Consider the following 54,319-nt stretch of genomic DNA (forward strand, 5'->3'; position numbering starts at 1 on the left):
GAATGGGCCGCACCGGTGGACCCGGGGGGCGGGCCTCCGGTGCGGCCCGGACCAGATCGCCAGCGGGGGGCATGGCGGGCTGGGTGTTCATTGAACGCGGCGGGACGATCCCCGCGTATTCGAGATCGGTGTGGGCGCAACTATGCGGCTCACCACATGCCTTGCATGCGACGGTCACTGGCGCTGTCCCTTGAGGCCGGCGGGATAGACGGGCGACCAGACGATCGCCTTTCGCCCGCTCGCGTTGGCGCGCCGAACTCCGCTGTCGCGAACCTTTCCAGCGCGCGCGAGTTCGGTGATGCGTGGCCGGATCGACAGGATGGACAAGCCCAGCCTTCCCGCAACCTCGTCGGCGGTCAATCCCCTCGAGCGTTCCAGCACTGCCATGGCCCTGCTCCGCAGCAGCGGCGCGCGATCGGCAATTGCGTCCGCCGCGTCGTGCGAGGTGTCGCGGTCCTGTGCGCCGGGATGGTTCGGGTAGGCGAACAGGTCCGTCATGCTGCCTGCGCCAGCTTCACCACGTTGTCGGTCGGGACGTCCTCGCGGGCGCCGTCCTCGGGCCCGTCGCCCGACGTCCAGTCACCACAAACGCGGTCGCCGTGGACCTCGGGGAACATGCTCACCGGAAACCACTGCGTCTCGGCGACGACGGGTGCATAGAGCGAGCAGGTGCCCACATTCGGATTGGCCAACGGGTTGCGGTCCGGCGCGGCAGTCGCCAGCGGCGACGCGCCCTCCGTCCAATATGCGCACGTCGCGCAGCGCGGCGAAGTCTCCGAGCTCATGCTGCCGCCCTCTCGGCGCGCGTGGCCGAGTAGTGAGGCGTGTCAATCAGCGCCGCCACCTCGGGAAAGAATTGGCGTATGTCAGCAAGGATGCTGGCGATCAGGCCTTCGTCGCTGTTCCGCGCGCTCTCCGGATTCGGGACTAAAGGCGCCTCGCCAATTTTCGGCTCGTACTCATAGAGGACCACCGGAAACATCTTCAACGCGACGTCACCGGGAAGTCGCGCGGGGGCCGACGCTAGCGCCTCCTTGCTGAGCGAAATCCTGTTGGTTAGGTGATCCATCAGGGGGTCGGGGCACGGCTGCGCATAATGCGCGGCTAGTTCGCTGTGCGCCCAGGCAGCGAACAGTGCGGCGATTTCAGGTGAAGCGTTCATGCTGGCAGCACCGTCCATGCGAGGGTGATCAGCGCCCAAAAGATGGGCGCCAGCGATAGGGTGACCGCGGCCTCGCCGATGGTGATCGGCAGACCCGCTAGCGGCACGCGGAGAAATCTCATGCCGCTTCCCCCGCGAAGGCGGCGAGAGCAACGAGGCGCGCGATCCCATTGAACGCGTGACACACGATGTCGCTGTTCGTGTGCGCGGTTTCCTCGCTATCGATGAAAGCGGAGCCGAGCATAACGGCAAGGGCGTGGGCCGACTCGAGGCTCGTCCGCGCCAAGTCGGCGGGTGACGTGTCGAACGGCAGCATCTCGTTGAGCTTGAACGACAGCAACGCGTCAACGGCGGGGTTTTCCGGGGCCATCATCGCGCCTCCGCTGCTACGGCATCGCGTTCGATGTGGCCTGAGAGGTAAAGAGTGTCGCGCGCTAGCCAAGGCATCGCGTCCTCCTGGAAATTCTCGGCGATGATGATGTCGACCTTGCGTAGATACGCGGCATGATCTGGCGCCAGCGTTCGAACGAGCCGAGCGATGGGGTCCCCGTTGCTGAAATGGTCTTCAAACTTGGTCGCCAACGCATCCACGGCCTGGACAAAGTCATCCGACTCGATGCCGATCCCGCGGAGGCGGATTTCTTCGACGTCAACGGCTCCGCGGAGGTCGACTACAAGAGAGAAGTCCGCAGCGGATTTCTCGTAGGCGACAAGGTTCTGCTGCCACTCGATGTCGATCAATTCGTGCACCGCGTAGGCGATTTGCTGAGCCCAGACCTCCAATCCGCTGACCTCGCGGTAGAGGGCAAGAAACCCGTGCGTCATCAACCCGCTGTCGACCCAGCGCGATTCGTCGATCCTCGGGATCATGAGCATGAGCCTGGCTGCAACACCGGGTAGCGAACTGGCGACGTTATCGTCGACCTGACGCTCGTCCTCGATCATCACCAGATCGCGAGCTGACAAGTCAGCGTCGATTGCCGTGTCGTCGGGATTACCGTCGAGGGCGTAGGAATAGGCGCGACCAGCGCGGACCCGTTCGAACGCGCCTAGGATTTCAGCGTCTGGGCTGCAGGGGTCGAAAACTGGAACGGCGCTCATCAGCGCACCGCCCGGCGCGGCTGACGCCCATAAAAGATCGTGATGTGAATCCCGAACCATTCCATCGAGAAGAAGCGGCCATCGCCCTCTCCTTCGCCGTCAAGGCGCTCGAAAAAGGTGTCGCCCCAATCATACCAAGGCTCGATCGCCTTGAGTAAGCGGCTCCATGCGTCGCTCTGATTATTCGTCGCGGTGGCCATCGGCCGACCTCCCTCACAAGAGTGAGCAGGTGGATCGGCGTAGGCTGGCCCCTATCGCTGGGTGCCGAAGCGCGTCTTTCCGTCCTGCGTACCGGGGTTGCGGCCTTGCGGCGCTCGTCCGATGAGCAGAATTTGCGCTACGAGCAATATTAAGTCAAATGGTAAATTGCTTATCAGGCAACATGCTCAGGTAAGCAGCTCCTGCCACGGAATGACGCGATCGATTCGCAGAATGTCTGCCATGTCGATCTTGAACACCTTCGCGGGATGGAATTGCTCCAACTCGACATAGCTTGAGCTACGACGGAGCAGTCGCTTTACCAAGACGGCGCGGGCGCTCTCGCCATCGTCATTGTCCGCTTCCGTGGGGCGAAGGTACACGACGACGTCGTCGTGGCCTCGCACTCGTCCTTTCGGGTCGACCAACAGAAGGTCCCCATCCATATGACGGGGCTCCATCGACGATCCAGAGACATACAGCCCATAAGCGGCGCTGTTACCGTTAAGAATGACGGGGCGCTTAGCGTATTGGAGCACTTCCGCGCGATTAAGTGTCGTTTGCTCGATGGCTTCGCCCTCGACTTCCCGTGCCGCCCCCAACGCTGTCCCGTAAATTGGCAAGTCCTCATCCATGCGCTCGGCCGACGCGCCTTCCATCTTAAGTGGGATCGCGTTCGAGGCGGGCTCGTCGTCTCCGCTCTCCGGGCGTCGGGCGGATTTGGCATGCGGTCCACCGGGCGTGACCCATCCCCCGCCATAGTTGCCACCTGGGGGAGCCATGAGACGGTCACTGCTGACGCGAAGTAGCTCTGCAAGCTGAAGCAACCTGGACGAAGGGATATCCACCGTTCCCGATTCCCAGCGCGACACCTGCGGCACCCCGACTCCGAGGGCTTCGGCGACACCCGCCTGGGTCAGCCCCGCGATCACGCGATAAGCTCTAATGCTATTTTTCATGTCAGCCGTTTGCACCACAGGCAAAAATAAATCTACCCACCTTACGGGCAATAAATGGTTACCGCCGCCTTGACGTGATGTTGCCTGTGAGGCACATTGGCGCCTTATGAAATTGGCAGACTATCTAAAACTCCCCGATCGAAGTGCGACTGAATTGGCGGGCCTGTGCGGCGTGGCCGTTTCAACCATCACGCGGGTGGCGAGGGGTGAGAAAAAGCCCTCGCTCGATTTGATGGAGTCGATCCGCCTACACACGCGCGGCGCAGTCACGCCGAACGATTATCTTCCACCACTAGTCTTCGACGCCGCGACGGTTGCCGCCCAGGCGGAGGGCTGATCCGGTGCCGGGTTTGCGCCGGGCAACCGGAAGCGGTCGGCGGGGGTCTTTCGACGAGGCTCAATTCCGGCGCGCGGTCGACGAGCTGAAAGCATCCGTCCTCTTGTCCGGCGTCGTCGGGCAAGCAACGCCGCTCAAGCGAGCGGGCAGCGAGCTTAAGGGATGCTGCCCCTTCCACCATGAGAAGTCGCCTTCGTTTTTCGTTAACGACGCGCAGGGTTTCGCGCACTGCTTCGGCTGCGGTTGGAACGGCGACGTCATTCGGTTCGTCATGGACAAGATGGGCTGCGGCTTTCGCGAGGCTTATCAGCGGCTCGCGAGCGCTGACCTCCCGACCTGGACGCCGTTGCAGCGGTCCAAAGCAGTCGCCGAGGACAATCTCGAACGGCTGGGCAAGGAGGTCGACGCACGGAAGTTCTTCGCCTCGGGCGGGCTGGTCGAGGGAACGCCGGCAGGAACCTATCTGCGTGCGCGCGGCATCACGATCGCGCCGCCCAATTGCCTGCGGTTCGGCATGATCCCGTCATGGCGAAACAAGGAAACCGGCGAGTGGGGGCGCAACCGCCCCGCACTTATGTGCGGTGCGGTGGACGGCACCGGCGCTGTCGTCGGCATCCAGCGCATATTCTTCCCCAATGACGACGCGTCGCTCGGCAAGGCCGATTGCAAGCTGAGCCTGGGCACCATCAAGGGTTCGGCGCTGCGACTCGAGCCCGCTGGCGAGACGATCGTCATGTGCGAGGGGCCAGAGGATGGCCTGTCAGTGATGCAGGAAGGCCCCGGCCTGCCGGTATGGGTGCCGTTCGGCACGAGCATGATGCCGGCGGTCCAATTCCCTCCGACGGTCAAGCGCATCATCATCGCCGGGCAGAACAACACGCCGGGCAGGGTCGCCGCCAACAAGGCGGCGGTGGCGTTGATCGACCGCGGGCTGACCGTGTCGCACGTCTGGCCGAACGATCAGTTCGACGACTGGAACGACCAGCTCCGGGGGGCGCGGCGGTGACCGGTATGTTCGAAGCCGACTTCGGCGACATGGAAGCCATCGCGCCGCAGCCTCTCGATATTCGTGGGGCGATGGGCGACGCCGCCGAATTTCCGATCGAAGCGATGACGCCGATGTTGCGCGCCGCGATCGAGGCGATTGCCGGAATCGTGAAGGTGCCGCTTTCGCTGGCGGCCCAATCGGTTCTCTCGGCCGTCGCCCTGGGTGCGCAGGGGTACGTCAACGTCGAAAACCTCGTCGGGCAATCCGTCCCGGTTTCGCTGTTCTTCGTGACGATCGCGACGTCGGGCGACCGCAAGTCGACCGCCGATAAAATGGCGCTCAAGCCGATCAAGGATCGGGAAGAGCAGATGGCGATCGACTACGAGGTCGAGAAGACCCGGTATTCGATCGACGAAGCTGCGCACGCCGCCGCGGTGCGCAACGCGAAGACGGGCAAGAAATCCAGGGCTGATATCGTCACGGCATTGAGCGAGGCCGGACCGTCGCCGGTGCCGCCGGCACTGCCGCTGATGACATGCAGCGATCCGACCGGCCCCGCGCTCATGCGCGCGTTCGCCGAGGCGCTGCCGGCGATCGGGCTTTACTCGGACGAGGGCGCGACCTTCATCGGCGGCTGGTCGATGCAAGAGGACAATCAGGCGGCGACCGGCGCGATCCTGTCGCAGCTTTGGGATGGCTCGCCAATCAAGCGCCTGCGGTCGGGCCAGGAAGGCGGAACGCAGATCCTATACGGGCGGCGTCTGAGCCTGCACCTCATGTGTCAGCCCGACATCGCGAATAAGCTGCTCGGCAACGCGGCGGTGCGCAACCAAGGGTTGCTGAGCCGGATACTCGTCGCCTTCCCGAAGAGCCTCAAGGGCACGCGCATCTATTCGGAACCGACGGCGGACCAGATCGACGCCCTGGCCAAATATCACCAGCGCCTTGCGCAGACGATCGCGCCGGCATTCGCCTACCGCAACAATGACATCAAGGCCCGCGCGCTCGACCTGCAGCTTGTGAGGCTCTCGCCCGAAGCGAAGGCGCTGATGATCAAGTTCAGCAACCATATCGAGCAGCAGATCGGGCCGAACGGCAAGTATTCCGAGATCAGCGATTTCGCCTCCAAGATGCCCGAGAACGCTATTCGGCTAGGCGCCGCCTTGTCGTTTTTCCAGCGACCCTCTCAACTCGTCCAGGATGGGTTGAGCGAGCTCGCGGCGAAAGCCGGTATCGCATTGATGGAGTTCTACGCCAGCGAGGCGATGCGCCTCTATGGCAACGCCGCGATCGATGACGAGACGGCGAACGCCGCCATCTTGATCGACTGGATCAGGAAGCGCGGATTCGACGCGATCGGCGTCCGCTATCTCAATCGCCGCGGCCCGACGCAGGTCCGCAGCGCACGCGCCCTCAAGCGGGCCATCGAGATACTGGTCGAAACCTGCCACCTGACGAAAATCCCAGCCGGCGCGAGCCTCGATCTCGATGGCGCCGGCAAGAAGACGTTCTACCGCGAAGCCTACACCGTCATTGAAGTGACCGACTGATGGCCGAGGCAGAGCTTTTCAGTGCCGGGTTCACCTGGCCAGCAGATGACGAAGTGTCGCAAACCGTTGCGACACCAGTTGCGACACCGGAAGTAATTGAGTTTACACCGAAAACGGTTGATGAGCCCCAAAGCGTCGCAACTGTCGCAAGTGTCGCATTTTACCTCAATGCAGAGGTGGCTGGCGACGAGTGTCGCAATGTTGATGCGACACCGATTGCGACACCGGAAACGGCGGAAATCCGCCGCGTAGAGCCCTCTCTGGCGGCTCCTGTCGCAAGTGTCGCGTGCGTCGCAAACTGGTCGCAGGGCGTGGCCATGCTTGCCGGTGCCGGCGCTCCGTTCGGCATCAGCCCGCGCGCATGGGCGCTGCTGGTGCGCGACGCGAAGGCGCTCGCCAACCTTTGGGCCGATCAACTCACGGCGGCAGGTTGGTCGACGCTCGACGTCTTCGGTGTGCCGCGCCAGCCAGGCGCCCGCCGGCTCGACTGCGTCGGCCTCGTCGCGGTGCTCGATGGGCGCGCGGTCATGGAAATCAGCCCGACGCACGCGGTTATTCAGGCGACGGCCCGCGATCGGACGCGATTCGACAGAACGCTACGGGCAACCGGCGCCGTACCGCTGTGGAATTGGCTGACAATGGAGGGGTTGTGATGCCTTGGCGCCGCAGTGCTGACGGGAGGGCGGAGGGGGTAGCGCCTCCGGCGCGTACCCCTCCGTCCCGGACCTTGTCAAGCTTTAGGGATTCCTATCGAGAGAGGACTGTAGGGATGCGACGGATTTTTTTCGCGTTTGCGTTGAGCCTGACGACATGCGCCGCCCAGCCGGCGGCGGCGGGTCCAAACTTCCCCGATCGGGGTCGCGCGGGCGTGGTCGACGCGGCGAATGTCATTCCTGACGATGCCGAGCGGGCGTTGAATGCCCGCATTGTCGCCTGGGATCGTCGGACCGGTCATCAACTGGTCGTGGCGACGGTGCCGAGCCTCCAAGGGTACGACGTCAAGGACTTCGGGTATCAGCTCGGCCGCGCATGGGGGCTTGGCCAAAAGGGCCAGGACGATGGCGTCATCCTGTTGCTCGCGCCAACCGAGCGGCGGGTGCGGATCGAGGTCGGGTACGGCTTGGAGCCGGTGCTGTCCGACGCGACGGCGAGCGGCATCATCGGCGACGTCGTCGCCCCGAAGCTGAAAGCGGGCGAGATCCCCGTTGCGTTGTCGGCTGGTGCTGACCGGATCATGTCGACGATCGACACGGCCGGATCGGCGGCGGTTGCCCGGCCGGCGCAGCCCGGCGATGGCAACGCTTGGCGTTGGTGGCTCGTGGGGTTCCTGATCCTGGCTGGTATCGCGGCGATCTGGCGCGCGCTGTACTATCACCGTCAGGCCCGTGCTCTCGCCGCGCAGCGTGACGTGCGAATGGAGGCGTTTCACGACACCGCCAGCGCTCTCCGCCGCTTCGCCGAGCAATCACGGGACATCGGTCGGCCGCCGATGGCGCCGCTATACCCGCGGCGGCCCTTTGTGCCCACGCCGCCGCGCATCACCCGCACCGTCGGCCCGGTATCTGGACCGACCTACGCGGCGGACACCTACACCGCCCCGCCTCCGCCCCCGCCGTCACCCAGGCCGAGCGACGACGATCCATCGTCGTCGTCAGGGTCGAACGATTGGGGATCGTCATTCGGTGGCTCCGATAGCGGGTCGTCCGACGGCGGTTTCGACAGTGGTGGTGGATCATTTGGCGGCGGCGGTGCCGACAGCAGTTATTGAACGGAGTTGAGCGTGAGCGGGGATAGAAAGACTAAGCGGCCCGAGGGGTATTACGGCAAGGAGCAGCGCGCCGCGCGAGCGGCAGCGTTCGCCGAGCGCAAGGCCGCTGCGGCCGAGCGACAGGCCGAGCAGGAACGGGACGAGCCGGTATCGCCGCTGCGCGCCCAAGCGGCTCGCCTGCTGGCGAACGCGAAGGCACGGCTACGCGGCCAGCACGCCGCGGCACCGGTACCGCGGTTCGAAGGTCGCATGGCGCGGCTCGCCCAAGCGCAGAAGCGCGAACGCCAGCGGTTCGATCATCTGGTGCTCGGCCTTCCCCGTCCCGAGCCGGAACTGGTCCGGCCGGCGGGCCTGTCGCGCATGGAGTGGAGGATGCTGAAACAGGAGCTTCTCGCTCGCGGCATGACACTCGAGCCCGGGGTCGAGGAAGCCGTATCGCGTCGCGAACTGTTCGAGCATGGCCAGGGCACCCCCGAGACGAACGCGTACAAGGATACCCATCACGCCGATTCCATCGTTCAGCTTGAGCGCAACGGCACGCTCAACAAGGAACAGGTCGAGCATGTGGCCGAGATCTCGAACGTGCATCGCTCGATCGAGAGCGACGTCGGGATCAAGGTCGCGAGCTTCGAGGCGCGGGTCGACAATAGCGGGGCAGGAGCCAACCGTGCGGCCGAGGGCATCAACCGGGTTCGGATGCACCTTGCCTACACGATCTGGCGGGAGGCGCTGCCGGCGCCGAAACAGGCTGTCCTCGACATGATCGTCGGCGACGCCATCGGGTATTCGGTCGCGGCCAAGCGCTATCACATGCACGCTCGGAAGGCGAAGCGCCTGCTGATCGAAGCGATCGACCGGTGGCCGCGGTGCGTCGACCGCGCGTTCGAGGTCATTGACCGCGATGCATATGGGGCGATGCTGCAAGGTGTCCCGCTTACGCTCAACGGCAATTGGCGAACGCCGATCCCGGCGGACGAATATGTCAGCCCGGCCCGGGCGCCTGCGGTAGCGGGCGACACGTCGACACCCGAGCCCGCACCAGCGGCGCCTGCGCTTCCGCCAATCGACCCGGCGTTCGTTGATGAACGCGGCTATGTGAAGCCCTATGCGGCCATCGCCGAGATCATCCTGGAGCGGGCGAACGTCGAGCCCGACCTGGACACGCCAACCTGACCGCAGCACGTACCCTCTTGCGTCTGGCTATGAAAACCGGCAAAAGGGGGCTGGCCGAATTGTGCCCAGCGTAGATTGCCCGCCCAAGTGAGGCGGCCTTTTTCGTATGTGGCCGGCATCACCAGTTCATGATCTTCCCTAGGGTGGCGCGCCTCCCGACGGACGCCCCGTAGCTCATCGCTAGAGCACTCGACTTCGTGAGCGAGAGGCAGGTGGTTCAATTCCACCCGGGGCAGGAATGCGGACATTGCTCAGAGGTAGAGCGCGGCCATGCCACGGCCGAGGCACGGGTTCGAATCCCGTTCTCCGCTCCATTTACCGGGGGCGGTATGACGACAGCACCAAGCACAGCCGACCAGCTCGAACGCTTGGCCGGCGAACTGCATAGCGTCGCCTTCGACTTCCGTGAGCCTGCCGCCACTATCCGCCAGGCCGAGGCGCGTATCGCCACGGTCGAGGACATAGCGGGCAGGGCGCGCGCTGCGGTTCGGGGGAAGTGATGAGCCATTACGACGCGGTCGGCGAGGTCATCGTGTCGGACCGTGTGGGCGTCATCGCCCGCGAGGACACGACCGGCGAGTGCGACGCGATGGTGCACGGGCACGCTCGGAGGGTCACCACCCCGGAGGGCGGCACCGCCGCGCCGACCGGGGGCGAGAGGGGGTAGGCCGCGGGTCCTTCCGGGCCCTGTCCCTATGCGGGGGCCAAAGGCGCATAAAATGCGTAGCCAGGGCATACGCCATAGGTGCCGCCGCCGCGTTGCAGTTTTTGGCGGATTTCTGCCGTTTTTCGACCGTGACAGGCGGCATTATCCGCGTTTTGGGGTGCCGGATGCAGCACATTGACGGAATCGAGCTGACCCGTGCGAATGTCGCCTGGCTGCTCGGCATGTCCGACAGTTGGGTGCGCGATCGTATGCAGGCCGGCGATCTGCCACGCCCAGGTGTGACCGCCGACGAATATGTCGAGGCGTTCGTCGCCTTCCGGCTCAAGAAATACGAGGGCGAGGGCGCCGAAACCGGCGGCCCGCTCAAACTCGACGCCGAGCGCGCGCGATATGCGAGGGCGCAGGCGGACGAGAAGGAAATGGACCTGGCTGAACGCCGGGGAGAGACGGCAAGCCGGCCCGACTTGATGGGCGCGGTCGTCGGCCTGATCAAGATTACGGTGGCGCGCCTGATGCAGGTTCCCGCCGCCATCGCACAAGGTGACACGACTCTCCGATCAAGGCTTGAGCGAGAAATCACCGACGCCCTGCGCGATCTCAGCGTGACGCGTGTCGAGCTTGCGATGGGCGGGGGCGCTGATGACGACGAGCCCGCCGAAAGCGAAGAAGAAGACCAAGGCGACGAAGGCTAAGGTTGTGCTGGCGGCGGCGCTTGCCGTCGCATCGGCTGACATTGCCGACGACGCCCGCGAGTGGTTTTCCGCGTTCGAGCCGATCGAGCGGATTCCGCTGTCGCAGTTCATGGCCGAGGAAGGCCGGCTTGAGGACGGGACGAAGCTTCGCCCCTATCCATTTCAGGCCGACATTGCCGACGCCTTCACCGACCACGAAACCGAACAGGTCACCGTCAGGAAGAGCAGCCGCGTCGGCTACTCGACGATCGTCCAGTCGTTCGTCGCCTATCGCATCTGTCGCGATCCTGCCCGGACGCTGATCTATCAGCCGACGATCAAGGATGCCGAGGATTTCAGCCGGGACGATCTCGACCCGGTCCTCGAATGGCCCTGCGTAACCGCGGTCGCGATATTCAAGCCGCGGCACCGCGACAATCAGGTGCGGGCGAAGCGGTACAAGGGCGGCCGAATCCTCATCAAGGGGACGAACAGCCCGAAGGAATTTAGGCGCGTCTCGGCCGACGACGTGCTGCTCGAGGAATGCGACGGCTACCCGATCTCGGCTCGTGACGAGGGCGACCCCGCCCGTCTCGCGTTCCGCCGCAACGCCTCATCGCCGCGCCGCTTCACCGCGGCGGGCTCGACGCCGAAAATTAAGGGCCTCAGCCGGATCGACGGTCTGTTCGAGCACGGTACGCAGGAATTTCGGTACGTGCCCTGCCCCGAGTGCGGGGCGATGCAGACCCTCCAGTTCGGCGACAAGGAGGGGCCGGGGCTCAAATGGGCGCCGACCGATAACCCGACCGACGCTTGGTATGAGTGCGTCAACGGGTGCCGGATCGAAGAGACGCACAAAGCCTGGATGGACGAGCAAGGCGAGTTCCGCGCTCACAATCCAGAGGCCGGACCTCGTCACCGGTCATTCCATATCTGGGCGGCATACAGCCAGCAGCCCGGCGCGGCGTGGCTCGTAATTGCGCGGGAGTTCTTGGAGGTCCGCCATGACCCCAATCTCCTCAAGACGTTCGTGAACCAGTTTCTCGGCGAGGCATGGGAAGAGGCCGGCGAGGCGCCCGAATGGAAGCGCCTCTACGAACGGCGCGAACAGTCCATGTCGCTCGGCACGCCTTCTGCGCGGGTCGGTCTTCTGGTCGGATCGGTCGACGTCCAAAGCGGTTCGTCGCCGCGGCTCGAACTGGATATTTGGGGGTTCGGCGCCGGCAAGAGGCGCGAACTGGTCGAACATATCGAAGTCGCCGGACCGATCGCCGACCGCAAGACGTGGGACAAGCTCGACAAGCAAATCGCCCGAAGCTGGGAAACCGAAGACGGTCGCGTTCTCCGCCTTGAACGGGTCGCGGTCGACTCCGGCGACGGCAACAACACAATGTACGTTTATGCCTGGGCGCGCCGAAACCCGCTGCTCGTGATGGCGATTAAGGGCCGCGATAGCCTTGCGGCATCGCAGGTCATCAGCGGCCCGACGTGGGTTGAAGCAACCATCAATGGCACGAAGCTCAAGCGCGGCGTGAAGCTCTGGCTGGTCGGGACTTCGCTGCTGAAACTCGAACTGTACGGCCAGCTTCACCTCGAACGGCCGGTCGATGGCGAGGAATACCCGGAAGGGTATGTTTTCCTCCCCGACGGCACGACCGACGAATGGATCAAGCAGCTTTGCGGCGAGCAGCTCGTCACGAAGAAACTGCGCGGCGGCCGGATCAGGCGGCAGTGGGAAAAGACCCGCGACCGCAACGAGGCGCTCGACAACGCGATCTATGCCCGGGCCGTAGCTGCGGCCCTCGGCGCCGATCGCTGGACCGAGACACAGTGGAAACGCCGAATCGGCCTGGCGCCGCCAAGGCGTCGGCGCCGGGCGGTGCCGGCGGGCGAGGCTGCGGCCACCAGTGCCGGAACGCAGGCCCGGCAACCGGCGCGGGCAAATTCGATCACCGGACGGGCGCGAGGCTCATTCCTTGGAGGGCGCCGATAATGGCTTGGGCTCAGACCGATCTGGACGCGCTGCGCGCGGCCTATATCGACGTCGCTGCCGGCGCGCAGAAGGTCCGCTATGCGGACGGCCGCGAGGTGACGTTTACCGATCCCGACAAGATTGCTGCCGCGATCCGCGTGGTCGAGGCGAACCTTGTCATGCAGGAGCGCAGCAACAGCGGGCTCACCCGTCGCCGCTTCGGGGCGTTCCGCAATGGCGCGTAAAGACGCGGGGCCAGTCCGCACGTTCGTTCAACGCCTGCTCGGTCAATCGACCGCGCCGGCCGCGCGGGCACCGACCAGCGCGCCGCGCCAACGCATTTCGTTCGGCAACACCCGGGCGGAATATGACGGAGCGACGTTCGGTCGTCGCGCCGCCGGATGGAAGCGCCGCGGGACCGATGCCAATGCCGAGTTGAACCCCCGGGTTCAGGCGGCGCTGCGCGGGATCGCTCACCAGATGGTTCGCAACAACCCGTATGCCGAAAGCGGCGTGCGCGGCCTGGCGAACTACATGGTCGGGACGGGCATCACGTTCCAGATTTACCGCGACGGCGTGGTCGATCTCGAATTGACCAAGCTTGCCCGCGAGCACTTTGACACGACGGCCTGCGACGCCGAGGGCCGCAACAACCTCTATGGCTTGCAGCTTGTCGCAGCCCGTTCGATCGTCGAAGGCGGCGCCAGTGTCGCGCGTCGGCGGTGGCGCCGGGCGCGCGACAAGCTCCCGGTGCCGTTCCAAATCCAACTGCTCGAACCCGATTACATCGATATGTCGAAGCAGGGCCCGACGTCAGACGGAGGGCACGCGGTTTTCGGCATTCAGTTTGACGTGCTGGGCAAGCGCTCGGGATACTGGCTCTACTCCGGCCATCCCGGCTCGACGCAATATAACGCGCTGTCGTCCAAGCAGATCGACGCGGCCGACATTGCGCATGTCTATCGCGTCGATCGTCCCGAGCAGCAGCACGGCGCCACATGGTTCGCGCCCGTCATCCTGCGGATGAATGACTTCGGCGACTATGAAGACGCCCAGCTCGTCCGCCAGAAAATCGCGGCCTGCTATGTCGGCTTTCGCATCGGCAGTGCCGAGGGCAGCGAACCGACCGAGGTCGATTCGAACGGCGCGCCGATCGAGGCCGACCCGCTGCTCGAGCAATTCGAGCCGGGGATTATCGAGGACGCCGAGCCGGGTTCGACGTTCGAGTTTTCCAGCCCGCCCCAGGTCGAGGGCTTCGGCGAATATTCGAGCGTATCACTTCACGGAATCTCGGCCGGCCTTGGGGTGCCGTACGAGGTCATGACCGGCAACATGAAGGATGTCAGTTTCATCTCTGGCCGCCTTCGTCGGCTCGATTTCCGGCGCGATGTCCAAACTTGGCAGTGGCAGATGTTGATCCCGCAATTGTGCGAGCCGGCCGGTCGCTGGTTCCTCGAAGCGGCAGCGCTCGCCGGTAAAGACGTTACCGGCTGCGCCTTCAAATGGACGCCGCCTAAGTTCGAGATGATGGACCCGGCGACGGAGGTTCCCGCCACTCGCGACGCCATTCGCGCAGGCTTGATGACGATTTCGCAGGCCGCGGAAGAGCGCGGCGAAGACCCCGACGTGTTCCTCGCTCAGTGGGCGGCCGATGCCAAGAAGCTCGATGCGCTTGGCCTCATCTTCGACAGCGACCCCCGCAAAGTCACCCAAGTCGGCAACTCCGTGATGCCGACTAGCCCCGCGCGTGAAGCGGTTCCGAAAGGCTCGTAAATGACTGAAATCCTGCTTTACGGGATCATCGGCGATAGCTGGGATGGTCTCGACGCGAACACGATCGTCCCGATGATCTCGGCGGGCGACGACGACCTCGAAATCCGCATCAACAGCCCCGGCGGTTACGTCATGGAGGGGCTGGCGATCTATAACGCGATCGAGCGTGCCAAGTCGCAGGGCCGCAAGGTCACCACCCATTGCGACGGCCTGGCCGCCAGCATGGCGAGCGTAATCCTGATGGCCGGCGACGATCGGCTGATGGCCGACAACGCCTTGCTGATGATCCACAACCCGATGGACGGCGCTTTTGGCGACGCGGCCGAGCTGCGCCGCACCGCGGACAAGCTCGACATTATCCGCGACCAGCTCGTGAAGGTCTATTCGCAGAAAACCGGCATCGATGCCGTCGCGCTGGTCGCGATGCTCGATGAAGAGACCTGGCTCACCCCCGAGCAGTGTCTCGAACAGAATTTCGTAACTGAGATCGTCGGCGCGCTCACCGCAGCCGCCTGCGATATCTCCGCATTCGGGTTCCACAAGGCCCCCGATAGCCCGCACCTCGTCACCTCTGCGGCGGCTGTAATCCAGTCGATCGTTACCGGTGGCGCGATGACGGGCATTTCCTCGGCGGTCGCCGCCATTCTGCATCCTCGAAAGGATAAGACCATGCCTCAGGGCAATCAGCCGGCGGTCGAAACCACGCCGCCGATCATCACCCCCGCCCCCGTCGTGACCGAACCGGTCGCGCTCACCCAGGCCGACGTCGACAAGGCCGCTGCGGCTGCTGCCGCTGCTGCCGTTGCGGCCGATCGCACGCGATCGACCGAAATCCGCGCGTTGACCACCAAGCACAACCTCGGCAGCGCCTTTGCCGACGAACTGATCAACGACGGCGCGATCAACCTCGCCACCGCCCGCGAGAAGATCCTCGACAAGCTGGCGGAGCGTTCCGACAGCGAGCAGATCGGCCACAACGGCGCGATCATCGTGGGCAAAGACTCCCGCGACAAGTTCATGGAGGGGGCCGCTAACTGGATTCTCGTCCGTGCAGGCGTCGCGCAGATGGTCGAGAATGCGGCCAAGCTGCGGGGCGAAACCCTCCGGATCGACCCGGGCGAGTTCCGCGGCGCGAGCATGGCGAGCCTTGCCGGCGAATCGCTCCAGATCATGGGGCAGCGCGTGACGTCGCGCGATCCCCGCGTCATCATCGGCGATGCCTTCACGGCGGTGAACGCGATCACCCAGGGCACCGGCGACTTCCCGCTGCTGCTCGAGAACGCCCTGCACAAAATCGTGCTGGCGTCCTATGCGACCACGCCGGACAAGTGGACGAAGTTCTGCGGCAAGACGTCCGTCAGCGACTTCAAGGCGAACAACATGTATCGCCTCGGCACCTTCGGCGTCCTCGACAGCCTGAACGAGCTCGGCGAGTTCAAGCAGAAGGCGATCCCCGACGGCGCGCGTGAGAAGCTGACCGCGAGCACGAAGGGCAACATCATCGCCCTTTCGCGGCAGGCGCTCATCAACGACGACATGGGCGCGTTCAACGGCTTCGCCGTCGATCTCGGCCGCGCCGCGAAACTGACGATCGAGGTCGACGTGTTCGCGTACATCAACTCGAACCCGAACACCGGCGACGGCCAGCCCTTCTTCTCGGCCGCGCATGGCAACCTGATGGCGGCCGGCGCCGCCCCGACGGTCGCCGAGATCGATCTGGTCCGCCAGAAGATGGCGTCTCAGAAGGACATTTCGGGGAACGACTTCCTCGAAATCTCGCCCTCGATCTGGCTCGGTCCGCTCGCTTTGGGTGGCCAGGCTCGCGTGTCGAACGGAAGCCAGTTCGATCCGGACACGGCGAACAAGCTGCAGCGCATGAACATCGCGCTCGGCATCTTCGACGAGATCGTCGACACGGCCCGCCTCACCGGGACGCCGTGGTACACCTTCGCCGATCCGACCGTCGCACCGGCGATCGTCGTGGGGTTCCTCAACGGCGTCGAAGAGCCGTTCATCGACAACGAGATCGGCTGGCGGGTCGACGGGACCGAGGTCAAGGTTCGGATCGATTACGGCATTGCCGGCATCAATCCCGCCTCGGCCGTGAAGGACCCGGGCCAGTAATCCCAAGCTGAGCGAAGGGGCAAACGAAGGGCGGTCGATCTGGCCGCCCTTTCCTTTTCCGGAGACGAATCATGTCCAAGTTTATCAAACTGGTGACGTCGGCCTATGTGAACGGCCGCATGCGTCACACTGACGAAGGCGTCCTGCATCTCGACGACGATGAGGCCCAGCGCCTGATCGACAATGAGAGTGGCGAGGACGTTACCGCCGACTTCTCGGCAGACGACCGCAAGAACACGCCCGTCGAGGGCCTTCGCGCGGCATCCGATGACGACCGCGCTGCGGTCGCTCTCGCCCCCATCGAGCATCAGGCGAACATCGCCCCGGTGACCGACACCGCCAAGGCCGCGCCCAAGGCGCCCGCCAAGAAGGGAGACTGAAACCATGCGTAACTTTGTTCAGGAGGGCCTGACCCTCCCCTTCACCGCGCCCTATGACGTCGCCTCGGGCGGCGGCGTCCTCGTCGGGTCGCTGTTCCTCGTCGCGCTCCAAGCGGTCCTTTCGGGCGGCACCGGCGACGGTAAGCCCCGCGGCGTCTTCGATCTGCCGAAGGCGACTGGTCAGGCGTGGACGCAGGGCGTCAAGGTCTATTGGGACAACACCGCGAAGAACCTGACGACCACGTCGTCGGCGAACACGCTCGTCGGTGTTGCCGGCCAGGCCCAGGCGTCCGGCGACACGTCGGGCCGCGCATGGATTCCCGGCAACATCTCGTAATCGGCCWGGGCGGCGCCTTGTGCGCCGCCCGCCCTCGGGAGCACCCCCATGACCAAGATTACCCTCCACCGCGCGTCGGTGGACAATGCCGGTCGTTTTCTCGACGCCGGTACCGAGATCGCCGTCGGTCCCGCCGACGATCATCTGCACGCCGATCGCGCTGCCGAACTGATCGATACGCACGGTGCCGTTGAGGTCGTCACGGCCGTAGCGAAGCCCGCGCCCAAGGCGCCGGCCAAAAAGGCCGCCAAGCCGAGCAAGAAGGCTCCGGCTAAACCCGCACCGATCCCGGCCCCGGCACCTGTGCCGTCACCCGCGCCGGTGACCGACCCGGTGGTCGAGACGCCCGCCGATGACGATTCGGCGGAACATGCCGGCTGATTACTGGGCCCGCGCCGGGGCAGCGATCGACAAGACCTTCGGGGTCGACATTCGCTACACCGGCGCGGGCGTCATCGATAAGCCCATGAGGGCGGTCCGGGGCGACTATGAGGCCGCCAATCGCGACAACTCAGCCAAGACGCTCCGCAGCATCGTTTTCGAGATTGAGCAGTCGGACGTGCTGGCGCGCCCGACCGGAAAGGACACCTTCACTGACGGTAACGTCCGGTGGCGGGTCCAATCCGTCGAGCGCCGCGACGACATCGGCAAGTGGGAGCTCGGTGCGAAGGAGGACGGGCCGCTATGACCGTCATCAACGACATCACCGGCTCGCTGTTCGCTCTTCTCCAGGGGGTGCCACAAATCGAGGTGCCCGAAGCCGTCGAGCTTGAACCCGAAGGCGAGCCGACAATTTTTCCGGGCCTCGGCCTGATCATTCACGGCGCCGCTGCCTTCGAGCGCGAATGCGGTCTGATCCGTTGGCGCATGGGCGTCACTGTCGACGGCTATGTCGAGTTTGACGACGGCACCGAAGGCTCGGCAGCGCGGGCCGAGTTCCACGCGGCGGCCGTGGCCGCGATCATGGCCGACGAGCAGCTCGGCGGCCTCGTCGAGCGCGTCGATCCCGAAGATTTCCGTTTCGACAATGCTGTGCAGGCGAGCGTTCGCCGCCTGAGCTTCACCCAAGATTTCACCATCGAGTTTGTGACCCTTCGCTCGAACCCTGCGGTGCAGGCGTAGCTTTCCCAAGGAGAATGAAATGACCGATCCCGTCATCCGGCCGGATAACGGCCTGTTCCTGTTCGGCTTGCAGTCGGCCGAAGGAACGCCCGCCACGCTGAACCCGGCAACCGACGTCATCCTGTTCGACGTCAGCTCGATCCAGTACGGGAGCCCGTACAAGAGCGAGCAGACCAACGAGAGTACGGGCAGCTTTTCCGCAGGCCCGCCGATGGTGATGGGCCAGCCTTTCACCTTCTCGTTCAAGTCGCGCATCAAGGGCGCCGGGCCGACCGCGACCTATACCGCGTCGGTCAAGCCGCCCCTCCACCCGCTGTTCATGGCGTGCGGCTGGAACGGCCTGTTCACCGCGGCGGTTGCGGCCGGCGCGCTGACTGCCGGCACCACGTCCACCGGCACGCTGGGCACCGGCTTTGCGGCCACCGCGCAGCTTTATCGCGGGATGCCGCTGATCCTGACCGGCGCGCCCGCTGCGGGCCGCATGTCGCTGATCACCGACTATACGGCCGGCAAGGTTGCGACGCTCGCCGACCTGTTCGGCTCGCCGCTGAGCGCGTCCAACACCGGCGCGATCCCGGCGAACTGGACCTATGCGCCGACCACGCCGTACGATTCGGCGTCGCGTCTCGCGATGCACCCCTGCGGCACCGCCGGCTGGTACGAGGACGGCGTGCTGCATCAGGTGACGGACGTCCGCGGCTCGATTGACTTCGACGGCAACTCGTCGGGCCCGGGCTTCGCGACGTTCAACCTGACGGGCATCTATGCCGGTCCGGCCGACGCCTCGATGCCGCTCAACGCGGTGTTCCCGGCGCACTCGGCGCCGATGCTTGTCCAGGGCACCAACGGCCAGCCGGCGTTCCAGATCAACCGCCGCGGCCTGCCGATCAGCCAATGGTCGATCAAGTCCGGCGCCACGCTGGAAACGCCCGACGACCCGAACACGACCTATGGTTTCGCGGCCGGCCAGATCGCCGACCGCAGCCTTGTGTTGCAGTGCGACCCGCTCCGCACTCAGGTTGCCGTGCGCAACGTGCTGGCCGAAATCGGGGCGTTCCAGCAGTACCCGGCGGGCGCGCAGTTCGGCTATTCGGCGGGTAACCGCTGGTCGTGGGTGACCCCGGTCATTCAGCCGTTCGCCAGCGACCCGGCGATGCGCGGCAAGCTCCGCAGCGAGACGAACCAGTATCAGGCGATCTCGACGAGCCGCGACAGCGCCAACCGCGATGGCGATGCCATCCTTTGCTTCTCGTGAGGGCCGTATGACCGTCATCACCAGCAAGGGCGAGCGTGTCATCTTCGAGCCGCTCAAGAACATCGAGGACGCGCCGAAATTTCATCTGCGCGGCGGCGACACGATCGAACGGGGCATTATGGAGGGCGAGCTTGCTGGCCCTCCGTACATGGCGCGAGAGGTGTTCCCCTGGGAGTTCACCACAGCGCTGCGCACCGGCGTTGAGACGTTGCTCGCGGGCGACGATGGCCTCGACGAGATCCTCGACCTAATCAACTCGGCGGCGCAGGGCGACGAACGCGGCCTTGACGAGGCGCAGAAGCAGAAGCTCCAGCAGGTCCGCACAATCATGGCGGAGCATTGGCCGGACTATTCGGCCTTGGTCGCGTGCGACCAGCGGCGCCGCACGATCGCGCCGATCGTCGCGTTCCGCCGCTATTGCGTCGGCATCGAGGGAAACGCGTCGAAGGAAGCGGGAACCGTCGACTTCAAGCGCGACGCGCTCACCGGCCTCGTCAGCGACGACACCTTGAAACAGGTCGACCCGCTGCTGCTCACCTTCGCGGGCAACGAGGCTTTCCTGCTCCAATATGGCGGCGGCCACGTAAAAAACTCCGAGCGGCTCTCAAAGTCCGGAGAGAACCCGCGGACTTCCGGACCGGCCGGCACATCGACGGCGGCTGGATCGTCGGCAAAGACGCCTGGGAAGAAAACCCGCGCCTCGCGGTCCCGTCGTGGGCGTTCGCAGTTGTAGATCTGTGGTTTCTCGCTCGGAAGTACGGCAACCCGATGACGGGCCAAGCCGCGCTTCCCTGCCCGGGCTCGCCGGGTGAGCAACCGGCGGCACTTATGGACGCCTTCAGCCTGTTGGAAATGATCGACGGGGAACGCGATGAGTGACGGCGTCGACCTGACCCTCGATATAGGGGCCCTTGACGCCAGCGCCGATCGCGCCGTGCGCCAGGTGCTCGCCGCCGGCACGGCCGCCGTCGCCAGGACGACCCGCGATCTCGAAAAGCGGCTTGAGGCGGCCACCGAGGGGGCCGTGCCGGGCAAACTATGGCGGGCATGGAAATCGATCGCCTATCCGCGTTCCGGCCCCGCCCGGAATCCGGTCGGCGAGGTGTTTGTCAGCGGCGGTAAGCGCACCAAGGGCGCGATGACCTTCTGGTCGCAGTCGGGACAGATCAGGGGAAAGTCGGGCCAGTATCTCGCGATCCCGACCGCTGCGGCCGGCTCGCGCGGACGAGGGCGCGAATTGACCCCCGGCGAATGGGAGCGCCGGACCGGCATTCGGCTGCGGTTCGTTTATCGGCCTGGCCGGCCTTCGCTGCTGGTCGCCGACGACGCGGTGTTGTCTGGCCGGGCCCAGCTCGCGCGCGGCAACACGCCGCGGCGAATGGCTTCCGGGCGTGGGGCGACGACGATCATCGTGTTCGTGCTGCTCCCCGTCGTGCAATTCGCCAATCGGTTCGCGATCCAACCGCTCGTTGATCAGGCCCAAAACGAACTAGTGTCGAATTTCCTCGCGGCTGTGTCGGCCACCGGCTGACGGTCGTTCACCATGCTTACCCATAGCCAGCGGCTCTAACCCGCATTACTACGCCGACCCTCATGGAGGGGCTATGCGAGCGTTAATCCTCGGCCTGGTCGTCGCTCTTGGCGGCTGTCAGGCTGCAAACGATAGTTGGACGATCAGCAGCGCGAAGGCGGCGGCGGCCAAGGAACTCGGGAACCCTGCCGGCCTCCAGTTCAAGTTCGTCGAGGTACGCCAGGGCAAAGACGGCGATCGGGCTGTTTGCGGATACACCACGACCCTGACACCAGGCGGCACGCCTGATCAAGTCCACCGCTTTTACTATGCGGCTGGCCATGTCTCAGTGTCGCCCGAGGGTCTGACAAGCCCGCAAGCCTACGCCAAGGAACGACAGGCATTCGACTACCTGTACGGGGTCTATTGCCAAGGGCAGAAGTTTGATCCCAACGTGATGCACAGCATCTTGCGGCCCTAGCCGCACTGGAAATCCCCTCACACAGGCCGCCTTCGGGCGGCCTTTTTTATGGAGCGCGTGGATGAATCCCGTCGACGTTGTCGCGCGCCTCCAACTGCGCGCCGAGCAATTCTCCAGCGATACCGGCCGCGCGTTCGCCGACCTCAAGACGAAGGCCGCGTCGGCCGCCGATGACGTCCGGAGTAGCTTCTCGACGTCGTTTGCCGAGGTGCAACGGCTCGCGTCCAATGCCCTGAACTTCAAGCGCACCGACACCGGCTCGCTCAACCTGTCGGACGAGATCGCGCAGTTGCGCAGCCGGGCTACGCTCGTCGAGCAGAATGCGCAGGCGGCCCGCGAGCTTTCGGTCGCGCTCACCAGCGCATCGACCGCGGCCGGTGTGGACGCGGAGGCGCTGCGCCGTGAAGCTGACGCTGCGGCGGTTGCCGCGCTCGCCGGTGAACGCGACGCCCAAGCGCTCAAGGATCGGGCTGTCGCCCTTGAGGTCGTCCAGCGCGAACTGAACCAATCAATCAGCGCCACCGACAAGCACACCGCCGCGACGGCGCGGAACGCGGTCAGCGCCGGCCAGCAGCGCCAATCGATGTTGTCGCTCGGACAGCAATTCGGTGATTTCACCGTGCAGGTTGTCGGCGGAACGAGCGCCTTTATGGCGTTCGCGCAGCAAGCGCCACAGGCCGCTTTCGCCCTCCAGGGTATGGGCGGCGAATTGGGCGCCGTGGGCGCGTTCCTTGTCTCCGGTTGGGGTATCGCGATTCAGGTTGCCCTGATCGCGCTCACCCCGTTCGTCGCCAAGCTGTTCGAGAACAAGGAGGCCGCCGAGAAGGCGAAGAAGGCCGAGCAGGAATACGCTCAGTTCCAGAGCGACCTCGCCAACTATATCGACGTCGCTAACGGCAAGCTGCGCGAGAAAAACCGACTGCTCGCCGAGGGCGCCGCACTCGAAACGAACGCGACGATCAAGGACAAGCAGAAAGAGGCGGACGATCTAACGAAGCAGGCGTTCGCCGCCGCGACCGCCGCCGCGACCAAGGGGCACGAGTTCACCGCCGAGCGCCAGGGGAGCGCGGCCATCTATGACCCCGACTTCGCGAAGACGATCGCGGATGCTGGCGGAAACGTCGCCAAGCTCGAGCAGGGATTGGTCGACCTCGCGAAGCGCCGACCCGACCTTGCCGCGACGGCTGGAGAGGTCAGCAAGATTGCGTCTCAAGCCCTGCTGGCGACAAACAAAATCGCCGAGATGAAGGCGCAACAGGCGCAGCTTAACACAGTGCTGCGCGGCGGGACGATCGTCACAACCGACATGATCGATCGGCAGGTGAAGTTCGCTGCCGCGACGACGGAGGTCGAGAAGGCCCAGGCGAAGCTCGACGACGTCCGATCGCGCAAGCAGAGCGTTGACGATATGACGTTCGGCAAAGCGCGGCTCGACGCGCTGCGCCAATACAAGGCCGACCTTCTCGCGGCCACGGAAGCGCTCAAAGCCGCCCAGCAGGCCGCGAAGGACGCCAGGAAGGACATGGAGAACGTCACCGGCAGCGGTGCGCTTCTCCGGTCGGCTGAGAGCTACAAGGGTGCCAACGAAGGCACGCCCAAGGGACAGGCCCAGCTCAAGGCGCTTTTCAATGCGGCCGGCATGGGCAACATCAATGTCTCGCCGGATATGATCGCATGGTGCGCCGCGTTCGTGAACGCCGTGCTCGCGACCAACGGCCTCAAGGGCACCGGCAGCATGGCCGCCCGGTCGTTCCTCAACTATGGCACCGAGACGAACAGCCCGCAGAAGGGCGACATTGTCGTGCTCAGCCGCGGCGCCGACCAGAGCAAGGGGCACGTCGGTTTCTTCGAGGGTTTCGACAAGGCCGGCAACGTCAAGGTGCTCGGCGGCAACACCGGCAAGGCCGGCCAGGGCGCCGTCACCGAAGCGACGTTCAACCGATCCTCCGTGCTTGGCTATCGCCGCGCGCCGGCTTCCCCTCAGGACGAGGACACGCAGGCCGCGAAGCGCGACGCCGAGTTGCAGCGCGAGCAGGCCAAGCTCCAGGCGGTGCAGGATCTCATCCTTCGCATCAACTCGACATGGAACGACGCCCCGTCGCTGATCGATCGCGCCACGATCGAGACGAACAAGCTCAACGAGATTATCACCGAATATGGCGATAAGACCGACGAGGCGTCGAAGAAGATCGTGGCCGGCGCGCGCGTCGCGCTGGGCGCCATCCAGGACGGCATGAACAAGCCGTTCAACGACTTCATCCGGTCGCAAAAGGAGAGCCTGACCCTCCAAAATCTCAGCTTGCAGGGCCGCGACGTCGAGGCCGCCGCGTTGCGCGACATTCTCCAAATCCAGCGCACGCAAGGGCAGGTTTCGGACGCGCAGATCAAACAAGCCCTCGCCTATGAGGCGACGCAGAAGCGCATCGCGGAGGCGCTCCAGGATCAGCAGCGCGTCCTGAACATCGCATCCGGCTACGTCGGCAATATGCAGCGGGACTTCGACAAGTTCCTTAAGGATGTCGACGACGGCAACAGGGGCGCGATCGGCGACCTGTTCAAGGGCTGGCTGGAGGATTTCAAGCAGCTTCGCCGCGACCTGATCAGCAATGCCGTGTTCGGCGGGATCGACCGCGACATCTCGGAATACGTTCGCAAGATGACGGGCAAGCAGACCCCGGCCGAGATACTGGCCCAGCAGGCCAGCGATTCGGGCGCGGTGATGAAGTCGGCGTTCGAAGACGTCGGCAGTGCGGCGAACGATCTCACGACCGCTTTCCGGGAGGCGATGAAGAACATCACCGGATCGACCGGCTCACCTCTCGGCATGGTCGGCGGCGCCGATGGCATCACGAAGGTGCCGACGCGCTCCGATATCTTGGATATGCTGAGCGACATCGATGTTCCCAGCGCCGCCAATGACAACACGTCGGCCGCGCAGGACATCGTCATCACGGCGCTGCGGACCTCGACGGACAAACAGGCGAAGAGCGTCGACAAGATGCTCGACGCGACGGATATCTGGACGCGGGTTTCGCAGGACCTCGTCAAGAATTTCGCAAAGCTCGGCATCGATATTCCGAAGGGCATCGCCGACCATCTGCCCGGTATGATGCAGGCCGCCAGCATCTTCTCGTCGATCGGCTCGCAATTCGGTGGCCAGGGCGGCAACATCGGCGCCGGTGTCGGCGCAACCCTTGGGGCGCTGCTCAAGCCCGACTCGCCGCTTATGAAGAACCTCGGCCCGTATGCCGCGATTTACGAGCTGGGCCAGGCGATCTCGCAGCCGATTGGCAAGGCGCTCGGTTTCAACTCGACGGCGGTCGCGATCGGCGGCCTTCCCGGCGGCGCGCTCGCCAAGTTGTTCGGCCTCGGGGCGCCTGAGCATAAGGGCAGCGCCGGCATCGGACTCGATAAATACGGGCAGCTTGGATCGACCGGGGCGACGGGGACGAGCTCGCAGCGGTCGCAGGGCGCCGCGAGCATGGCCGATGCCGTTTCTCAGCAGCTCCAGCAGATCGCCGACCAACTCGGCGCGCAGATCACTGGCACCAGCGACGTTCGCATTGGCACCTATGAGAACCACATTCGCGTTAACGACCACGGCGGCGCGATCGGCGGCGTCAAGGGCTCGGGCGCGATCAGCTTCGACACCCAGGAGGATGCCGTCTCCTATGCAGTGCAGGCTGCGCTGCAGGATGGCATTCTGTCGGGCATCAGCGCGGCGAGCCTGAAAATCCTCAAGTCCGGCCAGGACATCAACAAGGCGATCACCAAAGCGCTCGCGATTGAGAGCATCCCGCACGACCTGAAGGCGATGCTCGACCCGCTCGGCTCGGCGCTCGACGATTTCAACAAGCGGTGGAAAACGACGGTCGACGCCCTGAACGAGGGCGGCGCCACGACCGACCAACTCGCGCAGGCGCAGCAGCTATACAATCTCCAACTCGAGCAGGTGAAGGCGAACACCCCCGGCGCGTCGCAGGCGTTGAAGGATTTCCTCAACAGCCTGAAGGTCGGGTCGGATTCGCCCTACTCGCTGCGCGATCAGGAGACGACCGCGCTTTCGACGCTCAAGCCGTTCCTCGACGCCATCGCGTCGGGCCAGTCGATCGATCAGGCGAAATATCAGGACGCGGCGTCGCAATACCTCGATATCGAGCGCCAGCTTTACGGGTCGAGCCAATCCTATTTCGACGCGATGGACATGATCCAGGCGGCCACGACTAAGGCGATTTCCGCGATCGATAATGCGGTGTCAGTCACGCCGGGCGTGCCCGATCCGTTCACCAAGGCCACGGCCGACGCGACCAACACGGTCGCGGCGAACACGCAGACCACGAACGAGTTGCTCGTCCAACTGACCGACACCGTGAATCAGCAAAATCAGCTTCTCGCGGCCTTGGGCATCTCGAACGACAACGGGTTCGTCAACGACGCCCGCAACTTCCTGCTGGCGAAGACTGGCTGATGCCCGCCGATCCCGCCGACATCTTCGCGGCGTCTCGCGATACCGCCGTCGCGAGCTGGACCGACGCAGCGATCGTCGCGCGGTATCCCTCGCAGGCGCGAGACGGCTCGGTGTCGCCCGCCGATGGCTATTTCGACGCCGTCGCCGACGCTCAGACCGTCGTGAACGCTCGCGGTACGATCGTCGGGACCGAAACGCGCCGTTTCGCCGTGTCGGTCGACGATCTCGTTTGGCCGACGATCTCGACGGCCCTCCCGCTGGTGAAGCTCATTGATGCCGAGCAGGGGGTGAACGCCACGCTCTTTCCGAGCCGCATCGAACTCGACCCCGAAACCGAGGCCACCGCCTTCGAACTCTTCGGCGCCGGATAGGGGCAACACCACATGGCAAACGCGATCCTGCTGGAGCCGATGGTTCCGGTAGCAATCTCTATGGCGGGCTCGCTGCTCGGCTTCGATTTCACACTGGGCTCAATGCCGGCTGGCACGTCAGTGACAAGCGCGGCGGGTAAATACTACACCACGTCGTCAGGGCTGATGACGACAGCCGGAGCGAACACCGGCCGGCTTGATTACGATCCAATCACGCACGCGTCGCGCGGCATCCTGATCGAGCCAGCCGCGACCAACCTGTCATTTCAATCGCAGACGCTTGAGGCGGCGCCGTGGGGTGCCGGTGGCGGCGGCTCAAACCCGGCGGTCACGGCCAATGCTATCAATGGTCCTGACGGCACCCTGACGGCCGATCGCATCACCCCCGGCACCACGACGGGCAACCAGCACCGCACGCAGAATGTCACGTTGCCCGCGGCTGGCGTCTATACGATCTCGGCGTTCCTCAAGCCGAACAGCTATACCAAGGCGGAGTTGGGCGCCGCCGCCACCGGCACCTTCCCGACCGTCTTTTTCGATCTGGTGACCGGCACGATCAGCCAGCAGGCGGCGGGCATAACAAACGCGACTATTCAGGCGATCGCAAACGGCTGGTTTTATTGCACGGCCACCTACACCGCTGACGCCTCCCACCTGACCGCTCAGCAACACTCGTTCGCGATCACCCTTGGCAACTCGATCGGGTTCACTGGTGATGGCACCAGCAACGGCTATGCCTGGCAGTACCAGGTCGAGGCGGGCGCCGTGGCGACGAGCCCGATCGTCACGACCAGCGCCGCAGCCACGCGCGCAGCAGACGTGCTAACCCTGAATTGGGGATCGCTCGGCGTGCCCGACGGCACCTATACGCTGCGGTACACCTTCGACGACAACAGCGCGCAAGACGTCAGCACTGTCGTTTCTGGCGGAAATTCGACGGTTCCGACCACCCTCAATCGCTCGCGGATCAAGAAGGTCCAGAACCTCGCATTTGCTGGCCCTACGCTCGATCTCGGCGTCGCATCGAACCTGCTCAACGATTATGCTGGGGTCGTCGCGCAGACGACGTGCACGATTGGGTCGACCAATCAGGCGAAAATCTCGCTCGATCTGGGCGCCGACACCGTGCTCGACACGATCCTTGTTTTCGGCGTCGAACTGTTCCCTACGAACGGCAACTTCATCATCAACTATTCGACCGCTGCGCTCGTGACCGGGAGCGACACGACCGGTGTTGCCTATGCTGGGTCGTCGCCGATGACGGGCGGGAAGGGCGTGTCCTTCTGGTCGGTGAGCACGCCGATCACCGCCCGCTATGTCGATATCGTCTATGAGGCGGGGACGGGCGTCACCGGCAAGTCGGTACGCGCCTCGCGCGTCGTCATCGGCAAGAAGATCACGCTCCAGCGCAACTTCAGCTATGGCGGCGGCCCCGGGGTCAAGGATCTCGGAACAATGGACTTCTCGCGTCGTGGCGTGATTATGCGCGCGATCGGCAAGAAGCTGCGCATCCTGTCGCTTACCTTCAGCAACATCAGGAAGGACGAGGTCCAGGCGAGCATCCGACCGATGTTCGAGCGCCAAGGCATCACCGGGCCTGTCGCGATCGTCACCGATCCCTCGGTCGACGCCGACCGCCAGAACCGTTGCTATTTCGGGACGTTCGTCGGCGACCTTGGCGTCATCCAACGCAATGCGTTGGCATGGGAGGCGAAATCCAATCTGGTGAGCTTCTTCTGATGCTCGCCGTCCTGATCGAGATCACCGCCTATGACCCCGTCGCCGCGGCGACGGTGACGCTATACGCCTCGAACGTTGATGACCCTGCGGTTTGCATGCTGAACGGCCTCACGTGGTGGCCGGCGGTCAGCAAAGTAGGGACGCTCAAATACGACCTGTTCGATGGGTCGTTCGCCGGCACAATCACGTCGCCCTCGTCTAGCGTGTCGATCCAAACCGCGCCCTGGCCGAACTTCGGCCGCTATTCCTTCGCTGATGCCCGGTTCCGCATGTGGACGGGCCAGGTCGGCGACGCATGGGGCGCCTACACGAACCGGTTTGACGGTCGTGTGACCGCGCAGCCCACGCTCCAAGATGGCGTCGCTTCGGTGACGTTCGCGACCGACGACAAGTGGCTCGATCGTTCGCTGCTATCGGTTTACGCCGGGACGACCGGAATCGAGGGGCCGGCTGCGCTCAAGGGCACCGTGAAGCCGCTGGCGCTTGGCGCGCCGCGGTATGTTCCGGGCGTGCTGATCGACACGATCAACAACGTCTTTCAGATCTCGGCCTATGGCGCCATTCAGAGCATCGAGGCATCGCTGGAGCGCCTGCTGCGCTTTGGCGCCCCGATAGGCGACTATGCGAACTATACGGCGCTGGTCGCCGCCGCGATCCCGGCCGGCCGGTGGGGGACTTGCCTCGCGCAAGGGCTGGTCCGGTTCGGCGCGCCGACGACCGGGCAAATCTGCTTTCTCGCGCAGGGCGACAACGCCGGCAGCGACGGCTGGGCTCGCAAGCCCGGCCAACTCATCCGCTATCTGGCCAAGTTGGCGGGCGGCGCCGGCAAGATTGATGACGCATCGTTGAACGCGCTCGACGCCGCACGGCCGTACAACGTCTCGATCTATCTCAACGACCAGTCGACCGCCCGCACCGTCATTCAGGCGATTGCCGCGAGTGTGAACGCGGTCGCGAACGTGTCGTGGCTCGGAAAGCTGTTTGTGGTGCCGATCCCGGCGCCTGGCGGCGCTGCCTCGATCACCTTGGCGGCCGACGGGTCAGCGCTGCCGCCGGTGACGGTCGTCCAGCAACTCGACGTCGCGGCGCCCTTCTCGAACCTCTCGCTTACGGCCGAGCGGACGTACACCGTTCACCAGCTCGGCGATATCGCGTTCACGGCCACGCTGATCGACATGGGCGCCTATGCGGCGGGGACGACGTACCGCGAAGGCAACATCGTCCAGGATCAAGGCTCGTCCTGGCTCTATATCAATCCGACGCCGTCGGCCGGCAACGCCCCGCCGACGCTGCCGACCACCAGCAACGCCTATTGGAAGGCGCTCGCGCGCGCCGGCGCCGACGCGATCGTCGGGTTCCTGACCAACGAGGCAACGACGCTTCCTGCCGACGCCGCGGGCAACGTGTCGAGCTACGCCACGGCGACGGGCAATTTCCGGGTGTTCGCCGGCACGAGCGACGTAAGCGCGCTGTTCGCGCTGTCGACGCAGGCGAACCCGCAGGCGCTCACGGTCGGCTATTCCAGTCAGACCTATACCGTCACGTCGGGGCTCGATGCTGGCGAGGATTCGGCATCGCTCACCATCCGGGCGACAGGCTCGGGCGCCTATGCCGGGCTGACGATCGACAAGGTCTTTGTCATCGGCAAGTCGAAGACCGGAACCAGCGGATCGCCTGGCTCGCCGGGTGCCAACGCCAAGCTGCTCACGGTCACCAGCGACCGACAGACGATCGCCTATGACGGCACCGGTGCCGCGACACCGACGACGCAGACGACGACCTTCACGGCGAACAAGCAGAACACGACCGCGACCGTCACATGGTCGGTGACCGATGCCGCCGGTGTCGCTCGGACGCCGACCACGACCTATCTGTCGGCATCGACCGGCGACAGCGTCACCATGACGGAGGCGCAGTTCGCCGCCGCGCGCAACGGCACGTCGGGCGTCATCGTCACCGGCACGCTGACTGACGTCGTGGTGCTCACCGACAAAATTAGTATCGTGCGCGTGGCCGGTGGTGCGGCCGGCGCCGCTGGCGCGAACACCGCCACCGTGTTCCTCTACCAGCGCAACTCGACCGGGACCGCGCCGAGCGTCCCGGCGGGAACGACCACCTATACCTTCGCCAACGGCGTGTTGAGCGGGACGATCACCGGCTGGACGCAGACTGCCCCGGATCCTGCTAACGGTCCGTTCCTGTTCGTCACGACCGCCATCGCGACCGCGACCACCGCGACCGACACCATAGCGACCGGGGAATGGTCGACGGTGCGCCTGCTCGCCCAAGACGGCAGCTTCATTGAATATCGGTTTCTCCGCCAGGCGGGGCCGCCATCGACGCCGAGCGGGGCGAGTCCGTCGGGATGGACGACGCAGCCGCCGAGCGGCACGCTCACGCTGTGGTTCGTCACTGCGCTCAAAGATGCCGCCGGCAACATGCTCGGCGGCTGGTCGACCCCGCAGTCGTTGAGCGCCACAACCCCACGCGGACCCTACGCGGGCGGCACAACCTATTATCCGGGCGATCTCGTCACCTATAACGGCGGCACGTATCTTTGCCTCGTCCAGACGACGGGCAACGCGCCGTCGGGCACCGATCAGAGCAATACATGGTGGGCGGTGTGGGCGGCACCTGGCGCAGCCGGCACGCCAGCAACGCCACCGACGCCGCCAACCGGAACGATCGGCATCGGGGCGACCGCGGGTACCGTCAACCTTCGCAGCCTGGCCAACGCCGCCGGCTACACCGGCGCGTCGAATGCGACCTATACGTTCAACGTCACCGGTAGCGTCACCGGCCTGAGCAGCGGCGGAATCGGGATCGACACCGGAAGCTGGCCGGCAGGCTACACGATCAGCCTGACGCTCAATATCGCGTCGGGCGTCTCTGTTTCCGGCGGTGGTGGCCGAGGCGGCTCGGGAGGCGGCTCGGGCTTGAATGGCGGCGACGGCATCTACGTTCAGCAAGACATCACAATTGTGAACAGCGGCGCGATCCAGGGCGGCGGCGGTGGTGGCGGCTCCAATGCGATGGCGTCGCCCTATAAACTGGGCACCGGCGGCGGCGGCGGCGGCTCGCCCAGCGGCGAAGGCGGCGCCGGCAGCGAAGGGTCTATTACGACCGGCACCGACGGCAGTCCCAACGGCGGCAGTGGTGGTACGCCGGGCGGCGGCGCGGGCGGTGCGCTTGCAGCGGCGGGTTCGGCATCGAGCGGCGGCACGCCAGGCGGCGCGCCCGGCAATGCCATCCGCAAGAACGGTCACACGGTCAGCCTCAGCGGCTCGGGCACGCTCACCGGAGCGAACTCATGAAGCAGACCTTCGCGGACATTTGGGATCGCGCGACGATCGGCACGCTGCTGCGCGTCTCGAACGGGCAGACCGAACCCGGCGACCCGACCTCGCCCGACTGGATGGCTTGGCTGTCGCACAATCACGAAGGCGAGGTCGTCGACAAGGTGGACGGGTCGCCTCGCGCTTTGTGCATTCGGTTCGAGACGTTCGTCGCCGAGTTGATCTATCCGTCGCCCGAGGATGCCGACCACCTGTTCGAGCTGGTCGAGCCCGAACTGGACGATCTCAGGGCGTGGAAGGGGTCGGCCGCGCGGGATCGCTGCGACGTGGCAATTTTCGGCGGCTGCGGAACTCCCCTCGGCCCGGTCCAGACCGATCCGAAGAGCCAGCAGTTCATTTCCGGCGCGTCAACGATGGCGATGATGGCGAAGACCGCAGGTCAGTCCTTCTCGATCGTCTGGACGATGGCCGACAACAGCAACGTCGAGCACGACGCTGACCAGATGCTCGCGCTCGGCATAGCGGTCGGCCAGTTCATCAATGCCTGCCACGGAAACCTTATCGCCATCCGGGCCGCGATCGACGCGGCCGAGGACACTGAAACACTCGACGCGATTGACCTGGAGGAAGGATGGCCCTCATGAACGACCCGGGAATTAAGGTCACCACGGCCACGGGCATCTGGACGGCCCTCGGCTCATGGCTATCGGCGGCCGGGATCGGCGCCGTCCTCATCGCGCTCATCCGTTATTCGGTGCCTTGGCGAAAGAACTCCCTCGACCACCAAGACAAGTTCATGGACGACGTGCTGCAACGGCTCGGCAAGGTCGAGGGCTTGCTTGAAGCCGAGCGCCGCGCGCATCGCATCGAGATCGCGCGCATCGAGGCTCGTGCCGCTGCGCAGCGCTCGCTCGATCGCCACCGGTTCAGCAATGCCGAGGGCTCGTTCGACGCGCTGCTGCTGCTACTCGAAACCGCCGATCTCCCCGCGAAGCTGCTGCAGGCAATCGCAAAGGTACGCGAGCAGCGCATTCGCCAGCGCGACAGCGAGAAGCAGGAATCCGCCGTCATTCACGCGGCCGAGATCGCCGCGGTCACCAAGGCCCAGGAGCAATTGGATCAAGAGGCCGCGAGCCGGCTCGACTAGGTCCGACCGACAAAGGAGACATTGATGTTCGATCCCAAGCGGGCGCAGCAGCGCCTCGCCGATCGCGGCTATGTGGTCGCGGTCGACGGCATATTCGGCCCCCGCAGCTTCGCGGCGGCCTATCGGTTCATGTCGCGCGACAAGCTCGATGACGCCGCCGCGCTGGCGCGCGGACGGGCGGCGACCGAGTGGTTCCCGAAGGGCGACCTTTTGGCGTCGGGTATGCGGCTGGCGCACTTCTTCGGGCAGACGTGCGTCGAATCGATGAACTTCACGCGCTCGCGCGAGATTTGGGGCCCGACGGCTGCGCAGCGCGGATACGAGGGCCGAAAGGATCTCGGCAACACCCAGCCCGGCGACGGCAAGCGCTACATGGGGCGCGGCGATATCGAGATCACTGGTCGCGGCAACTACGCTGCCGCCGGCCGCCGTCTCGGCATGCCGCTGGTCGATCAGCCGGAGCTTGCCGAGGCGATGCCGGCGGCTATCGCGATCTCGGTCGACTATTGGACCGCGAACAACCTCAATCGCTGGGCAGACCTTGACGACACCCTGTCGCTCAGTCGCGCCATCAATCTCGGCAATCCGCATTCCGACCACACCCCGAATGGCCTCGCCGATCGCCAGGTCGCGACCGCCCGCGCCCGCACGGTGTTCCTGTGAGCGGGCCCGGCTGGCCCGACGCGCGCGGGTGGATCGGCATCGGCAGCTATGCGCTCGTCGTGCTCGTCGTCGTACTGATCTGGCAGGACCGGACGCTGCTCAATAACGACTTCTTCAAGGTCATCGCGACCGCGATCATCCTGACCGGGTGGAACGGCGGGCCGCTGTCGTGGGCGTATGCGGCGACCAAGAGCGGCGGCGAGTTGGCCGACCGCAATGCCGACCTCGTTCAAAAGCAGGCCGAGAATAGCCCGCCGATCTCGGACGACGGAGGGAAGAAATGATCCCGCAATTCCTGATCGCCCGATTCGGGTCTACCGGCGCGAAGCTGGTCTTCTTTGGCACGATCGTCGCAGTTTTGCTGCTGGTCGTGGGCGGCATCTATCTGGCCGGCCACAGCGCCGGGAAATCGGGCAAGGTCGTCAAGGAACAGGCCCGCATGATCGACATGATCCAGAAGGTCGGCGTCGCGAACGACAATGCCGCCGCCGCACGCGTCGATGATGCGAAGCGACAAGACCAGCAAAAACAGGAGCTAAACGATGCGCTCAAGAACGCTACGGGTGACGACGATGCTCGGCGCCGCGCTGGCTGTGTCATCCTGCGCCAGCAGGGTCGAGACACAGCTTCAATTCCCGCCTGCCGCTGATCTCAAGGTCGACACCGAGCCGGCCTATCCGGTGGCCGCGCTCGATCCTTGCCCGACCAATCTGCGGTCCGATCCCTGCCCGGCCGAACAGGCCGAGCGGGCGTGGTGGAACGCAATGATCGACTGGGGCCGGTCGCACCGCGACAAGGTAGCGCTCGTCTGCGGCTGGGCTCGGGATCTCAAGATGCCGCTGCCTACGGGTTACTGCGGTGGTCGCGAATGGCGTAGATAGCCGTCCGCGAGCTGACGTCGCGATTTTGGGCATCGTTGGCAAACGCCTGATCTATAAGTCAGCTAACGTCTGATGCCCCAATCCCAAAGTTAAACGATATCGTAGCCGGTGGCGGACTAAGCCTCATCGGAAAGAGACTGCTTTACGCGGAGTCACGGGAATCCTAGACTCTGCGCCGGAGGCGTGAAGGTTGGCTAAGCCCGTCAAAATTACGATTACCGGGCCATCCGAGGGGCGCACTGACGCGCCCTCCGTCGACGATCTGCTCAATCAGATTCGGGATGTTGTGGACGTTCTGCGTGGGGTAGAAAAGGCTGTCGAGTCCGATGGCGCAAACACGTTGGTATGGCGTGTTACGAACGTCACGATGAACAGCCCTATCAGCGTCGAATTGACGCCCTACGGCAGCGGACCTGCTGACGCTGTCGCTGCTCGAATTGACTTGGTCGAAAAAACCGCAGCGCGAGGCTTCCGCGCGCTCCGCAACGGAGACATGCGCCCGCCTTACTGGCCGGACGAGATTGTCGCGCGCGCTCGAAAATTGCACTCCCGTGTTCTTAACGGCTTGTCCGACACCGTCATTGCATTTGACGCTGATCCCGAGCGCGACTGGATCGTGATTGACCGACCGGCCGCGCGAGAATTTGAGCGGTCGGTTGAGCGAGCCAAGGCTGTAGTATCGATCCCATACACTGAATTGGGGAGCGTCGAAGGTTTCGTGACGAAACCCGAGCTGGACGGCAACGACCGGGCCATTCTGCGCTTCCGGGCTCGGCTCGACGGCGCGGAAGTGAAGGCCTTCGCCTCCGGCCACGCGTTTCGTCAGATCGAACAGCTTACTTTATCCGAAGTCTGGCACGGGGTCCGCGTCAGGGTGTACGGCGCGATCCACTACAAGGGCTTGGGAACCATCGAAACCATCAATGCGACCAGCATCGAGCTACTAGATAGCCAGACGCTTCCGGGCATCGATGATATCGTGGATCCGAACTTCACGGGTCGACTAACTAGCGACGAGTTCCTGCGGGAGCTTCGCGCCGATGACTAAGCCTCTACCCCGTATCTATTGGGATGCGAACGCGTGGATTGCATACATCCGAAAGGAGATGCCCGCATCGGACAATACGATCACGGTGCCGCGCTACGAGATGTGCCGAGATGTACTGCGCCGGGCGGAAAAGCGTGAAATAGAGATCGCTACATCGGCATTCACGCTGTCAGAAGTATGCAAGCGTCGGTCGGAAGCGCACGACCCTTCGATCAATCTGCCAGCGTTTTTCGACCAGCCGTACATCCTACTTATCCCAGTGGATAAGCGGGTTGGTCTCATGGCGCAAAATCTGCAACTGACCGGTGTTGGAAAGCTCAAGCCACAGGATGCTACGCACGTTGCGTCCGCCTTGGTTTGGAGCGTCCCCATTATGCACACGTTCGATGGCCCGCTGCGCGATCTGAATAAAATTCTGACGTGCGCCGATGGCGCGCAACTTGAAATCATGATGCCCGGCGAAGAAGTGCCGGTCCCAGAATTGTTGAAAGCGATGCAGGACGACGGATCAAAAAAACCAGCTTGAGAAGGTCAAGGAAGCCGCGCGCGCCCTTGAGACGGACGACGACGAAGCCCGCTTTGACGAGCGCGTGCGGAAGCTGGTGAAGTAGAAGTCGAACAGCGAAAGGGCGTGGCGGGCATGGTGGTTAGCATAGCGCTGGCGATGACGCTGGCCTCAGGATTGGCGGCCGATGTCCCGCCCTGCAAAAGTGGCAAGGCAATCTGCAAACCGTGGGAACGAGCATGGCCAGCCGATCCAGGGTATGACACAGGCCCGTTCAATTTAGTCCTGCGATGGGGCGGTGCCGCGCCGGTCGTGATCCGTTACGAAAACCGGACAAGATGTGAATTGGCCGCGCTCCAAGTTGATACGCAGGGAGGCTTACTCGGCAAGGAGCTTCGAGATGATGGCACTGTGATTGAGCCTGAATCGGTCGTGTCAGGCGTCAACACACCTTGGGCATTCTGCATCCCCGCATAACCTGGCTGGCAACGACGAAATCGGGGTATGCCGCGACCAACTTCGTTGCCGCCACTGGGGCGCTCGCCTACAAATACCCGCAGTCTCGGCTCTTGCGTTGCGCCTCGCGGCGGGCGCGATCCTGCGCCTCCCATTCCGCGAGCCGTTTAGCTTCCATCTCGCGGGCCTCACGAAACACCTTATCGGCATTTCCCGACGTCCGCGCGTCAGCGATCATCGTTTGAGGCACGCCAGGACACTTCCATCGCGGGATCGCGTTCATGATCCCGTTGAGCGCGGTCCGGGCATAGGTCGAGCGCAGATACCATCCTTGGCTAGGATGAAACGCTCCCTCTTGGGCGTCCTGAACGGTATTCCAGAAATCAGTGAAGCATTGCACGTCACCGTTGCTCTGGCTGTAGAGGAACGCCAGCGCGAACCGGAGGCCGAAGGTCGGCTTGAGCGGCGCGACCTGGGACGCATCGGCATATTCCGAGAGAGCGCAAAGGCCTTTGAAGATCATCAGGTCGCGGTCGAATCGCATCCACGCGAATGACCATATCGGCGCCGAGTCGGGCAAGCGATTTGCGAACGAACCGAGAACAAACTATGCTGAGGGCATATCCCGAGTCGGACAATGGAGACTGAGATGACGATCGACGAGATGCTGGCGGGCGACTGGAAACTGCTGATCGAGGAGATGTCGGCGGACGAAGCCGAGACGCTGACATTCGACGCCGGACGCGTGCTCAAGGATGCCGAGCAGGTCGGAACCTATAGTGTCGGTGCGGACGTCGTTACCGTCACCCAGGGCAGCACGACAATCACGTTCAAGATGCCCGATCTCAGCCCGGTGCTTCCTGGTATCGAGCCGGCGCCCATTAACTTCCTACAGGCGAACGCGAGCTTTGCCATCCCAGACGACGAACCGCTCGATATGTGTGCGTCTCTTGCCCGTGTGACGATGGACAAGCTTTCCGAAGACGAGGTGAAGTCGCGGCTGGCGGCCTGACCGCTACGCCGTCAAGCCCCGTGGCGGACGAGGATCTCGGATGCCACGGGTCGGGAAGTCCGGCCCGCGCACCGTCATACGCTCAGTTGGGTAGGGCCGCTGCAACGTCAGCGCCTCGTCGTAATCGCAGGTCAGCCAACGGTCGTAATACTCCGGATCGACGATCGTCACCATCGCTTTCGGATGGATCGGCGCGACAAGCTCGTTGGCATCGCATGTCACCATCGCAAAGAAGCGCTCGCCGACGATTTCTTGCCAGAAGCCTGCAATCGCGAACACCGGTTGGTCGGGCACCGCAAACCACATCTCGCCTTTGATCGGTTTCTTGCCGTCGCCGAGGTCGACAGGGCCGGGCGTCCATTCAGCGAACTCCGTTACCGGGATCAGGCAGCGCTTCTCCGGGTTGCTGGCGAGCGCCTTCCACTGCGGTAGGTGGAGATTGCGGACGTTCGTCATTGGCCAAGCCGCGGCACCACTCAGCACGTCCCAGCCCATTACATCCACGCCTCTGCCGCGCTCGTCCTGCCGGATGACATGCGCGCGCGACTTCGGGACGAGCTCGGCCGGATTGAACCTATTGTCCATCGGCCGCGGCGTCGCCCAGTTCAGGCGGAACTGCGAGAAGAGGAAATCCGAGTCGCCGGGCGCGCGAGCGCGGTTGCACACGTGGATCAGGCCGGCTTAGCGCCTAGCGTCCCGCACTTCACGAATTTACCGCCAGCGCCACGGCATTTCTTCGCGGGCGCGGCCTTGGGTGGGGGGCATTTGACGAACCTGCCATGTGCGTCGCGGCAGCGGTTGCCGGCGAGCGATGGAGTCGCGACCATAGCGACCGCGGCAAGAGCAAAAGCGAAACGGACCATCGGCGAATCCTCCCTTGTGATCAGGGGAGACTGCCGACAGTGGGACCGCCCGGCAAGATGATTAGTCAAACAGGTTTTGTCGACTGAGCCAATCCTCGATCACGGCACCAGACACCTCTGACTCCTTCGCCTCCAGCCTTTTCTGCAACCAACCCACGAATCGGATCGTACTTTGACCGCTAACGCTGGGATCAGGCTGCATCAAAGCTATCAGTCGGCGAAGCTGATCAAGGTGATCGAGTTCGTTGAGCAGCCTCGTCAGTTCGGTGTTGCGGCGTTCTTCCAACGCGCGATGACGAGCTTCGACCGCTCTGCGTTCGGCTTCCTCGCGATCGGCCTTGTTCCGCGCTTCTATCCACGCCGCTCGCTCCACCTTCGCCGCGAGCATGACCTCTAACCCAACGGCGATATCGCTCGCCATGTTTTCAACACGTTGTGCCCGACCGTCCCTGAAAGCGCCGCGAGGCGAAACCGCGCCAGAATACACTCGCTCGATCTCGAAGAAGAGGTGGCCGGTGGCGTTGTAATCCCAGTCGGGCAATTTAGGCCTGCGATCTACATAATCGACCCAAGATTGTCCCGGTCCTGGCGACCAAGGTTTGTTTCTCCATTTATCTTGCGCGGCCCTTTCTTCCGCCGTTAGAACGTGCTTGTGTCGCTTGACGACCTCCGTGATTTCGAAGCCGATTGAGTGATCCTCACCCGCGACTTCCGCAGATGCTTTGCCCTCGACTAGCCGAAGTCCTTGGTGGTGTATGGCTTGGAAAACGTTGCGCAAGATCAACGACAATCGTTCGACCGATGCGGGTGTGACTTCGCATTTTACGACGTTCGGTGACTCTGATCGGACCAAGCCTTTGTGATCTGGGCGTGCCTGGGAGAGGTGCTTAATGGTGCGTGCGACGATCGGGTTCGTGCCCGCATTATCGTCAATTACGAAGCTAGATATTCTCACTCGGGCTGCTTCTCTGATTGACGTGAGCGAGGGCGGTTCGGCGCTACGGTCATTGCCAGCAATTGTAATCTCGCTCGGTTCACCAGCGACCGTCTGCGATAACTCGGCGCGCGCTACCGATTGGCCCGCGGCCTTTTTCGCCCACCAACCTAAAGGTGGCGTCGGAATAGCATTCCTCACGCAGATCTTGTGAATTGCTACGTCCGATAGACCGAACTCTTTCGCCCAGTGTGTGACCGGCTTCGACCACACCATGTCGTAGAACTCGTCGCGCGAGTAGGTCCTGGCCATCGGGCGACTCCTTCGTGTTGCTCCTGATGCTATATCGGCCAGATGGACGAGCGCGACATCACACAGCTTTCCGATGCAGCGCCGCTCGCCGACTTGTACGATCGTCTCTGCCGCGCGTTGGATAAGGGAACGGGGATTAGGCTCCGCCCCGCAGACGTCGATTGGTTGATAGTATCGGGTGCATACCAGCGCATCTTAGAAGCGGTCGCCGAAGTCGCCTTTGATGAAGCGGTAGCGCGAATAGAGGCACGCGGCCAAGAGGTTCCCGAGGCCCTGTTGAAGGGGCGGGGAAATGATCGCACGCCGCCTGCTTAGCGCAACGACGTCGGGAAGGCGGGCCGCGTGCCGGGAGAGGCACGGCAGCCAACGGCCGAGCTTGCCGCCAACGGGTGGAGCAAGGTGCGACGCCGTCGGGCCGCTCCCTCATTTCACCGGCTTGAGCGCCGGCGGCCCTATCTCGACCATGTCGCCATTCGGCATGATCTGCCGGTGTCGGCCGCGCCAGCGGATCACCGGTAGCTGCCAATCTTCGATCCGCGCCGGACTGTCGTCGGTGGCCTCGATGAAAAAGCTGACGAGGTTCGTGGTTTGCTGTCGAGCGCCCAGCGCGTCGATCACAGCTTGCTGATCTGCCGTGACGTACGTCACCTCGATACGCTCGATCCGGGGCACGTCCAGCGCGGCACCATCAACCCGCACGATCCCGGCGGCATCCTCCCCGCCGGACAGCGCTGCGACTACGGCGCTCAATTCCTCGAGAGTGACATAGAGGTTCGCCCGGCAGACAGGCTTGCCCTCGTGCTGCGACCCAGCGCCCTCGGTCATCAACGAGACGTGGATGGGGATACCGTCGCCCATCTCCTCGCCCGCCTCCCCGAAGACGAGGTATTGCCCCGACACGATGCACGACACCGCGCGCGGCCCTCGCCGGGCACGCTGGCGCACCGCCTGCGTCGGGAAGCGTATCACCTTGCCCTTGTCGTCGGACATCAGGTCGGGATGACGTTGCGCAACACCAAATTATCGACTTGGTCGAGATCGGCGGCGACATCGGCCACGCTCGCGTGCGGCAGTAGGACCCGCCATTCCGTGCCGCGAAGCACGATTTCAACGTTGGCGCCGTTGTGGTGGATCAGAACGATGTCATCGGTGTTCACGACGACCTGGCCCTTTGGCAGGGCATCTAATTGGACGAGCGGCATCCGTATCTCCTCGAATCATCTGCTAGTGCTATAGCGTCCCGATGGACGAGCGCGAATTGAGCCTGGCTGTCGTCGGCATCAATCACCCGAACGAGGATCGGCGCAAGACGAGCCGCCGCTTCGAGGTCGAGATCTCCACGCCGGGGGAGCCCGTGACGTTCCGGTTCGAACCGAAAAACCCGCACGACCCGCAGGCGATCGCCGTCGACAGCGCCCGCGGTATCCAGATCGGCTATATCCGCAGCGAGCAAAACGCGTGGATCGGCAGCAAGATCAGGAACGAGACTTATGAAGTCGTGTTCCAGGAGCCGCGCCCGAATTGCGCGGTCGTTCGCATCAGGTTCGGCGGCGGCGCGCCGACGCTGCCCCCGCCACGACCACCGGGACCAGAACCATCCGACGAGACATCGCAGTTGTCGCCCGCCGAGTGGGATAACCTCTATCCCGACGTGCCCGGCGACTATGGACCGGGAGGCGATTCGCTCGACGGCGTCGATCCAGAGGGCCCGGAGTGGGGCGCGTGACGGACGACGCCGAGACGCCGGTCGTCGGTTGGATCGACTATGTAATCGCGAGCGACGATCCCGCCGATCGCGCCCTCGCGGCAGAGTTCGCCGCCAACTGGAAGGCGAACCAGGCGATGCAAGAGCGCATCCTCGCCGAAGGTCCGTCGGTGGGGGTATGGCAGGTTATTGAGCGTCAGCAGCGGGAAACGGACGAGCTTCGCGAACGCGTCTATGTCCGCGCAAAGGAACTCGCCGAGGCGGGTAGCCCGCCTGCGGATCGGGGCGTTTTCGACGCTTGGATTGACCTCAACATGGTCCCGCGAACGCTTATGTAGGGAACGGAGCGGTTCGAATGGGACTTCGTTCCGAAACCGGGGTCGGTTTCAAACACCGACCCCGGTTCCGCGACCCCGAAGGGGCGGTTTGAAGGGCCTAGCGGAACGTCGCGCAGGCGACGACCGCTAATCCCAAGATCAACAATGCGGTGATTGCGAACCAACCAGAGGCACGCGCGCGAAAGCGCTTGCCCAGCCGGACGCTCAAGTTGTGTTGGTACCTCATGTCGATTTTCTTCCATTTGGAAGAAAGGGGTCGGCATGCCATTCATTCAGAAACCGAGGCCGGTATATCACGTCGTCCCAGCTTGAAACAGGGTACTTTTTCGAGCTATGGTATAATCTATGGCATGATACGGCAGGCGCTAGAAATTCGGACGCAATTTCAAAGCGTAATTCGTTTGGTGTGACGGGCTCCGTCTCCGCCAAAACGCCGGCACCGTGATCGAGTGCCATTGGCGGCGTCGCGGTTGCAGCCGGCAGTTGCAATGCCATGCGGCATCTTCACTCGCTCGCCAGATTATCGAGGATCGGGCAGTCGGGCCGGGTGTCGCCGTGGCAGCGTTGGGCGAGGTCGATCAGCGTCCGTCGCATCGCCTCGAGCGCTTCGGCCTTGCGATGGAGTTCTCTGGCTCGCGTCGTGGCCAATGCCTTGACTTCGGCGCTCGCGCGGCTGCGGTCGTTCCACAGGTCAAGCAATGTGCGGATGTCCTCGATCGGAAAGCCGAGGTCGCGCGCATTGGCGATGAAGCGCAACCGGTGGAGATCGGCGGGCGAATAATCGCGATAACCGCTGTCGCGCCGCGGCGCGCGCGGGATCAGCCCGATCTTCTCGTAGTGGCGGATCATCCGCTGCGAGACGCCGCTCGCTTCCGAGGCCTGGCCGATGTTCATAGCTTCACCGCGTTGAGTCGGAGCGCGTTCAATACCACCGTGAAGCTCGACAGCGCCATCGCCGCGCCCGCGAACATCGGCGACATCAGGATCCCGGCGACCGGGTAGAGCACGCCCGCCGCGACCGGCACGCCGATCCCGTTGAACAGGAACGAGAAGAACAGGTTCTGGCGGATATTGCCCATCGTCGCATGTGCGAGCCTGCGTGCCCTCACCATTGCCGACAAGTCGCCCTTGGTCAGCGTCATGCCCGCGCTTTCGATCGCGACATCGGTGCCGGTCCCCATCGCCACCCCGACATCGGCCGCTGCCAGCGCGGGCGCGTCGTTGATGCCGTCGCCGGCCATCGCCACGGTGGCGCCCTTCGCCTTGAGTTCGCCGACGATGCGCGCCTTGTCCTCGGGCTTGAGATCGGCATGGACTTCGTCAATCCCGCCGATCTGGCGGGCGATCGCCTCTGCCGTGCCGCGGCTGTCGCCGGTCAGCATGACGATCCTGAGCCCGTCGCGGTGCAGCGCGGCGATCGCGTCGCGGGCCGATTCCTTGAGCGGGTCGGCGACCGCGACCAGACCGGCCAGCCGTCCCTCGATCGCCACCAACATGACCCCGGCGCCTTCGCTGCGATGACGTTCGGCGGTTTCGTCCAACGCCGCCGGATCGATTCCGACGCGCCGCATCTGTGCGGCATTGCCAACGACTACCGCGCGCCCGCCGACGCGCCCGCTGATCCCGAGACCGGTCTGCGATTCGAAATCCTCGACCGGCGCCAGCTCCAGGCGTCTCGCCTCGGCCGCCTCGACGATCGCGCGCGCCAGCGGGTGCTCCGAACGGCTCTCGACCGCCGCCGCGGCGGCGATCAGCGCGTCTTCGCCCAGGTCGCCGAGCGGCTCGGCGGCGATCAGCTTGGGCCGCCCCTCCGTCAGCGTTCCGGTCTTGTCGATCACCAGCGTGTCGACCTTTTCCAGCGCCTGCAACGCCTCGGCATTCTTGACCAGTACGCCGGCATGCGCGCCGCGTCCGGTCCCGACCATGATCGACATCGGCGTCGCGAGCCCGAGCGCGCAGGGGCACGCGATGATCAGCACCGCGATTGCGTTCAACAGCGCGTGGCCGAAGCGCGGCTCGGGACCGACCAAATTCCACACTACGAACGTGGCGACCGCGATCGCGACGACCAGCGGCACGAACCATCCCGAGATGCGGTCGGCTACCGCCTGAATCGGCGCCCGGCTGCGCTGTGCCTGCGCGACCATCTTGACGATCCGGGCGAGCACCGTGTCGGAGCCGATCGCCCGGGCTTCGATCACCAGGCTGCCGGTGCCGTTGACCGTGCCGCCGGTGACCCGCGCCTGCGCCTCCTTGAGCACCGGCGCGGGCTCGCCGGTCAGCATCGATTCGTCGACCGGGGAACGGCCCTCGATAACCATGCCGTCGACCGGGATCGCTTCGCCCGGGCGCACGCGCAGCCTGTCGCCGACCATGACTTCGCCCAACGGCACTTCGCTCTCGCCGCCGTCGGCATCGATCCGGCGCGCCGTTTTTGGCGCGAGGTTGAGCAGCGCCCGGATCGCGCGCCCGGTCGCCGCGCGGGCGCGGAGTTCGAGCACTTGTCCCAGCAGCACCAAGGTCACTACGACGCCGGCCGCCTCATAATAAACCGGGATCATCATGCCGTGTTGCCGGAAGCTGGGCGGAAACAGGCCGGGCGCGACCGTGGCGACCAGGCTGTACGTGAACGCCGCGCCAACGCCGATCGCGATCAGTGTGAACATATTATAGTGCCGGGTCTTGAGCGACGCCCAGCCGCGCTCGAAAAACGGCAATCCACCCCACAGCACGATCGGCGCCGTCAGCAGCAATTGCACCCAGGGCGACCACTTCGGGTCGACGAGGCGGATGCCGAGCATTTCGGCGCCCATCGAGATCGCGAGTAACGGCAAGGTGAGCACGCCCGACACCCATAGTCGCCGCGTGAAGTCGACCAGCTCGGGATTGGGTGCATCGTCGAGCGACGGCTCTTCGGGCTCGAGCGCCATGCCGCAGATCGGGCACGTGCCCGGACCGTCGCGACGGATCTGCGGGTGCATCGGACAGGTCCAGATGGTGCCTGGCGCCGCCTCGGATTCTGGGCGGGCGCCACCCAGATAGGATTCAGGGCTGGCCACGAACTTGGCGCGGCAGCCGGCGCTGCAGAAATGATAGTCTTGCCCATCATGCTCGGCATGGTGCGGCGTCGCGGCCGGATCCACGGTCATGCCGCAGACCGGGTCCTTCACCTGGCCCTCGGTCAGGGCGTGACCGGAACAGCAGCCGCTCGCGGGATGGGCATGGGGGTCGGCGTGATTCATGTAACGGTCCTCCGATGCCGCCCCATGTGGGGTCTGACATCATGTCAGGGTCAAGCCCCGAATTTATGCCGCCCCGGCCCGGCGATCTCGATCGGAGTGGGCATAAGCCGCAACCGGCGCAACAAGCAGCACGGCCGCGCTGATCGGGGCAAAACGCAAAAGCGGCATTCTCCGGAGGGCCGACAAGACGTCGGCAATCAGGAGTACGCATCTCGCCCCAGCAACCCCTCATCAATCAGCACAGAAATTTTGCGATTCGGGGCCCGCACGTTTTTTTTGAGGGATTGCTTCGCCCGGCGCGTAAGAGCGAGAAAGGGCGAGCGGAGATGGTTATGGAACAGGATCTGGACGCGGCCCTTCGACGGCTTTCGACCATACCGGCGCACCCGGGGCTCATGTCGATCGAAGGCGCGGTGCTCGGGCGGTTGCACGACCGTGCATGCACGACGACCGTACACGGAATTGGAATCGGAGCCGTCGCCGTTGTCGCGGCGCTGACGCTCGGGATTATAAGCGGCGGTTCGCTTCAGGCGAAGGCGGCACCTGACACGCTTTCGCCGTTCGGTCCCTCGAGCCCGCTCGCACCGTCGACCCTGCTGACGGCCAGCCAGTGAAACCGCTGCGCTGGACGATCGTCATCGCGGTGGTGGCGTTCCTGGCCGGCATCGCCGGGGTGTTTATCGGCCGCGCGCTGGTTCCCGTGCCGCAAGACGAGGGCACCGAACTCCATGGGGTGCTCCACCATCAACTACATCTCGATCGGGGGCAGGAGGTTCGGCTCGACGCACTTGAGCAGCGCTTCGCGATCCGCCGTCGCGCGCTCGAGCTCGAGCTACGCGCCGCCAATGCGCGACTCGCGGGCGCAATCCAGGCCGAGCACGGCAATGGTCCGCAGGTCGCCGCCGCGGTCGATGCTTCGCATGCCGTGATGGGCGAGCTCCAGAAGGATACGCTCGCGCATATCTTCGCGATGCGACAAATACTGCGGCCGGATCAGGCGGCGACATTCGATCAGGCGGTGGTGAAGGCGCTGACCGTCGACGCGCGGTGACGCTCGATCTCACCGCGCTGACCGACGGCGAGCTGGCCGCGCTCAGCATCGCCGGGCGCGACTCCGCCTTCGCGGAGATCATGCGCCGCCACCGCGAGCCCCTGTATCGCATCATCGCGAACAATATCGGCGATACCGACGAGGCGCTCGACCTCGTGCAGGAAAGTTTCGTTGCCGCGCACCGCGCGCTCGTGCGCTACGAGCCCGACCGCCCGATGCGGCGCTGGCTCGTGACGATCGCGCTCAACAAGTGCCGCGATTGGCGCCGCCGGCGCGCGGTCAGGCGATTGTTCGCGTTCGCTCTGCCGCTTGATGACACCAGCAACCAGATCGCCGAGGATCGCACGCTCCCCGACGCGGAGGCCGCCGGCCGCGAGGAAATGGCGCGCCTCTCGCGTGCGATCGCCGAGCTTCCGGCGGCGCTCCGCGAGCCCCTGATCCTGCACACGATCGACGAGCTGAGTCAGGGCGAGACCGCTGCAATATTGTCGATCAGCGAGAAGGCGGTCGAGACACGCATACGCCGCGCGCGCGCCAAGCTTGCCGAGCGCCTCGGCAGAGGCTGAATCGCGGTGCTTGACCCTGACATAGTGTCAGACCCCATGTTGTCCGGGAAAAGTGAGGGGCACGCGCACGACGTGCGTATGCCTTTCAGACGCCCAAGTTGAAGACGGGACCCAGGACCAGCATGACCGACACCATCGACCGCCGCCAGTTGCTGCGTGGCGCCACGTTCGCGGGAGGCGGCCTCGCGCTGGCGGCGTGGTTGCCTGCCTGGGCGCAAACCAATTCGGCGGGCATCGTGCGACCGCTCCCGACGCTTTCCGGCGAGGATATCACGCTGACGATCGCGCGCCAGACAATGGTCATCGACGGTCGCAGAATGAGCGCGATCGGGGTCAACGGTACCGTGCCCGCGCCGCTTTTGCGATTGCGCGAAGGGCAGAAGGTCCGGCTCAACGTGGTCAACGCGCTCGACGAGGACAGCTCGATTCACTGGCACGGCATGCTCGTGCCGACCCAGTTCGACGGCGTGCCCGGCGTTTCCTTCCCCGGCATCAAACCGCGCTCCACCTTCACCTATGAATTTCCGATCCGGCAATCGGGCACCTATTGGTACCACAGCCATTCCGGGTTGCAGGAGCAGCTCGGCCATTATGGGCCGATCGTCATCGACCCGGCGGGCACCGATCCCGTGCACTATGACCGCGAACATGTGCTCGTGCTCGCCGATCATAGTGCGTTGTCGCCGGCGGAGATCTTTCGGCGGATCAAGGTCGATCCGGGTCACTTCAACTTTCAGCGCCAGACGCTCTCCGGGCTGCTTGCCAAGCGCGACCAGCCGCTCAAGCACCGGATGGACTGGGGCCGGATGCGGATGGATCCGACCGACATCCTCGACGTGACCGGCTCCGCTTATACTTATATCGTCAATGGCTTCGGCCCACGCGACAATTGGACCGCGTTGTTCAAGCCCGGCGAGCGCGTGCGCCTGCGCATCATCAATGCCTCCGCCATGACCAATTTCAACGTCCGCATTCCCGGCCTGTCCTTGTCGATCGTCCAGGCGGACGGCCAGAATGTCCATCCCGTTGCGGTCGACGAATTCCAGATCGGTGTCGCGGAGACTTACGACGCAATCGTCACGCCATCGGAAGACAAGGCTTATTCGATCATCGCGGAAGCGGTCGACCGATCCGGGATGGCGCGCGCCACGCTGGCACCTCGCCCCGGAATGGTCGGCGAAGTCCCGCCGCTCAGGAAGCGCCCGGTCGCGACCATGAAGGACATGGGGATGGACATGTCGAGCATGCCCGGGATGGAGGGCATGGACAATTCGGGCGGGATGGCGCCGCAGCGCGGCATCGATCCGAGCGCCGAGCAGAACCGCTCGGCGAGGCTGGCAACGTCAGGTGCCGCCTTGTCGGCTGCACCGCAAGGGACGGACGCGATGCCCGGCATGGCCTCCGGTGACATGGCCGGCATGGACCATGGCAAGATGGCGGGGATGTCCGGCCAGAATGGCGGCGCGGATATGGGCGGCGCGAACATGGGTTCGATGAAGATGCGCGATTTCTCGAACGCGCCCCAGGTCAAGAAAGGCCCGGGCGTCCAGACGATCGCGCCCATGCCGATGGACCGCACCGGCGAACCCGGCCAGGGGCTAGAGGACGCGGGCCACAGGGTGCTGGTCTACAGGGACCTGATGGCGCTCGACCGCAATCCCGACGTGCGTGCGCCGTCGCGCAGCATCGACATCCACCTGACCGGCAACATGGAGCGGTTCATGTGGTCGTTCGACGGCGAGAAGATGTCCGACGTGCACGACCCGATCCCCTTTATCGAGGGCGAGCGGGTTCGGGTGAACCTCATCAACGACACGATGATGAGTCACCCGATCCATATCCATGGCCACTTCTTCGAATTGGTCACGGGACATGGCGATCACGGCCCCCGCAAGCACACCGTCCTCGTTCAGCCCGGCGGCAAGGTGACCTGGGACTTCACTGCCGATGCCGTCGGCGACTGGGCGTTCCATTGCCACCTCCTGTACCACATGATGGCGGGCATGATGCGCATCGTCAGCGTGCGGCCGAAGGGAGAGGCGGCATGAGCCGCCGCCTCACCGCCGCGTTCGCGACCGCCGCCGCTCTCGTGCTCACCGCCCCCGCTGTCGCCCAGACCATGCCGGGGATGAACATGCCCGGGATGAAAATGCCCGCACCGGCGGCAAAGAAGCCGGCCGCAAGGAAGCCCGTCACCAAAAAAGCCGCAGCGAAGAAGCCAATCGCGCGGCGCAAGGCTGCGCCCCGCACCAGGCCCGCGGGGCCCGCGCCGGCGATGGACAGATCGATGCCGGGCATGGCGATGCCGCCCGCCAAGCCCGGTGCGCAGCCCATGCCGGCAATGCCCGGAATGACGCAGCCTGAGCCAAGCGGCGGGCCGGCCGCCCAGCCGGCGATGCCCGGGATGGACATGTCGAGCGACCACAAGGGGCACGACATGGGCGCGATGCCGGAAATGGCGATGCCGGGCATGGAGCAGACGGGCACCGCGCTTCCTGCGGGCAACGCACCCGCACCGACCCCGCCGATGGATCATTACGCCGACCGCCTTTTCCCCGCCGGGGAAATGGAGCGCGCACGCATGCAGGCGATGCGCGAACAGGGTGGCGGGACATTCTACCAGGTGATGTTCAATCTCGCTGAATATCAGGCGCGCGAAGGTCGCGACGGCTACCGCTGGGATGGCGAGGCATTTGTCGGCGGCGACATCAATCGGCTGTGGCTCAAGTCCGAAGGCGAAGGCGCGTTTCGCGAGGGTGTCGAAACTGCCGAAGTCCAGGCACTCTACAGCCATGCGATCGGACCCTATTTCAACCTGCAAGCCGGGGTACGGCACGATTTCCAGCCGTCGCCCACGCGAACCTATGCCACGGTCGGCTTCGAAGGCCTCGCCCCCTATATGTTCGAAGTCGAAGGTGCGGTCTTCCTCAGCAACAAGGGCGAGTTGCTCGGTCGCCTCGAAGGCTATTACGACCAGCGCATCACCCAGCGCCTGATCTTGCAGCCGCGCGTCGAGCTCAATCTATCGGCGCAGGATGCGCCCCAGATTCGGCTTGGCTCGGGGCTGACGGACGCCGAGCTCGGGCTGCGGCTGCGCTACGAGATCAGCCGCCAGTTCGCGCCTTATATCGGCGTCTCGTACGAGGCGAAGACCGGCCGCACCGCCGACTACGTGCGCGCTGACGGCAAGGATCCGACAACCACGAGCTTCGTCGCCGGCATGCGCTTCTGGTTCTGAGCGATCGTCGGCGGCGGCAACAGGAGGAAGATGATGGACAGAGAGACGATGCGGCGCCACCTACCGAGCATCCCGTTCGTCGGCGTGTTCGCTGCGCTGGGGCTGATCCTCGCCGCCGCCTTCGTCTATTTCGGTATCTACAATATCGCGGCCGATGCACCGCACACACCTGTCGTTCATTCGCTGATCGAAAGCCTGCGCGACCGCTCGATCGCGGTTCGTGCGCGCGGCATCACACCGCCCGCCGATCTGAATTCGCCGCAGCGCGTTGCGGCGGGAGCCGGCCTTTACGGCGAAATGTGCTCGAGCTGCCATCTCGGCCCCGGCGTCGAGCGGTCGGAGTTGAGCCAGGGTCTTTATCCGCAGGCGCCCGATCTTGCCAAAGCGCAGGACCTGAGCGCGGGCGAGCAATTCTGGATCATCAAGCACGGCGTCAAGCTGAGTGCGATGCCGGCCTGGGGCAAAACCCATCCGGATCCATTGATCTGGGACATGGTCTCGTTCGTGCGCCGGCTGCCGGGCATGTCGCCCGAAGAATATAAGCGCCTCGTCGCCAGTGCACCGGAGGACCATGACGAGATGATGAAGGACATGCCCGGCATGAAATGATCATCGCGGCAAAGGGCAGGCGATCCCGGATTGGAGGCATGATGACGAAGAACGCCTGTGCAAGCGCGGGTCTGAAGGCATGGATCGCGGGCTAGAGAAACGGCGCGCCCAGCTTGGTGCTGGACGCGCCGTCAGGATGCGGGCCGCGTGCTATCCAGGGGCGCGACCCGTACCGTTCGGCTATTGAGCGGCGTCCTTGACGTCGCCCTTGCCCATCGCCGAGACCAAAGCGCTGCCCGAGCCCGAGAAGTTCGCGGCCGGCAGATCCGCCGTCTTCTTGCCGACGCGGACCAGCACGCTTTGTACCGTACCGCGAGCGGTCGAGCGCACCGACTGAACGGTCCCGATCGTACGCCCCTTGGCGTCGGTGACGGCCATCCCGGGGTTCACCGGGAAGGCGCCCGCATTCGCCGCGCCGCTGCCGGCCAGGGCCAGATTGCCCGTGCCCGAGGCCGCGCCGCCAAGTCCGGACAGCGTGCCCGCGCCGGCGGCGCTGCCGCTGCCCGACGCACTGCCGCCGAGCGACCGAGCGCTGGACGACAGATTGCCGGCTGTACCGCGAGCGCGCTCGGCCGCCGCGCCGGTGGCGTTCCGAGTCCGATCGACCGCGTTGCGCGTCGCGTCGGTCGCGCGCGAGGCGGTCCCGCGAACAGCATCCGTGCCGACCAGTTGTGCGTCGATGCCGGTGCCGGCGCTGCCCGCTGCCGATCCGCTGCCGGTCAGCGCGTTGTCCCCGATCAGGCTGCTGTTGCTCGCATTCGTGTCGGTCGAACTCGCATTGGATGCGCTGACCTTGCCCTTGCGGGTGTCGACGCTTTTGTGCGTCCTGGTCGAGCTGCGCGTCGAGGTGGCGGTGTCGGTATCGACCGGCATGCGATCGATCATACCGCCCAGCGAGCCATTGCCCGAACCGCCGAGCGATCCGCTGGCTCCGCCGAGCGTGCCGCCCAGCGTACCGCCGAGAGTGCCGCCAAGACCGCCGCCGCCGCCAAGCAGCTGCGCCGAAGCCGGGGTCGCGGCGACCGCGATCGCGAGCGTTGCCGCACCAAACAGGATCTTCATCATGACCATTCTCCTTGTTTCTGCCCGGAGAACGGAGCCCGATGCGGTTTTAATCCCGCGGCTCGGAAAAATTATTTCGCGGGCGTTCGACACTCGTCGCAGACCAGGCCGCGGCCATAAATTTTGTCGGGCCCGCGCGGCCCCAGGTCGCGCGACACCGCGTCGACGCGTTTGAGCGCTGCGCCAATCGCGGTGGGCGAGGGCGACGGATAGAAGCGAGCGATTGTCGCCGCGACCAGGGGCGCCGCGAAAGACGTTCCCCGCACCCGAAAGACCCGACCGGCAATCCCCGCCGCCAGCATGTCCGCGCCAGGCGCCGCATAATCGAGATGGCTCGCTCGCCCGGCCTCGATCAGCACACGGTTGCGCCTATCGACCCCGGTCACGGCGATCACGCCCGGATAGGAAGCGGGAAAGCCCGGCGGCGCGATGGGGCCGTTATTGCCGACCGCCGCCACGATCACGAGCCCGCGCGCCTGTGCCGCCGCCACCACCTTGGCCAGCAACGGATTGGCGGGTCCGACCAGGCTGATCGTCACCACCGGCACGCGCTGCTGAACCATCCAGCCCAGCGCTTTCGCGATCGCGGTTGCATTGCCGCCCGCAGGATCGCTGCCATAGACGTCGGCCGAAGCGATCCGCGCGCCAGGCAAGCCGCCGTGCACATTGCCCGACCCGCCGATCAACGATGCGACGGCGGTGGCATGGTCATTGTCGCGCGGCGCGCCGGCGGCGAATCCGGTCGAGATGGCCGCCCCGGCAACGCCGCCATCGATCACGCCGATCAGCGTGCCGTCGCCGCTTGTCACCGGAGCGGGGCGACCGTTCATGGCTCCACTCGGCATGTGGAGTTGATCCGCGCTGACCTCGCCGCCGAGCCTGCGAATTTCCTTTATCGCCGACGCGAGAGACTGTTGGCCGGGAAGTGCAAGGCGAACGAACCCCACGCCCAGCACGTCGCCGCGCTCGATTACCCGATATCCTTTGGCAACGGCCGCGGCGATCACGTCATCCTTCGGATCGTCGATGACGACTTCCCCGGCGCGCGCCGGAAAACCGTCCGGGTCGAGCGCGACGCGGCCGGGATTGTCGCGGACCAATTGCGCGATCGCGGCGCGGCGCGCCTGGTCGAGCATGCGTGCGGCGTCCGAGGGCGCGCGGAGGACGTCATCGGCCAGGCCTCGTGCGACCGGCAGGCCCGGCACGTCGATCGGCAGGGCGGGAAGCCTGGGCACGAGTTGCGCGCCTGCCGCAGTCGCGCCGGCGAGCAAGATCAGGGCAATGACCATGTGACGCAGCACGCAAATCCTTTCGCCTGGCAAAAATCATTCTGCGTGGATTAAACGGGCGACGCCATCCGTTTCATCCAGACGAAGGGAATTGGCTTGGCCGCTTTCGAAAACGAGATGCTTGCGTTGCTGCCGCGCCTGCGGCGGTTCGCGCGTGCGCTCGCCCGGGACGCGGCGGACGCCGACGATCTGTGTCAAATGACGGTCGAAAAGGCGTTGCTTGCGCGCGGATCGTGGCAGCCTGGAACGAGATTGGACAGCTGGATGTACCGGATCATGCGCAATGCCTGGATCGATACCGCCCGTGCCCGCGGCAGGGCGTCGGAGACCTTTGTCGATGCCGAGGCCGGGGCAGGAGTGGGCGGGGACGGCGGAGCCGAGGCGCGTGTCGCGCTTGGCGAGGTCGACGCGGCGATGCGGCGATTGCCGGATGAACAGCGCGAGGCGGTGGCGCTCGTGCTGGTCGAGGGCCTTGCCTATAAGGAAGCGGCCGAAGTGCTCGATATCCCGATGGGCACGCTCACTTCGCGGCTGGTGCGGGGCCGCCAGGCACTGATGCTCGACCTTGGAGAAGCGGCGTGACGATCGAGCCCGAAATGTTGATGGCCTATGCCGATGGCGAGCTTGATCCGCTCAACGCCAAGCGGGTCGAGCGCGCGATCGCCGGCGATCCGGCGCTTGCCCAACAGGTCGAACGCCACCGCGCGCTGCGCAAGCGGATCTCGGACAGCTTTGCGCCGGTTGCCGACGAGCCAGTTCCCGACCGGCTGGCCGCTCTGTTGAAAAGCAACGTGGTCGACTTGCCGGCGCCCGGGACGCGCCCGATCCTGACGCGATGGCGCGCGGCGGCGGCGTTGGCGGCGTGCCTGGTGCTTGGCCTGATGATCGGAATAAACGTGTCACGCGGACCCGTTTCCTCGGGCGCAGGCGGGCTATACGCCTCGGGATCGCTCGCCGCTGCTCTTGACGACCAAATCGGTGGTGCCGACGGGGCGGTGAAGGTGGCGGTCAGCTTCCGCGACAAACAGGGTGCTTATTGTCGAGTGTTCAGCTCGAGCGCGACGGACGGCATTGCCTGCCGCGACGCGTCCGGCTGGGCGCTGCGCCGCACGCAGCAGGGATCGACGGCACCGCGTGGCGATTATGCGCAGGCCGGATCGCCCGATCCCGACCTCATGGCGGCAGCGCAGGACATGATGGCCGGCGAGCCGCTCGACGCCAAGGCGGAAGCAGCGGCGCGCGGCTCGGGGTGGCGCTAAGGGCCACCCGCGCCTAGAGGCGGCGACGCGTCAGTCGCGTCGCAGTGCGACGAGCCGCGCGCCGCGCACGGTCGGAATAACCGCCACCTTGTTGAGCAACGTTTCTGCGCGCGGGTCCTCCAGCCGGCCGAGGTCGATCGAGAGTTTGAGGCTGGCGCGGTGCCGGGTGAGCGCGATGCCGTACGGGATCTCGTCGAATTGCGCGACAAGGCCGAGCAGGCGCGGCAGCAGATTGGGGCAGACGTCGCCACTGACATGCAGGCGGACGAGGTTTGGACGAGCAGTTTTGGGCGCACGTGGGGCGCAAGTTTGACCAGGAAGCACGCTGAATAACTTTCAAGAAGTTGGGCAGGAACGGCGGGGCGCTCGATCACGCCCGGCCGACGACGCGCCGGATCAGCCGATCCGGCTGATACTAATTCGCGCCTGGGTATCCCGCATTCGTGCGCGCGCAAGGTCCGGGCGAAGACGCCCGGCCGCTACGTCGAGAATCGCGCGCATGGTCATGCCGGCCATATAGAATCGCATTTTCGCTTTGACCAGCCGGATGTCCGCAGATGGATGCTCCTCGCGCGAAGGAAGGCCTGCTTAACTGAAGGATGCTGGATGCCCCGTGAGGATTCGAACCTCAATTGACGGAGCCAGAGTCCGTTTCTACTCACGCATTTCTACAGGTTTCTGGCTTCATATTTGCATTGGTGTTGCAGGCGATCAGCGCGGCAGGAAGCCGCTTAGC

The 54,319-nt window shown here is 64.8% G+C and carries 63 protein-coding genes and 2 tRNA genes (1 of these 65 only partly in view); 46 read left to right on the top strand and 19 right to left on the bottom strand.

Going from position 1 to position 54,319, the window contains the following annotated elements:
- Window positions 1-174 precede the first annotated feature (174 nt).
- The 8 genes from AC1DQQ_RS17325 to AC1DQQ_RS17360 all read right to left on the bottom strand — a co-directional run bounded on the left by AC1DQQ_RS17325 (window position 175) and on the right by AC1DQQ_RS17360 (window position 3,420).
- Window positions 175-498, bottom strand: a complete 324-nt coding sequence (locus AC1DQQ_RS17325) for a hypothetical protein (RefSeq protein WP_478046038.1) — start codon at window positions 496-498, stop codon at window positions 175-177.
- On the bottom strand, window positions 495-785 hold the full coding sequence (locus tag AC1DQQ_RS17330) for a hypothetical protein (RefSeq protein WP_478046039.1): 291 nt from the start codon (window positions 783-785) through the stop codon (window positions 495-497). Before AC1DQQ_RS17330 ends, AC1DQQ_RS17325 begins: the two co-directional genes overlap by 4 nt.
- Window positions 782-1,162 carry a hypothetical protein gene (locus AC1DQQ_RS17335; protein ID WP_478046040.1) on the bottom strand — a complete coding sequence of 127 codons (381 nt, stop codon included), beginning with the start codon at window positions 1,160-1,162 and terminating at the stop codon, window positions 782-784. The genes AC1DQQ_RS17330 and AC1DQQ_RS17335 overlap by 4 nt, the downstream gene beginning before the upstream one ends.
- Window positions 1,159-1,284 carry a hypothetical protein gene (locus AC1DQQ_RS17340; protein WP_478046041.1) on the bottom strand — a complete coding sequence of 42 codons (126 nt, stop codon included), beginning with the start codon at window positions 1,282-1,284 and terminating at the stop codon, window positions 1,159-1,161. The genes AC1DQQ_RS17335 and AC1DQQ_RS17340 overlap by 4 nt, the downstream gene beginning before the upstream one ends.
- Window positions 1,281-1,535: a hypothetical protein gene (locus tag AC1DQQ_RS17345; protein ID WP_478046042.1), complete on the bottom strand. Its 255-nt coding sequence runs from the start codon at window positions 1,533-1,535 to the stop codon at window positions 1,281-1,283. Before AC1DQQ_RS17345 ends, AC1DQQ_RS17340 begins: the two co-directional genes overlap by 4 nt.
- A complete protein-coding gene (locus tag AC1DQQ_RS17350) occupies window positions 1,532-2,263 on the bottom strand; it encodes a hypothetical protein (RefSeq protein ID WP_478046043.1) in 732 nt (243 codons plus the stop codon). Before AC1DQQ_RS17350 ends, AC1DQQ_RS17345 begins: the two co-directional genes overlap by 4 nt.
- Window positions 2,263-2,463, bottom strand: coding sequence for a hypothetical protein (locus AC1DQQ_RS17355; RefSeq protein WP_478046044.1), 201 nt, complete (start codon window positions 2,461-2,463; stop codon window positions 2,263-2,265). Before AC1DQQ_RS17355 ends, AC1DQQ_RS17350 begins: the two co-directional genes overlap by 1 nt.
- 186 nt (window positions 2,464-2,649) lie before the next feature.
- Window positions 2,650-3,420: a helix-turn-helix domain-containing protein gene (locus tag AC1DQQ_RS17360; RefSeq protein ID WP_478046045.1), complete on the bottom strand. Its 771-nt coding sequence runs from the start codon at window positions 3,418-3,420 to the stop codon at window positions 2,650-2,652.
- 106 nt (window positions 3,421-3,526) lie between these two features.
- Here AC1DQQ_RS17360 and AC1DQQ_RS17365 point away from each other — a divergent pair, with 106 nt between their 5' ends.
- The 35 genes from AC1DQQ_RS17365 to AC1DQQ_RS17535 all read left to right on the top strand — a co-directional run bounded on the left by AC1DQQ_RS17365 (window position 3,527) and on the right by AC1DQQ_RS17535 (window position 35,668).
- Window positions 3,527-3,757 (top strand): helix-turn-helix domain-containing protein, encoded by a 231-nt coding sequence (locus AC1DQQ_RS17365; protein ID WP_478046046.1) that lies wholly within the window; start codon window positions 3,527-3,529, stop codon window positions 3,755-3,757.
- Between the two features lie 4 nt (window positions 3,758-3,761).
- Window positions 3,762-4,763: a CHC2 zinc finger domain-containing protein gene (locus AC1DQQ_RS17370; protein WP_478046047.1), complete on the top strand. Its 1,002-nt coding sequence runs from the start codon at window positions 3,762-3,764 to the stop codon at window positions 4,761-4,763.
- Window positions 4,764-4,876: 113 nt separating this feature from the next.
- Window positions 4,877-6,295, top strand: a complete 1,419-nt coding sequence (locus AC1DQQ_RS17375) for a YfjI family protein (RefSeq protein WP_478046145.1) — start codon at window positions 4,877-4,879, stop codon at window positions 6,293-6,295.
- Entirely contained in the window at window positions 6,295-6,948 is a 654-nt protein-coding gene (locus tag AC1DQQ_RS17380) for a hypothetical protein (protein WP_478046048.1), read from the top strand. Before AC1DQQ_RS17375 ends, AC1DQQ_RS17380 begins: the two co-directional genes overlap by 1 nt.
- A 116-nt stretch (window positions 6,949-7,064) precedes the next feature.
- On the top strand, window positions 7,065-8,063 hold the full coding sequence (locus AC1DQQ_RS17385; RefSeq protein WP_478046049.1) for a TPM domain-containing protein: 999 nt from the start codon (window positions 7,065-7,067) through the stop codon (window positions 8,061-8,063).
- Window positions 8,064-8,075: 12 nt separating this feature from the next.
- A complete protein-coding gene (locus AC1DQQ_RS17390; RefSeq protein WP_478046050.1) occupies window positions 8,076-9,236 on the top strand; it encodes a hypothetical protein in 1,161 nt (386 codons plus the stop codon).
- 163 nt (window positions 9,237-9,399) lie between these two features.
- Window positions 9,400-9,472 (top strand) — tRNA-Thr (locus tag AC1DQQ_RS17395).
- 4 nt (window positions 9,473-9,476) lie between these two features.
- Window positions 9,477-9,550, top strand: a tRNA-Gly gene (locus tag AC1DQQ_RS17400).
- Window positions 9,551-9,565: 15 nt separating this feature from the next.
- On the top strand, window positions 9,566-9,736 hold the full coding sequence (locus AC1DQQ_RS17405; RefSeq protein WP_478046051.1) for a hypothetical protein: 171 nt from the start codon (window positions 9,566-9,568) through the stop codon (window positions 9,734-9,736).
- The gene (locus tag AC1DQQ_RS17410) at window positions 9,736-9,903 is read left to right on the top strand and encodes a hypothetical protein (protein ID WP_478046052.1); all 168 of its coding nucleotides are present in this window, start codon (window positions 9,736-9,738) and stop codon (window positions 9,901-9,903) included. Before AC1DQQ_RS17405 ends, AC1DQQ_RS17410 begins: the two co-directional genes overlap by 1 nt.
- Window positions 9,904-9,995: 92 nt before the next feature.
- The gene (locus AC1DQQ_RS17415) at window positions 9,996-10,595 is read left to right on the top strand and encodes a terminase (protein ID WP_478046053.1); all 600 of its coding nucleotides are present in this window, start codon (window positions 9,996-9,998) and stop codon (window positions 10,593-10,595) included.
- On the top strand, window positions 10,543-12,567 hold the full coding sequence (locus tag AC1DQQ_RS17420; protein ID WP_478046055.1) for a phage terminase large subunit family protein: 2,025 nt from the start codon (window positions 10,543-10,545) through the stop codon (window positions 12,565-12,567). Before AC1DQQ_RS17415 ends, AC1DQQ_RS17420 begins: the two co-directional genes overlap by 53 nt.
- Window positions 12,567-12,791, top strand: a complete 225-nt coding sequence (locus AC1DQQ_RS17425) for a phage head-tail joining protein (RefSeq protein ID WP_478046056.1) — start codon at window positions 12,567-12,569, stop codon at window positions 12,789-12,791. The genes AC1DQQ_RS17420 and AC1DQQ_RS17425 overlap by 1 nt, the downstream gene beginning before the upstream one ends.
- Window positions 12,781-14,319, top strand: coding sequence for a phage portal protein (locus AC1DQQ_RS17430; protein ID WP_478046146.1), 1,539 nt, complete (start codon window positions 12,781-12,783; stop codon window positions 14,317-14,319). The genes AC1DQQ_RS17425 and AC1DQQ_RS17430 overlap by 11 nt, the downstream gene beginning before the upstream one ends.
- Window positions 14,320-16,443, top strand: a complete 2,124-nt coding sequence (locus tag AC1DQQ_RS17435) for a ClpP-like prohead protease/major capsid protein fusion protein (protein ID WP_478046057.1) — start codon at window positions 14,320-14,322, stop codon at window positions 16,441-16,443. It abuts the gene before it with no gap.
- Window positions 16,444-16,514: 71 nt separating this feature from the next.
- Complete coding sequence (locus AC1DQQ_RS17440; RefSeq protein WP_478046058.1) at window positions 16,515-16,823, top strand: hypothetical protein; 309 nt, start codon at window positions 16,515-16,517, stop codon at window positions 16,821-16,823.
- A gap of 4 nt (window positions 16,824-16,827) precedes the next feature.
- Window positions 16,828-17,160, top strand: a complete 333-nt coding sequence (locus tag AC1DQQ_RS17445) for a DUF2190 family protein (protein WP_478046059.1) — start codon at window positions 16,828-16,830, stop codon at window positions 17,158-17,160.
- Between the two features lie 48 nt (window positions 17,161-17,208).
- Window positions 17,209-17,541 (top strand): hypothetical protein, encoded by a 333-nt coding sequence (locus tag AC1DQQ_RS17450; RefSeq protein WP_478046061.1) that lies wholly within the window; start codon window positions 17,209-17,211, stop codon window positions 17,539-17,541.
- Window positions 17,513-17,848, top strand: coding sequence for a head-tail joining protein (locus AC1DQQ_RS17455; RefSeq protein WP_478046063.1), 336 nt, complete (start codon window positions 17,513-17,515; stop codon window positions 17,846-17,848). The genes AC1DQQ_RS17450 and AC1DQQ_RS17455 overlap by 29 nt, the downstream gene beginning before the upstream one ends.
- On the top strand, window positions 17,845-18,282 hold the full coding sequence (locus AC1DQQ_RS17460; protein WP_478046065.1) for a hypothetical protein: 438 nt from the start codon (window positions 17,845-17,847) through the stop codon (window positions 18,280-18,282). The genes AC1DQQ_RS17455 and AC1DQQ_RS17460 overlap by 4 nt, the downstream gene beginning before the upstream one ends.
- Before the next feature lie 19 nt (window positions 18,283-18,301).
- Window positions 18,302-19,537 (top strand): hypothetical protein, encoded by a 1,236-nt coding sequence (locus AC1DQQ_RS17465; protein WP_478046067.1) that lies wholly within the window; start codon window positions 18,302-18,304, stop codon window positions 19,535-19,537.
- 7 nt (window positions 19,538-19,544) lie between these two features.
- Window positions 19,545-20,270 carry a hypothetical protein gene (locus AC1DQQ_RS17470; RefSeq protein ID WP_478046068.1) on the top strand — a complete coding sequence of 242 codons (726 nt, stop codon included), beginning with the start codon at window positions 19,545-19,547 and terminating at the stop codon, window positions 20,268-20,270.
- Window positions 20,271-20,408: 138 nt separating this feature from the next.
- Window positions 20,409-21,068, top strand: coding sequence for a DUF6441 family protein (locus tag AC1DQQ_RS17475; protein ID WP_478046070.1), 660 nt, complete (start codon window positions 20,409-20,411; stop codon window positions 21,066-21,068).
- A 73-nt stretch (window positions 21,069-21,141) separates the two neighbouring features.
- Window positions 21,142-21,528: a hypothetical protein gene (locus AC1DQQ_RS17480; protein WP_478046072.1), complete on the top strand. Its 387-nt coding sequence runs from the start codon at window positions 21,142-21,144 to the stop codon at window positions 21,526-21,528.
- 61 nt (window positions 21,529-21,589) lie between these two features.
- Window positions 21,590-25,996: a TIGR02594 family protein gene (locus AC1DQQ_RS17485; RefSeq protein ID WP_478046074.1), complete on the top strand. Its 4,407-nt coding sequence runs from the start codon at window positions 21,590-21,592 to the stop codon at window positions 25,994-25,996.
- A complete protein-coding gene (locus tag AC1DQQ_RS17490) occupies window positions 25,996-26,367 on the top strand; it encodes a hypothetical protein (RefSeq protein WP_478046076.1) in 372 nt (123 codons plus the stop codon). Before AC1DQQ_RS17485 ends, AC1DQQ_RS17490 begins: the two co-directional genes overlap by 1 nt.
- Before the next feature lie 12 nt (window positions 26,368-26,379).
- The gene (locus AC1DQQ_RS17495) at window positions 26,380-28,107 is read left to right on the top strand and encodes a phage head spike fiber domain-containing protein (protein WP_478046078.1); all 1,728 of its coding nucleotides are present in this window, start codon (window positions 26,380-26,382) and stop codon (window positions 28,105-28,107) included.
- Window positions 28,107-31,421: a hypothetical protein gene (locus AC1DQQ_RS17500; RefSeq protein WP_478046079.1), complete on the top strand. Its 3,315-nt coding sequence runs from the start codon at window positions 28,107-28,109 to the stop codon at window positions 31,419-31,421. Before AC1DQQ_RS17495 ends, AC1DQQ_RS17500 begins: the two co-directional genes overlap by 1 nt.
- Complete coding sequence (locus AC1DQQ_RS17505) at window positions 31,418-32,047, top strand: DUF4376 domain-containing protein (RefSeq protein ID WP_478046081.1); 630 nt, start codon at window positions 31,418-31,420, stop codon at window positions 32,045-32,047. The genes AC1DQQ_RS17500 and AC1DQQ_RS17505 overlap by 4 nt, the downstream gene beginning before the upstream one ends.
- Window positions 32,044-32,550, top strand: coding sequence for a hypothetical protein (locus AC1DQQ_RS17510; RefSeq protein ID WP_478046083.1), 507 nt, complete (start codon window positions 32,044-32,046; stop codon window positions 32,548-32,550). Before AC1DQQ_RS17505 ends, AC1DQQ_RS17510 begins: the two co-directional genes overlap by 4 nt.
- A gap of 24 nt (window positions 32,551-32,574) precedes the next feature.
- Window positions 32,575-33,213 carry a glycoside hydrolase family 19 protein gene (locus tag AC1DQQ_RS17515; protein WP_478046085.1) on the top strand — a complete coding sequence of 213 codons (639 nt, stop codon included), beginning with the start codon at window positions 32,575-32,577 and terminating at the stop codon, window positions 33,211-33,213.
- A complete protein-coding gene (locus tag AC1DQQ_RS17520; protein WP_478046087.1) occupies window positions 33,210-33,497 on the top strand; it encodes a hypothetical protein in 288 nt (95 codons plus the stop codon). Before AC1DQQ_RS17515 ends, AC1DQQ_RS17520 begins: the two co-directional genes overlap by 4 nt.
- Window positions 33,494-33,862, top strand: a complete 369-nt coding sequence (locus tag AC1DQQ_RS17525) for a hypothetical protein (RefSeq protein ID WP_478046089.1) — start codon at window positions 33,494-33,496, stop codon at window positions 33,860-33,862. Before AC1DQQ_RS17520 ends, AC1DQQ_RS17525 begins: the two co-directional genes overlap by 4 nt.
- A 422-nt stretch (window positions 33,863-34,284) precedes the next feature.
- Complete coding sequence (locus tag AC1DQQ_RS17530) at window positions 34,285-35,142, top strand: hypothetical protein (protein ID WP_478046091.1); 858 nt, start codon at window positions 34,285-34,287, stop codon at window positions 35,140-35,142.
- Window positions 35,135-35,668 carry a type II toxin-antitoxin system VapC family toxin gene (locus tag AC1DQQ_RS17535; RefSeq protein WP_478046093.1) on the top strand — a complete coding sequence of 178 codons (534 nt, stop codon included), beginning with the start codon at window positions 35,135-35,137 and terminating at the stop codon, window positions 35,666-35,668. Before AC1DQQ_RS17530 ends, AC1DQQ_RS17535 begins: the two co-directional genes overlap by 8 nt.
- Before the next feature lie 523 nt (window positions 35,669-36,191).
- Here the strand turns inward: AC1DQQ_RS17535 and AC1DQQ_RS17540 are convergent.
- Entirely contained in the window at window positions 36,192-36,683 is a 492-nt protein-coding gene (locus tag AC1DQQ_RS17540) for a hypothetical protein (protein ID WP_478046095.1), read from the bottom strand.
- A gap of 69 nt (window positions 36,684-36,752) precedes the next feature.
- Here AC1DQQ_RS17540 and AC1DQQ_RS17545 point away from each other — a divergent pair, with 69 nt between their 5' ends.
- A complete protein-coding gene (locus AC1DQQ_RS17545; RefSeq protein WP_478046096.1) occupies window positions 36,753-37,115 on the top strand; it encodes a hypothetical protein in 363 nt (120 codons plus the stop codon).
- A 3-nt stretch (window positions 37,116-37,118) separates the two neighbouring features.
- Here the strand turns inward: AC1DQQ_RS17545 and AC1DQQ_RS17550 are convergent, their stop codons facing one another.
- From AC1DQQ_RS17550 to AC1DQQ_RS17565, 4 genes are all read right to left on the bottom strand, one after another.
- Window positions 37,119-37,781: an SOS response-associated peptidase family protein gene (locus AC1DQQ_RS17550; protein WP_478046098.1), complete on the bottom strand. Its 663-nt coding sequence runs from the start codon at window positions 37,779-37,781 to the stop codon at window positions 37,119-37,121.
- 258 nt (window positions 37,782-38,039) lie between these two features.
- The gene (locus tag AC1DQQ_RS17555; protein WP_478046099.1) at window positions 38,040-39,224 is read right to left on the bottom strand and encodes a hypothetical protein; all 1,185 of its coding nucleotides are present in this window, start codon (window positions 39,222-39,224) and stop codon (window positions 38,040-38,042) included.
- Between the two features lie 423 nt (window positions 39,225-39,647).
- Window positions 39,648-40,214 carry a hypothetical protein gene (locus tag AC1DQQ_RS17560; protein ID WP_478046101.1) on the bottom strand — a complete coding sequence of 189 codons (567 nt, stop codon included), beginning with the start codon at window positions 40,212-40,214 and terminating at the stop codon, window positions 39,648-39,650.
- Window positions 40,214-40,426, bottom strand: a complete 213-nt coding sequence (locus AC1DQQ_RS17565) for a hypothetical protein (RefSeq protein ID WP_478046103.1) — start codon at window positions 40,424-40,426, stop codon at window positions 40,214-40,216. The genes AC1DQQ_RS17560 and AC1DQQ_RS17565 overlap by 1 nt, the downstream gene beginning before the upstream one ends.
- A gap of 41 nt (window positions 40,427-40,467) precedes the next feature.
- Here AC1DQQ_RS17565 and AC1DQQ_RS17570 point away from each other — a divergent pair, with 41 nt between their 5' ends.
- Together AC1DQQ_RS17570 and AC1DQQ_RS17575 are read left to right on the top strand one after the other, a co-directional pair.
- On the top strand, window positions 40,468-40,950 hold the full coding sequence (locus tag AC1DQQ_RS17570) for an HIRAN domain-containing protein (RefSeq protein WP_478046105.1): 483 nt from the start codon (window positions 40,468-40,470) through the stop codon (window positions 40,948-40,950).
- Complete coding sequence (locus AC1DQQ_RS17575) at window positions 40,947-41,267, top strand: hypothetical protein (protein ID WP_478046107.1); 321 nt, start codon at window positions 40,947-40,949, stop codon at window positions 41,265-41,267. Before AC1DQQ_RS17570 ends, AC1DQQ_RS17575 begins: the two co-directional genes overlap by 4 nt.
- Before the next feature lie 504 nt (window positions 41,268-41,771).
- Here AC1DQQ_RS17575 and cueR read toward each other — a convergent pair.
- Complete coding sequence (gene cueR, locus AC1DQQ_RS17580) at window positions 41,772-42,161, bottom strand: Cu(I)-responsive transcriptional regulator (protein WP_478031882.1); 390 nt, start codon at window positions 42,159-42,161, stop codon at window positions 41,772-41,774.
- Complete coding sequence (locus AC1DQQ_RS17585; RefSeq protein WP_478046109.1) at window positions 42,158-44,509, bottom strand: heavy metal translocating P-type ATPase; 2,352 nt, start codon at window positions 44,507-44,509, stop codon at window positions 42,158-42,160. Before AC1DQQ_RS17585 ends, cueR begins: the two co-directional genes overlap by 4 nt.
- Window positions 44,510-44,841: 332 nt before the next feature.
- Between AC1DQQ_RS17585 and AC1DQQ_RS17590 the strand changes: the two genes are divergently transcribed.
- The 6 genes from AC1DQQ_RS17590 to AC1DQQ_RS17615 all read left to right on the top strand — a co-directional run bounded on the left by AC1DQQ_RS17590 (window position 44,842) and on the right by AC1DQQ_RS17615 (window position 49,973).
- Window positions 44,842-45,123 (top strand): hypothetical protein, encoded by a 282-nt coding sequence (locus AC1DQQ_RS17590; protein WP_478046111.1) that lies wholly within the window; start codon window positions 44,842-44,844, stop codon window positions 45,121-45,123.
- Window positions 45,120-45,560, top strand: coding sequence for a periplasmic heavy metal sensor (locus AC1DQQ_RS17595; RefSeq protein WP_478046112.1), 441 nt, complete (start codon window positions 45,120-45,122; stop codon window positions 45,558-45,560). Before AC1DQQ_RS17590 ends, AC1DQQ_RS17595 begins: the two co-directional genes overlap by 4 nt.
- Window positions 45,557-46,126 (top strand): RNA polymerase sigma factor, encoded by a 570-nt coding sequence (locus AC1DQQ_RS17600; protein ID WP_478031877.1) that lies wholly within the window; start codon window positions 45,557-45,559, stop codon window positions 46,124-46,126. Before AC1DQQ_RS17595 ends, AC1DQQ_RS17600 begins: the two co-directional genes overlap by 4 nt.
- A gap of 122 nt (window positions 46,127-46,248) precedes the next feature.
- Window positions 46,249-48,174: a copper resistance system multicopper oxidase gene (locus tag AC1DQQ_RS17605; RefSeq protein ID WP_478046114.1), complete on the top strand. Its 1,926-nt coding sequence runs from the start codon at window positions 46,249-46,251 to the stop codon at window positions 48,172-48,174.
- Complete coding sequence (locus AC1DQQ_RS17610) at window positions 48,171-49,364, top strand: copper resistance protein B (RefSeq protein WP_478031874.1); 1,194 nt, start codon at window positions 48,171-48,173, stop codon at window positions 49,362-49,364. The genes AC1DQQ_RS17605 and AC1DQQ_RS17610 overlap by 4 nt, the downstream gene beginning before the upstream one ends.
- Window positions 49,365-49,397: 33 nt before the next feature.
- Window positions 49,398-49,973: a c-type cytochrome gene (locus tag AC1DQQ_RS17615; protein WP_478031873.1), complete on the top strand. Its 576-nt coding sequence runs from the start codon at window positions 49,398-49,400 to the stop codon at window positions 49,971-49,973.
- A gap of 180 nt (window positions 49,974-50,153) precedes the next feature.
- Here the strand turns inward: AC1DQQ_RS17615 and AC1DQQ_RS17620 are convergent, their stop codons facing one another.
- Window positions 50,154-51,038 (bottom strand): hypothetical protein, encoded by an 885-nt coding sequence (locus tag AC1DQQ_RS17620; protein ID WP_478046116.1) that lies wholly within the window; start codon window positions 51,036-51,038, stop codon window positions 50,154-50,156.
- Between the two features lie 68 nt (window positions 51,039-51,106).
- Window positions 51,107-52,336, bottom strand: a complete 1,230-nt coding sequence (locus AC1DQQ_RS17625; protein WP_478046118.1) for a S8 family serine peptidase — start codon at window positions 52,334-52,336, stop codon at window positions 51,107-51,109.
- 105 nt (window positions 52,337-52,441) lie between these two features.
- Between AC1DQQ_RS17625 and AC1DQQ_RS17630 the strand changes: the two genes are divergently transcribed.
- Together AC1DQQ_RS17630 and AC1DQQ_RS17635 are read left to right on the top strand one after the other, a co-directional pair.
- On the top strand, window positions 52,442-52,906 hold the full coding sequence (locus AC1DQQ_RS17630) for an RNA polymerase sigma factor (protein ID WP_478032031.1): 465 nt from the start codon (window positions 52,442-52,444) through the stop codon (window positions 52,904-52,906).
- Window positions 52,903-53,583 (top strand): anti-sigma factor family protein, encoded by a 681-nt coding sequence (locus AC1DQQ_RS17635; protein WP_478046120.1) that lies wholly within the window; start codon window positions 52,903-52,905, stop codon window positions 53,581-53,583. The genes AC1DQQ_RS17630 and AC1DQQ_RS17635 overlap by 4 nt, the downstream gene beginning before the upstream one ends.
- Before the next feature lie 30 nt (window positions 53,584-53,613).
- Here AC1DQQ_RS17635 and AC1DQQ_RS17640 read toward each other — a convergent pair whose 3' ends face one another.
- Together AC1DQQ_RS17640 and AC1DQQ_RS17645 are read right to left on the bottom strand one after the other, a co-directional pair.
- The gene (locus AC1DQQ_RS17640) at window positions 53,614-53,907 is read right to left on the bottom strand and encodes a hypothetical protein (RefSeq protein ID WP_478046122.1); all 294 of its coding nucleotides are present in this window, start codon (window positions 53,905-53,907) and stop codon (window positions 53,614-53,616) included.
- A gap of 387 nt (window positions 53,908-54,294) precedes the next feature.
- Window positions 54,295-54,319, bottom strand: partial view of a hypothetical protein gene (locus tag AC1DQQ_RS17645; protein WP_478046124.1) — the end only. 167 nt of this gene lie beyond the right edge of the window; only the last 25 of its 192 coding nucleotides appear in the window; its start codon lies off the right edge, out of view; it ends in the stop codon at window positions 54,295-54,297.

Source organism: Sphingomonas sp. P4_G3, assembly GCF_056401105.1.

Excerpts from the sequence above, each read along its gene's own strand:
- AC1DQQ_RS17340 (WP_478046041.1), bottom strand. The coding sequence starts at position 1,284 with ATGAGATTTCTCCGCGTGCCGCTAGCGGGTCTGCCGATCACCATCGGC.
- AC1DQQ_RS17365 (WP_478046046.1), top strand. The coding sequence starts at position 3,527 with ATGAAATTGGCAGACTATCTAAAACTCCCCGATCGAAGTGCGACTGAA.
- AC1DQQ_RS17450 (WP_478046061.1), top strand. The coding sequence starts at position 17,209 with ATGACCAAGATTACCCTCCACCGCGCGTCGGTGGACAATGCCGGTCGT.
- AC1DQQ_RS17435 (WP_478046057.1), top strand. The coding sequence starts at position 14,320 with ATGACTGAAATCCTGCTTTACGGGATCATCGGCGATAGCTGGGATGGT.
- AC1DQQ_RS17425 (WP_478046056.1), top strand. The coding sequence starts at position 12,567 with ATGGCTTGGGCTCAGACCGATCTGGACGCGCTGCGCGCGGCCTATATC.
- AC1DQQ_RS17380 (WP_478046048.1), top strand. The coding sequence starts at position 6,295 with ATGGCCGAGGCAGAGCTTTTCAGTGCCGGGTTCACCTGGCCAGCAGAT.
- AC1DQQ_RS17345 (WP_478046042.1), bottom strand. The coding sequence starts at position 1,535 with ATGATGGCCCCGGAAAACCCCGCCGTTGACGCGTTGCTGTCGTTCAAG.
- AC1DQQ_RS17475 (WP_478046070.1), top strand. The coding sequence starts at position 20,409 with ATGAGTGACGGCGTCGACCTGACCCTCGATATAGGGGCCCTTGACGCC.
- AC1DQQ_RS17555 (WP_478046099.1), bottom strand. The coding sequence starts at position 39,224 with ATGGCCAGGACCTACTCGCGCGACGAGTTCTACGACATGGTGTGGTCG.
- AC1DQQ_RS17615 (WP_478031873.1), top strand. The coding sequence starts at position 49,398 with ATGGACAGAGAGACGATGCGGCGCCACCTACCGAGCATCCCGTTCGTC.
- AC1DQQ_RS17325 (WP_478046038.1), bottom strand. The coding sequence starts at position 498 with ATGACGGACCTGTTCGCCTACCCGAACCATCCCGGCGCACAGGACCGC.
- AC1DQQ_RS17515 (WP_478046085.1), top strand. The coding sequence starts at position 32,575 with ATGTTCGATCCCAAGCGGGCGCAGCAGCGCCTCGCCGATCGCGGCTAT.
- AC1DQQ_RS17610 (WP_478031874.1), top strand. The coding sequence starts at position 48,171 with ATGAGCCGCCGCCTCACCGCCGCGTTCGCGACCGCCGCCGCTCTCGTG.
- AC1DQQ_RS17590 (WP_478046111.1), top strand. The coding sequence starts at position 44,842 with ATGGAACAGGATCTGGACGCGGCCCTTCGACGGCTTTCGACCATACCG.
- AC1DQQ_RS17445 (WP_478046059.1), top strand. The coding sequence starts at position 16,828 with ATGCGTAACTTTGTTCAGGAGGGCCTGACCCTCCCCTTCACCGCGCCC.
- AC1DQQ_RS17525 (WP_478046089.1), top strand. The coding sequence starts at position 33,494 with ATGATCCCGCAATTCCTGATCGCCCGATTCGGGTCTACCGGCGCGAAG.
- AC1DQQ_RS17430 (WP_478046146.1), top strand. The coding sequence starts at position 12,781 with ATGGCGCGTAAAGACGCGGGGCCAGTCCGCACGTTCGTTCAACGCCTG.
- AC1DQQ_RS17480 (WP_478046072.1), top strand. The coding sequence starts at position 21,142 with ATGCGAGCGTTAATCCTCGGCCTGGTCGTCGCTCTTGGCGGCTGTCAG.
- AC1DQQ_RS17560 (WP_478046101.1), bottom strand. The coding sequence starts at position 40,214 with ATGTCCGACGACAAGGGCAAGGTGATACGCTTCCCGACGCAGGCGGTG.
- AC1DQQ_RS17355 (WP_478046044.1), bottom strand. The coding sequence starts at position 2,463 with ATGGCCACCGCGACGAATAATCAGAGCGACGCATGGAGCCGCTTACTC.
- AC1DQQ_RS17565 (WP_478046103.1), bottom strand. The coding sequence starts at position 40,426 with ATGCCGCTCGTCCAATTAGATGCCCTGCCAAAGGGCCAGGTCGTCGTG.
- AC1DQQ_RS17505 (WP_478046081.1), top strand. The coding sequence starts at position 31,418 with ATGAAGCAGACCTTCGCGGACATTTGGGATCGCGCGACGATCGGCACG.
- AC1DQQ_RS17490 (WP_478046076.1), top strand. The coding sequence starts at position 25,996 with ATGCCCGCCGATCCCGCCGACATCTTCGCGGCGTCTCGCGATACCGCC.
- AC1DQQ_RS17585 (WP_478046109.1), bottom strand. The coding sequence starts at position 44,509 with ATGAATCACGCCGACCCCCATGCCCATCCCGCGAGCGGCTGCTGTTCC.
- AC1DQQ_RS17500 (WP_478046079.1), top strand. The coding sequence starts at position 28,107 with ATGCTCGCCGTCCTGATCGAGATCACCGCCTATGACCCCGTCGCCGCG.
- cueR (WP_478031882.1), bottom strand. The coding sequence starts at position 42,161 with ATGAACATCGGCCAGGCCTCGGAAGCGAGCGGCGTCTCGCAGCGGATG.
- AC1DQQ_RS17485 (WP_478046074.1), top strand. The coding sequence starts at position 21,590 with ATGAATCCCGTCGACGTTGTCGCGCGCCTCCAACTGCGCGCCGAGCAA.
- AC1DQQ_RS17630 (WP_478032031.1), top strand. The coding sequence starts at position 52,442 with ATGCTTGCGTTGCTGCCGCGCCTGCGGCGGTTCGCGCGTGCGCTCGCC.
- AC1DQQ_RS17360 (WP_478046045.1), bottom strand. The coding sequence starts at position 3,420 with ATGAAAAATAGCATTAGAGCTTATCGCGTGATCGCGGGGCTGACCCAG.
- AC1DQQ_RS17605 (WP_478046114.1), top strand. The coding sequence starts at position 46,249 with ATGACCGACACCATCGACCGCCGCCAGTTGCTGCGTGGCGCCACGTTC.
- AC1DQQ_RS17330 (WP_478046039.1), bottom strand. The coding sequence starts at position 785 with ATGAGCTCGGAGACTTCGCCGCGCTGCGCGACGTGCGCATATTGGACG.
- AC1DQQ_RS17335 (WP_478046040.1), bottom strand. The coding sequence starts at position 1,162 with ATGAACGCTTCACCTGAAATCGCCGCACTGTTCGCTGCCTGGGCGCAC.
- AC1DQQ_RS17470 (WP_478046068.1), top strand. The coding sequence starts at position 19,545 with ATGACCGTCATCACCAGCAAGGGCGAGCGTGTCATCTTCGAGCCGCTC.
- AC1DQQ_RS17465 (WP_478046067.1), top strand. The coding sequence starts at position 18,302 with ATGACCGATCCCGTCATCCGGCCGGATAACGGCCTGTTCCTGTTCGGC.
- AC1DQQ_RS17440 (WP_478046058.1), top strand. The coding sequence starts at position 16,515 with ATGTCCAAGTTTATCAAACTGGTGACGTCGGCCTATGTGAACGGCCGC.
- AC1DQQ_RS17455 (WP_478046063.1), top strand. The coding sequence starts at position 17,513 with ATGACGATTCGGCGGAACATGCCGGCTGATTACTGGGCCCGCGCCGGG.
- AC1DQQ_RS17350 (WP_478046043.1), bottom strand. The coding sequence starts at position 2,263 with ATGAGCGCCGTTCCAGTTTTCGACCCCTGCAGCCCAGACGCTGAAATC.
- AC1DQQ_RS17410 (WP_478046052.1), top strand. The coding sequence starts at position 9,736 with ATGAGCCATTACGACGCGGTCGGCGAGGTCATCGTGTCGGACCGTGTG.
- AC1DQQ_RS17460 (WP_478046065.1), top strand. The coding sequence starts at position 17,845 with ATGACCGTCATCAACGACATCACCGGCTCGCTGTTCGCTCTTCTCCAG.
- AC1DQQ_RS17495 (WP_478046078.1), top strand. The coding sequence starts at position 26,380 with ATGGCAAACGCGATCCTGCTGGAGCCGATGGTTCCGGTAGCAATCTCT.
- AC1DQQ_RS17620 (WP_478046116.1), bottom strand. The coding sequence starts at position 51,038 with ATGATGAAGATCCTGTTTGGTGCGGCAACGCTCGCGATCGCGGTCGCC.
- AC1DQQ_RS17375 (WP_478046145.1), top strand. The coding sequence starts at position 4,877 with ATGTTGCGCGCCGCGATCGAGGCGATTGCCGGAATCGTGAAGGTGCCG.
- AC1DQQ_RS17510 (WP_478046083.1), top strand. The coding sequence starts at position 32,044 with ATGAACGACCCGGGAATTAAGGTCACCACGGCCACGGGCATCTGGACG.
- AC1DQQ_RS17420 (WP_478046055.1), top strand. The coding sequence starts at position 10,543 with ATGACGACGAGCCCGCCGAAAGCGAAGAAGAAGACCAAGGCGACGAAG.
- AC1DQQ_RS17570 (WP_478046105.1), top strand. The coding sequence starts at position 40,468 with ATGGACGAGCGCGAATTGAGCCTGGCTGTCGTCGGCATCAATCACCCG.
- AC1DQQ_RS17385 (WP_478046049.1), top strand. The coding sequence starts at position 7,065 with ATGCGACGGATTTTTTTCGCGTTTGCGTTGAGCCTGACGACATGCGCC.
- AC1DQQ_RS17535 (WP_478046093.1), top strand. The coding sequence starts at position 35,135 with ATGACTAAGCCTCTACCCCGTATCTATTGGGATGCGAACGCGTGGATT.
- AC1DQQ_RS17545 (WP_478046096.1), top strand. The coding sequence starts at position 36,753 with ATGACGATCGACGAGATGCTGGCGGGCGACTGGAAACTGCTGATCGAG.
- AC1DQQ_RS17405 (WP_478046051.1), top strand. The coding sequence starts at position 9,566 with ATGACGACAGCACCAAGCACAGCCGACCAGCTCGAACGCTTGGCCGGC.